This window comes from Bradyrhizobium sp. CCGUVB14 (genome assembly GCF_024199935.1).
Lineage (GTDB): Bacteria > Pseudomonadota > Alphaproteobacteria > Rhizobiales > Xanthobacteraceae > Bradyrhizobium.
The window spans coordinates 9,585,524-9,643,194 of record NZ_JANADS010000001.1; the positions used below are offsets into that span (position 1 = coordinate 9,585,524).

Genomic DNA, 57,671 nt, shown 5'->3' on the forward strand with positions numbered 1-57,671 from the left:
CGCAAGCAGGTCGAGAGCCTGATCGCGCAGGGCGTGCGTTTCGACATCTGCCTCAACACGGTCGATACGATCGAGCGGGAGACGGGCAAGCGGCCGGAGTTCATTCCCGCCGCGACGCCGGTGCAGGTGGGCGTCGGGCAGATCCTGTTTCTGGCGGAGAATGGGTACACGGTGGTGAGGCCGTAGGGGGCTAAACACTCCGCTGTCGTCCCGGCCTAGTGCGCAATTGCGCACTAGGCCGGGACGACAGCGAGTTTTGGAGACCCGCCTGAGACCGTAAGCCGCAATAAAAATCTTCTAAATTTTCTTATTTCAACAGCACATTACTTCTCTTCTCAGCCTCCGGCGTAGTAGAATCATCGAAACCAGTCCACGCCGGGTGTTGCCATGATCTTTCGCCAGCTCTTTGACAGCGTTTCGGGCACCTACAGCTACGTCCTTGCCAGCCGCCCCGGTGGCGAGGCGCTGATCCTTGATCCCGTGCTGGAGAAGGTCGATCGCTACTGCCAGCTGCTGCGCGAACTCGACCTCAAGCTGGTCAAGGCCGTCGACACCCATCTGCACGCCGACCACGTCACCGGCCTCGGCGAGCTGCGCGACCGCACCCATTGCATGACCGTGATGGGCGATCAGACCAAGGCCGACGTGGTGGCGATGCGGGTCGCCGACGGCGACAAGGTCACCATCGAAGGCCTGTCGCTCGACGTGATGTACACGCCGGGTCACACCGACGATTCCTATTCCTATCTGATGGGCGACCGCGTCTTCACCGGCGATACGCTGCTGATCCGCGGCACCGGCCGCACCGACTTCCAGAACGGTTCGTCGCGCGCGCAGTACGAATCGATCTTCAACCGGCTGCTCAAGCTGCCGGACGAGACGATGGTGTTCCCGGCGCATGACTACAAGGGCGACACCGTCTCCACCATCGGCGAGGAGAAGCGCTACAATCCGCGGCTGCAGGTGCACTCGGTCGACGAATATATCGAGCTGATGGCGAATCTGAAGCTGCCCAATCCGAAGATGATGGACGTGGCAGTGCCCGCCAATATGCGGGTCGGCCTGCATCAGGAAGAGCTGGAGAAAGAGGGCCGCGCGCTCAGCGCAACCGAGGCGATCCGCTCACTCCATCGGCCCGACATCCTGCTGGTGGATCTGCGCGAAACCAATGAGCGGATGAAGCACGGCATGCTCGAGGGCGCGCTGCACACGCCGTATCCGAGCGTGGAGGAAAGCCTCAAGCCCGGCGGCATGCTGCGCGAAGTCGCCGCCGCCACCGGCCGCCGTGTCGTGTTCTTTTGCGCCTTCGGCGAGCGCTCCGCGATGGCTGTTGCGGCTGCCAAGGAGGCCGGCCTTTCCAACACCGCGCATATCGCCGGTGGCATCGACGCCTGGAAGAAGGCGGGCGGGCCGGTGGTGCACGCCTGACGCTATCGTCGCAGCCTTGAGATAAGTCAGGAACCGCTTAGATCTTGCGGTGAGAATCGGGTGACGCATCACCATCCGGGATCAGTCATGGCCAAATCCGCCAAGCCGAGCGAACCGCCGAAAACGAAGCCCGCAGCCGACAAGGCCAAAAAGCCCAGGCCGCCGCGCGACACCGACGACGACTACGAGGATGGCGACATCGCTACCCCGAAGCGCGATCGCGATGGGAATGACGACGAGCCGTTGTGAGGGGGGCACTCTCGCCTCACGAACGGTGCGTCCCCTCCCCCCTTGCGGGGGAGGGTTAGGGAGAGGGGTTCTCACGGGGACTCCATCGATCTTTTCCTCTTGATGACCGACACAATTTTTCCTGGGCTACCCCTCTCCCCCGCCCTCCCCCGCAAGGGGGGAGGGAGCGCAGTGCGCCTCACTGCACCACCGAATAATCCCTCAACGCGGCAGCGCCCCCACCCGCACTACCTGCCATGCGCCTGCGTTCATGGACAAATAACCGGTGTCCCCGATAGTTTGCGCGCTTCCTGAGACTGAATCGGAACTGCAATGGTCGACGTTCTCGCCGCACCGCAACAAGGCAAGGCGGACAGCGCGCTGCGCACGCTGACCGGGATTTCGATCGCGCATTGGGTCAGCCATTTCCATCTGCTGGTCCTGCCGATGCTGTTCCCGTTCCTCAAAGGGCAGCTTGGCGTCGGCTATGTCGAGCTCGGCTTCGCGCTGACCGTGTCCGCCGTCGTCTCCGGGCTGACGCAGGCGCCGACCGGCTATCTCGTCGACCATTTTGGCGCGCGAAAAATCCTGCTTGGCGGACTGACGCTCGGCGGGCTCGCACTGATCATGCTCGGCCTGCATCCGAGCTACGCCTCGCTGATCGCCTGCGCCGTGCTGCTCGGGCTCGCCAACAGCGTCTACCATCCCGCCGATTACGCGATCCTCGCCGAGCACATGGACGAGGCGCGGATGGGCCGCGCCTTCTCGATCCACACCTTTGCCGGCTATTTCGGTGGTGCCGTTGCGCCGGCGATCGTCGCCGCGCTGATCACCGTGTCCGGCGGCGTCGGCGCGTTGATCGCATCGGGCGCGATCGGCGTGCTGGTGGCGCTGCTGCTGGTTGCCATGAACATTCCCGATGCCGGCGCGCACAAGAGCAAGCCGGGCAACGCTGACATGCCGAAGCAGGCCGTCATCACGCCGGCGCTGATCACGCTGACCGCACTGTTCATGCTGCTCAGCCTGTCGGTGGCTGGCATCAACAATTTCGGCGTGGTGGCGCTGATGAGCGGCTATGGCGCAACCTATTCCGTCGCCAATGTCGCGCTGACCGCGTTCCTCGGCTTTGGCGCCGCGGGCGTGCTCGCGGGCGGTTTCCTCGCCGACCGCACCGAGCGCCACGGCTATGTCGCCGCCGCCTGCTTTGCCGCGAATGCGGCCATCGTGCTGCTGATCGCGCTGGTCACGCTGCCGGGCTGGGCCTTGACCGCCACGATGGCGACCGCGGGTTTTCTCTCCGGCGTGATCGCGCCGTCGCGGGACATGCTGGTGCGCAACGCCGCGCCTCCCGGTGCAGCGGGCCGCGCCTTCGGCATCGTCTCCACCGGTTTCAATCTCGGCGGCATCATCAGCCCGCTGCTGTTCGGCTGGATCATGGACCAGAGCGCACCGCACTGGGTGTTCGGCGCCTCCGTGATCTTCATGATCGCAACAGTCGTGCTGTCGCCGTTTACCGAACGGAAGACGCAAGCCAAGGCTTGAGCTGCGAATTAAGTTGTCGTCCCGGCGAAGGCCGGGACCCATACTCACGAAGCTAGTTGTGGCGCGAGCTGGTCATGACCAGTCTTCGCCAAACTAAGGGTTGTGGTTATGGGTCCCGGCCCCCCCGTGCGCAATTGCGCACTAGGCCGGGACGACAAGCAAAACAACAAAACGGGAAGAAACACATGAGCACCCCTGATCTCGTGATCCGCGGCGGCACCGTCGCGGACGGGCGTGGCGGCGAGCTGTTCGAGGCTGACGTCGCCATCACCGGCGGCAAGATCAGCGAGGTCGGCAAGGTCTCGGCCAAGGGCCGCGAGGAGATCGACGCGCGCGGCAAGCTGGTGACGCCGGGCTTCGTCGACGTGCACACCCATTATGACGGCCAGGTCACCTGGAGCCAGGACATCACGCCGTCGTCGCAGAACGGCGTCACCACCGCGATCATGGGAAATTGCGGCGTTGGCTTTGCGCCGTGCAAGCCGGCCGATCACGTCCGCCTGATCCAGCTGATGGAAGGCGTCGAGGACATTCCGGAGCCCGTGCTGAGCGCCGGCATTCCCTGGGCGTGGGAAAGCTTTCCGGATTACATGGACTGGCTGTCGAAGCGCGATTTCGACATCGACGTCGGCGCGCAGCTGCCGCATGCGGCGCTGCGGGTCTATGTCATGGGCGAGCGTGGCGCACGCCGCGATCCCTCGACGGCGGAAGACAACGCTGCGATGGCAAAGCTCGCGGGCGAGGCGGTGCGCTCCGGCGCGCTCGGCTTCTCGACCTCGCGCACGCTCAATCACCGCACTTCGACCGGCGATTTCACGCCGACGCTGAAGGCGGGCGAAGACGAACTCACCGCCATTGCCGGAGCGATGCACAGCCAGGGCCGCAGCGTGCTGCAATTCGTGCTGGATCTCTCCACCATCCACGAAGATCTGCCGATGATGCTGCGGGTGGCGGACAGCACAAGGTGCCCGATCTCGTTCTCGATCACCCAGAACGACAAGTCGCCCAACCGCTGGCGCCAGACGCTGGACGAGATCAATGCGGCGGCCAAGCGCGGCCTCTCCATCACCGCGCAGATCGCGGCGCGCCCGGTTGGCCTCCTGCTCGGGCTCGAGCTGTCGCGCAACCCGTTCCAGACCCATCCGAGCTACAAGGCGATCGCGCAACTGCCGCTTGGGGAGAGGCTGGCGCGGCTGCATCAGAGCGAGGTGCGCAAGGCGATTTTGAGCGAGACCGCGACGTCGACCGACGATCCGCTGTTCTTCCGTCCGAACTACGACAAGATGTTCCTGCTCGGCGATCCCCCGGATTATGAACAGCCGCCGGAGAACGCACTGGGCCCGCAGGCGCGCAAGCAGGGCCGGCAGCCGGAGGAGCTCGCTTATGACGCGATGCTATCGGACGAGGGCCGCGGCATGCTCTATGTACCGTTCCTCAACTATGCCGACGGCAATCTCGACGCGACCCGCGAGATGCTGATCGATCCGCAGTCCGTGCCCGGCCTCTCCGACGGCGGCGCGCATTGCGGCATCATCTGCGACGCCAGCTTCCCGACCTATCTGCTGACGCACTGGACGCGTGATCGCAAACGCGGCGAAAAGCTGACGATCTCGTTCGTGGTCGCCGCGCAGTCACGCAAGACCGCGCTGTCGGTCGGGCTGACCGATCGCGGCTTGATCGCGCCCGGCTACAAGGCCGACGTCAACGTGATCGACTACGACCGGCTGCATCTGCATCCGCCGAAGGTGCACTACGACCTGCCGGTCGGCGGCCGTCGGCTGTTGCAGGATGTCGACGGCTATGAGGCCACGATCGTGTCGGGCGTGGTGACGCGACGGCACGGCGAGGCGACAGGACGCCGGCCGGGGAAGCTGATCCGGGGTGCGCAGGGGGTGAATTAGGCGGAGTACGAGGCGCGAAGGTCGCGCCTCAATCTCTGCTGTCGTCCCGGCGAAGGCCGGGACCCATACGCCGCAGCAATCGTTTTGCGAAGACTCGGAGTTGCCAGCCTCGTCCCAAACCACTCCCTGTGGTTATGGGTCCCGGGCTCGCGCTACGCGCGCCCCGGGACGACAGCTGTGATTGGAGCGGGCTGCTTGCCCGTCGCTTACGTCGGTGACACCGCGCCCTTCAGCCCGGCCTCCCGCGGCGCCGCGCCACGGGTCAGGCGGGCCTTCTCGGTGTTCGGCCAGAGCAGCAGCAGGCCGATGACGCCGGAGCCGACCATCACCACTGCGTTGATGGTGAAGCCGGTCATGTAGCCGTTCAGCATGCTGCCGGCGCGCTGGATCACGGTGCCCATCACCATCGGTGCGATGATGCCGGAGAGCGTGTAGAGCGCCCCGTAGATCGCGATGATGGCGCCGCGCTGCGAGGCCGGGGTGAATTCGCCGAGCATCGGCGGGCAGACCACGTAGATCGCACCGCAGAGACCCGAGCCGACGACGAGCAGCGCGATCTGCAGGCCCGCGCCCTGAACGTGCGGCATCGTCGCCAGGATCAGGCCGCCGATGATCAGCGGCACCGAGCCGAGCACACCGCGCGAGATGCGCGTGGAGTAGCCGCGCGCCATCATGACCTGCGAGATCCAGCCCGTCAGGATGACGATGGTGGCGCCGAACACCCAGGGCAGGATCGAGATGAAGCCGGCCTGCTCCTGCGAGAAGCCGAGACCCGTGATGATGAACGCGGTGAACCAGGTCAGCCCGAGCGACAGCGCCCAATAGGCGCCGAAGGTCGCGATCACGCAGCCCAGGAAAGTGCGCGAGGTCAGCAGCTGGATGTAGGGAATCTTCGGCTCGTTGGCCGCGAGCGCCTTCGTGTCCTCGAGCGGGCCCTCCTTGCCGAGCGCCAGCCAGGCACAGACCCAGATCAGGCCGACGACACCGAGTGCGCCGAAGGCGTAATGCCAGGAGTGATTGACGATGACCCAGTTCAGCGCGGGCACGGCGAGGATGACGCCGAAGGCCGAACCCTGCGACAGGATCGCGGTCGGCAGCGTGCGCTTCTCATCCGGGAACCATTTGTAGATCGCGTGCGCAGCGACCGAGAAGGCCGGGCCTTCGCCAGCGCCAAGCACGATGCGGCAGATCAGCAGCGTGGTGAAGGAGACGGTGCCGACCATCGGAAACTGCGCCAGCGCCCAGATCACCGCCAGCGTCAGCAGTACCCAGCGCGTCGGCACCTTGTTGACGATGAAGCCGACCACGATCGCCGAGACCGAGAACAGGATGAAGAACGAGGAGCCGAGCATGCCGAATTGCGCAGGCTCGAGCTTCAGATCGGTCATGATCGGCACGCCGGCGAGGCCGACGACGATCTTGTCCGCGAAGTTCACCACCATGAAGAGAAAGAGGAGAAAAGTGACGGTCCAGGCGCCCTTCGGCGTTTCCTTAGTTACCCCTGCCGTCTTAGCCGCCGCGGACGGCATTCCCTGAGCGCTCATCATTCTCCCCGTATGTCTTTTTTCGGCACTTTTGATCCGGCCGTCTCGTGAGCTAACAACGGCTTGAACGGCAACGCAACCCCGGCATTTCCACAGTAAGTGTGCTACGCAGCATGGAGTTAATTCCGTCCGGCGCATTGATCTTGCTGAGCATCCGAAACCTCTCCAAAACCTTCTCCTCGGCCGCAGAGCCGGTTCATGTGCTGCGCGGCGTCGATCTCGACCTCAAGGCCGGCGAGCGCGTCGCGCTGACCGGCGAGTCCGGCAGCGGCAAGAGCACGCTGCTGCACCTGATCGCCGGGCTGGATGCCGCCGATGGCGGCACGATCCGTCTGGAGGACACCGAGGTCACGAAGCTCTCCGATGCCGGCCGCGCCGAGCTGCGACGAGACCGGATCGGCCTGGTTTTTCAGCAGTTCAACCTGATCCCGAGCCTGTCGGTCGCCGACAATCTCGCCTTCCAGGCGCGCATCGCCGGCCGGCACGATACGGCCTGGACCAGGGAGCTGACCGAACGGCTCGGGCTCGACGGCCTGCTCAAGCGTTATCCAGAGCAATTATCGGGCGGACAGCAGCAGCGGGTCGCGATCGGCCGGGCGCTGGCGACGAAACCATCGCTGCTGCTCGCGGACGAGCCCACCGGCAATCTCGATGAAGCCACCGCCGACGACGTGCTGGCGCTGACGCGCGACCTCGTCGCGCGCACCGGCTGCGGCTTCCTGATGGTGACGCACAGCCTGCATCTGGCCGGCACGCTCGACCGTCACATCGTCCTCCATGCGGGACGGATCGCATGAGACGCGCGCTGTGGGTGCTCGCCGTGCTGCTCAGCCATTGGCGGCGGCACCGGATGCAATTCGCAACGCTGCTGATCGGCCTGATCGCGGCGACGGCGCTGTGGAGCGGCGTCCAGGCGATCAACCAGCAGGCCCGCAGCGCCTATGACCGCGCGGCCGCGACGTTCGGCGGTGTCCGCACCGCGATGCTGGTGGCACCGAACGCGGCGACGTTTCCGCAAGAGCTGTTCGTCAAACTCCGCCGCGCGGGCTGGCCGGTCTCGCCGGTGCTGGAAGGCCGCGTTCAAATCAATGGACGCTCGGTGCGGCTGCTCGGCATTGAGCCGGTGACACTGCCGGCCGACGTCGGCAACGCGCCGCGCCTCGGCGCGGCCGATCTCGGCAGCTTCGTTGCCGCGCCCGGCCAGACGCTGGTGGCGCAGGAGACGCTGGGCGATTTGCATGAGCAGGACGGCGCGACGCTCGCCATCAGCAGCGGCGCAAAGCTGCCGCCGCTGCATGTGCTGCCCCAGCTCGTGCCCGACGTGCTGGTGGTCGATATCGGCGTGGCGCAGCGGCTGCTGAACAAGCCGGATCAGGTCTCACGCCTCTTGATCGGCAAGGCGAAGGGCAAGCCCGCGCCGCTCGCAAGCATCATCGGCGACCAATTGCAGCTGATAGAGCCGACCGCGGAGACCGAGCTGGAGCGACTGACCGACAGTTTCCATCTCAACCTCACCGCCTTCGGCCTGCTGTCGTTCTTCGTCGGCCTCTTCATCGTCAATTCGGCCGTCGGCCTTGCCTTCGAGCAGCGGCTGCCGATGCTGCGGACCTTGCGCGCCTGCGGCGCCTCGGCGCGGCTGGTCAACAGCGTGCTGGTGATCGAGCTGGTGGCACTGGCGCTGGTCGCCGGCCTGATCGGACTCGTCTGCGGTTATTTCATCGCGGCGGCGCTGTTGCCCGACGTGGCGGCGTCGCTGCGCGGGCTCTATGGCGCACAAATCCCCGGGCAGCTCACGCTCCGGCCCGAATGGTGGCTTGCCGGCATCGGCATCAGCGTCGCCGGTGCGATCGTGGCGGCCGCGACCAGCCTGATCAAGGCGATCAGGATGCCGGTGCTGGCGACCGCGCAGCCGCATGCCTGGCAGCAGCGACAGCGCCGCTGGCTGATCCTGCAAAGCGTCGCCGCCTGCGCCGTGTTCGCGGTCGCACTGCTGCTGCTCCAGTACGGACAATCGCTGATCGCGGGCTTCGGCCTGCTGGCGGCGCTGATGCTTGGTGCGGCGCTGATCCTGCCTGCCTTCCTCGAGATCCTGCTGCTCGCAGGCCAGCGTTTTGCGCGCGGGCCGTTGGCACTGTGGTTCTGGGCCGACAGCCGGCAGCAGCTGTCGGGATTGTCGCTGGCGCTGATGGCGCTGCTGCTCGCGCTGGCCGTCAATGTCGGGGTCTCCACCATGGTGGAAACGTTCAGCCGCACCTTCGTCGGCTGGCTCGATGGACGGCTCGCAGCCGACGTCTACATCAGCGCCGCCGACAATGCGCAAGGCGTGGCGATCCGCAACTGGCTGAAGGACCGCAGCGAGGTTTTGGCGATCCTGTCGGGCGGGCGCGCGGAGACGCTGGTCGCGGGCCAGCCGGTGGAATTGCTCGGCCTGCCCGATCACGCGCTCTATCGCGAGCGCTGGCCGATGCTGGAGACCGCGCCGCGCGCCTGGACGCAGCTTGTGCCCGGCAATGCCGCCTTCATCAGCGAGCAGCTGAGCCGCCGCCTCAACGTCCGCGTCGGCGACGTCATCGAGGTGCCGGCGCCGGGCGGGACCTGGGAGCTCGACATCGTCGGCATCTATGCCGATTACGGCAACCCCAAAGGGCAGCTGGCGGTGAACGTCGCCGCACTGATCCGGCAGTTTCCGCAAACGCCGCAGACACGGATCGGGCTGATCGTCCCGCGCGACAGTATCCCTGTCCTGATCACAGCCTTGCAGAAGCAGTTCGCGCTCGACGACCGCGCCGTGGCCGACCAGGCGACAGTGAAGGCGGAATCGATCCGCATCTTCAACCGCACCTTTGCGGTGACGTCGGCGCTGAATGCCTTCACGCTCGGCGTCGCCGGCATCGCACTGTTGACCAGCCTGCTGACGCTGGCCAACTCGCGCCTGCCGCAGCTCGCCCCGCTCTGGGCGATCGGCATCACGCGACCGCGCCTTGCCGCGGTCGAGCTGACCAAGACGCTGTCGGTGGCGCTGTTCACCTCGCTACTCGCCGTGCCGCTCGGTCTGCTGGTGGCGTGGTGCCTGATTGCGATCGTGAACGTCAAGGCGTTCGGGTGGCGGCTGCCGTTCCATGTCTTCCCGCTGCAACTGGTCGAACTGGTCGCGGTCGCGCTGATCGCCTCGCTGCTCGCCGCGCTGCTGCCGGTGCTACGCCTGGCGCGGATGCAGCCGGCGAGCCTCGTCAAGGTGTTTGCCAATGAGCGCTGAGAAACTTTCGCGGCGCGCCTTTGCCGGCGGCGTCGCCGCGCTCGCCCTCGCGCGTCGCGCACATGCGCAAGGCTATGCCGGGCTCGGCGAGACCGCCGACGGTTTTGCGAAGGTCACGCCCGGAAAGGCATTCACCTTCCCCGGAGATCACGGGCCACATCCGGCATTTCGTATCGAGTGGTGGTATCTCACGGCGAACCTCGTCGACAGCAGTGGCGCTGCCTGCGGGCTGCAATGGACGCTGTTCCGCCAGGCCGCAAAGCCGGGACCGCAAGCCGAGGGCTGGGCCAATCAGCAGATCTGGATGGCGCATGCCGCGGTGACGCGTGCCGACACCCACCGTTTCAACGAGCTGTTTTCCCGCGGCGGCATCGGGCAGGCCAACGTCGAAGCAAAACCGTTCGCGGCGTGGATCGACGATTGGGAGATGAAGGGTTCTGAGCGCACCGACGATCATACCCTGTCACCGGCGACGCTGAAGGCATCCGGCATCGATTTCAGCTACGCGCTCACGCTTGAATCGGATCGCCCGGTCGTCTTGCAAGGCGACGGCGGCTACAGCTGCAAGTCGGAACGCGGGCAAGCGTCCTATTATTACAGCCAGCCGTTCTACCGCGCGCGCGGCACGCTCACCATCGACGACAAGCCGGTCAATGTATCCGGCCAGGCCTGGATGGATCGGGAATGGAGCAGCCAGCCGCTCGACGCCGACCAGACCGGTTGGGACTGGCTGTCGCTGCACCTCGCCTCCGGCGACAAGTTGATGCTGTACCGGCTGCGCCAGAAGGACGGCAAGGATTATCCGTTCGGCAACTGGATCAGTGCCAGCGGCGAGACGCAGATGATTGCGGGCAACGATATCCAGATGAGTCCGAAAGCGACGGCAGAGGTTGCGGGCCGCAAGCTGCCGGTGGAATGGCAAATCGCGATCCCGTCACGGTTCTTCTCGATTGCCTGCAAGCCGCTCAATCCGCGGGCGTGGATGGGGACCGGCTTTGCCTACTGGGAAGGACCGATCAGCTTCTCCGGCACGCATCACGGCGTTGGCTATCTCGAGCTGACCGGCTATTGAGCTGCATCTGACTGCCGGAGGCTTCGATGTATCATCTCACCGCCCTCGTCACGCTGCTGGCGATTGCATTCTATCTCTTCGTCACCATCAACGTCTCGCGAGCGCGCTCGAGAACGGGCATCAAGGTGCCGGCGACATCGGGCCATCCGGATTTCGAGCGCGCCTTTCGCATCCAGGCCAACACGCTGGAATGGATGCCGATTGTCCTGCCGTCGCTCTGGCTGTCCGCGGTCTATATCGGCGATACCGTCGCAGCCGCGCTCGGCGCGGTCTGGATCATCGGCCGCGTGGTGTACTTCATCGGATATTCGAAGGCGGCGGCGAAGCGCGGCCCGGGGTTTCTGATCCAGGCGCTCGCGGCGCTTGCGCTGTGGGTGGGGGCGCTGGGCGCGGTGGTGTTGCGACTGGTGTGAGGCAGACGGTCTCTACGGATTCCGCCGACGTCCCGGACAAGCGTAGCGAAGCGGAGCGCCGATCCGGGACCCATACCCACAGGGAGATATTTGGCGAAGACTCGGAGTTACCAGCTCGCGCCACACTCCTCCCTGGGGTTATGGGTCCCGGCGTGCGCCGGGACGACAGCAAGGGTGTGGCGCTAGCGTTGGCTTATCGCCTCACTTCGTCAGCGGGCAGCCGCTTTCCTTGGCGGTGAAGAACGCCTTGTCGCCGGGGACCGTCGCGATCTCCTTGTAATAGTCCCACGGCTTCTTCGATTCCGAGGGCTTCTTCACCTCGAACAAATACATGTCGTGGACCATGCGGCCATTCTCGAGCACCTTGCCCTTGGCGAAGGCATCGTCGACCGGCAGCTCCTTCAGCTTCTTGGCGACGGCTTCGGTGTCCTTGGTGCCGGCGGCCTTCACCGCCTTCAGATAGCTCAACGTCGCCGAATAGGTGCCGGCGTGGATCATGCTCGGCATCCGCCCGGTGCGCTTGAAGAAGCGCTCGGAGAACGCGCGCGTCGTGTCATTATGATCCCAATAAAAGCCTTCGGTCAGCACCAGGCCCTGCGCCGCCTGCAAGCCTAGACCATGCACCTCGGCGAGCGTCATCAGCAGGCCGGCGAGCTTCTGGCCGCCCTGCACGATGCCGAATTCGGCCGCCTGCTTGATCGAGTTGGTGGTGTCCTGGCCGGCATTAGCGAGGCCGACGATCTTCGCCTTCGAACTCTGCGCCTGCAGCAGGAAGGAGGAGAAGTCCGACGAGTTGAGCGGCACGCGGACCGAGCCCAGCACCTTGCCGCCATTGGCGGTGACGATCTCGCTGGTGTCCTTTTCCAACGCGTAGCCGAACGCATAATCAGCCGTGAGGAAGAACCAGCTGTCGCCGCCGGCCTTGGTCAGCGCGCCGCCGGTCCCGACCGCGAGCGCATGGGTGTCGAACGCCCAGTGGAAACCATAGGGCGAGCACGCAGACCCGGTGATGCTCGACGTGGCCGCGCCGACCACGATGTCGATCTTCTTCTTTTCCTTCGACAGGTCCTGCACGGCGAGCGCCACCGACGACGTCGTCAGTTCCGTGATCATGTCGACACCATCGGCGTCATACCAGCGCCGCGCGATCGACGTCGCCAGATCGGGCTTGTTCTGGTGATCGGCGGTGACCATCTCGACCTTCTGGCCGAGCACCTCGCCGCCAAAATCCTCGATCGCCATCTTGGCTGCCTCGACCGAATACTTGCCGCCGTAATCGGCGTAGACGCCGGACTGATCGTTCAGGATGCCGATCTTGACGCCTTGCGCGGAGGCCGGCGCGGCCAGCAACAGAGCCGACGTTGCGACAGCGGCCAAAAGTGCTGATTTCATCTGTTAACTCCCAGCAGTGTTCTGTTTTGAAATCGCGCGGATACTAGTGAAGAACGGCGCGCGTGCCCATTGGTTTTGCGTAGGCCGTTAGTATGGGCGGCTGTGCGTCACACAACCGCTGTCGTCCCGGACAAGCGAAGCGCAGATCCGGGACCCATAGCCACAGGGAGATGTTTGGCGAAGACTCGTGGTTACCAGCCTCGCCCACAACTCCTCCCTGGGGTTATGGGTCCCGGCCTTCGCCGGGACGACACTGTGATTTTGGAGGCGTCGCGGCCCACCAGCTACGCGGCCCCCTCCGGCTTCCCCTCGTTCCGCCCCTCGGCCAGGTTCCGCACCACCACATAGAAGATCGGCGTGAACAGCAGTCCGAACAGCGTGACGCCGATCATGCCGAAGAACACGGCGACGCCGACGGCCTGGCGCATCTCCGAGCCGGAGCCGGACGAGATCACCAGCGGCAGCACGCCGAGGATGAAGGCGAAGGACGTCATCAGGATCGGCCGCAGCCGCAACCGACAGGCTTCGATCACGGCCTCGAGCCGCGGCTTGCCTTCCTTTTCGATATCGCGTGCGAACTCGACGATCAGGATCGCGTTTTTCGCCGCCAATCCCACCAGCACGACGAAGCCGATCTGGGTCAGGATGTTGACGTCCTGGCCCATGATGCGCACGCCGATAGTGGCCGCGAGCAGACACATCGGCACGATCAGGATCACCGCAAACGGCAGCGTCCAGCTGCCGTATTGCGCGGCGAGCACGAGATAGACGAACAGCACGCAGATCGGGAACACGTAGAGACCGGCATTGCCGCCGGTGACCTGCTGATAGGACAGGTCCGTCCACTCGAACGTAAACCCGCTCGGCAGGATGTCGTCGGCGAGCTTCTTGATGGTGTTGAGCGCGGTGGTCGAACTCGTACCCGGCGCCGGCTCACCCTGCAATTCGGACGCCGCGTAGAGATTGTAGCGCGCGACGCGGTCCGGTCCCGAAACATCCTTGAAGTCGACCACGCTGCCGAGCATCACCATGTCGCCGGAGGCATTTCGCGTGCGCAAGCGCGCGAGATCGGCGGGCTCTTTCCGGAACGGGAAATCAGCCTGCGCGGTGACGTGATAGGTGCGGCCGAACAGGTTGAAGTCGTTGACATAGGTCGATCCGAAATAGGTCTGGATCGTGTCGTTGATGTTGGCGATGGGCACGCCGAGCTTCTGGGCCTTGGTGCGGTCGATGTCGACGAACAGCTGCGGCGTGTTGGCCGAGAACGGCGAGAACACCGTGGGGCCGAGGAGCAACGGCGATTTGCGCGCAGCGGCGACGAGTTCGTCGGTCGCCGATGCCAGCAGCTCGGGCCCGCGACCCTGGCGGTCCTGGATGCGGATGGTGAAACCGCCGCCGGTGCCGATGCCGGGCACGGCCGGCGGCGGAATGACGATGATGAAGGCGCCCTGGATCGCGGAGAGACGCTTGCGCAGCTCGCCGGTGATCGCGTTCGCCGTCAGCCCCTTCTTCAGCCGCACCTCGGGTTCCTCGAACACCGGGAACAGTGCCGCCGCGTTGCCGGCCTGCGTGCGTGTCGCGCCGGAGAAGCCGGCGAAGGCGGCCACGCGGACGATGCCCGGCGTATCCAGCGAGATCCGCTCGATCTCGCGCACGATCTCGGTCGTGCGCGCCAGCGATGCCGCGCCCGGCAATTGCACCGAGATGATGACGTAGCCGCGGTCCTGTGCCGGGATGAAGCCCTGCGACGTGGTCGCGATCAGCCAGCCGGCGCTGCCGATCAGCACGACATAGATCAGGATCATCACCACCGCGTGTCGGATCACGAAATTGGCGAGGCCGGCATAGCCGTGCGCCAACCGGTCGAACAGACGGTTGAAGGCACCGGTGAAGGCGTTCCAGCCACGCGCGAGCAGATTCCAGGCGGCAGGTGGCCGCTTCTCCTCATGCGGGGTGAGGATCTGCGAGGCCAGCGCCGGCGACAGCGTCAGCGAGCAGAAGCAGGAGATCGCGGTCGCAACCGCGATGGTGACAGCGAATTGCTGGAAGAATTGCCCGGAGATACCACCCAGGAACGCCGTCGGCACGAACACCGCACAGAGCACCAGCGCAATCGAGACCAACGCACCGCCGACCTCCTCCATCGTCTTCAGCGCCGCATCGCGCCGGCTCAGGCCATGCTCGAGATGCCGTTCGACATTCTCGACCACGACGATGGCGTCGTCGACGACGATGCCGACCGCGAGCACGAGCCCGAACAAAGTGAGATTGTTGATGGAGAAGCCGAGCGCCGCCATCACCGCGAAGGTGCCGACCAGCGAGACCGGGATCGCGATGATCGGGATGATCGCGGGACGCCAGCCCTGCAGGAACACCAGCACGACGATGACCACGAGCAGCATGGCTTCGTAGATGGTCTTGATCAGCTCGTGGACGGACTGTGCGATGAACTCGGTCGGATTGTAGCCGATGTTGTAGTCGAGGCCCTTCGGAAAGCTCGTCTTGAGCGTCGCCATCGTGTCGGAGATGTTCTTTGCCGTCGCGAGCGCATTCGAACCCGGCCGCTGCGTCACCAGCATGGCGACCGCGGACTTTCGCAGCAGGAAGCTGTTGGTCGAATAGGCGAGAGCGCCGAGCTCGATGCGGGCGACGTCGCGCAGGCGCACCGTGCGACCGTCGGAGCCGGCCTTGATCAGGATGTCCTCGAACTGCTTCTGATCCTTCAGGCGTCCAGTGAAAACCAGATTGGGTTGAAAGGCGCGGTCGGCGATCGGCGGCTCGGCGATCTGGCCACCGGCGATCTGCACGTTCTGCGCACGGATCGCGGCCAGCACCTCGGTCGAGGTCAGGCCGAGATTGGCGATGCGGTCAGGATCGAGCCAGAGCCGCATCGAATAGTCGCGCGCGCCGAAGATCTGGATGTCGCCGACACCGTCGATGCGCAGCAGCTGGTCGCGGACCTGGAGCAGCGCGTAGTTGGAGATGTAAAGCTGGTCGAACGTGTCGTCCGGCGACAGCATGAACACGACCATCAAAATGTCGGGCGAGTTCTTGCGGGTGACGACGCCATTGCGCTGCACCTCGTCCGGCAACTGCGGCTGCGCGATCGCGACGCGGTTTTGCACCAGCACCTGGGCCTTGTCGAGGTCGGTGCCGAGCTTGAAGGTGACGGTGATGGTGAGCTGACCGTTCGAGGTCGCCTGGCTGTAGAGATACAGCATGTCCTCGACGCCGTTGATCTGTTGCTCGATCGGAGCGGCGACGGTGTCGGACACGGTCTGGGCCGAGGCGCCCGGATATTGCGTGGTGACGACGACGGTCGGCGGCACCACTTGCGGATATTCGGAGACCGGCAGCGTCGAATAGGCGAGCGCACCGACGATCAGGAGCACGATCGACAGCACCATCGCCAGAATCGGCTGGTTGATGGAGAGACGGCCAAGATTCATGACTTGCCACCAGCCGGCGCTTGAGCGGTCTTCGGGGCGACCTTGGCGCCGACACGGGCGCGCTGGATGCCGTTGACGATGACGCGGTCCTCCGCCGTCAGCCCTTCGCGGATCACGCGCAGGCCGTCGTCGAGCGGACCGAGCACCACCGGCCGCGCCTCCACCGTGTCGTCGGGCTTCACCACGAACACGATCTTGCGCGACTGGTCGGTCGCGACCGCAACATCGGGGATCAACAGCGCCTCGTAAGGCGCGCTGCCGATCAAGCGGACGCGACCGAACTGGCCGGGCAGGATCGAAAGATCGGTGTTCTTGACCACGGCGCGGCTGCGCAGCGTGCCCGTGGAGACATCGAGCCGGTTGTCGAGGAAGTTGATGGCGCCGTCATGCGACGGCTTGGCCTCGCCGGCCAGCGTCACCTGCACCGGGTTCGCGGTATCGCGCGAGCTCGGACGCTTACCCTCGAACCACAGCTTGCTGTATTTGATGAAGGTCGTCTCATCCATGTCGAAATAGATGTAGATCGGGTCGAGCGAGACGATCGAGGTCAGCAGCGTCGACGTGCCGGTGTCGCTGCCCTGCACGAGGTTGCCGGGGCTGACGAGATGGCGGCTGACGCGGCCGGTGAGCGGCGCGGTCACGTGCGTGAACTCGATGTTGAGCCGGGCGGCCTTCAACGCGCCTTCGGCCTGGGTCTCGGCAGCGTGCGCAGCCTGCAAGGCCTGACGGCGCTGGTCGACGACCTGTTCGGACACCGCGCTGGTCTGCACCAGGTTCAGACCGCGATCGAGCTCGCGCTTGGCGAGCTCCACCTTGGCGCGGGCGTCGGACAGCTGGCCGTCCGCCTGCTCGGCCACCGCCTCGAACGGGCGCGGGTCGATCACATAGAGCAGGTCGCCCTGATGCACGATCGCACCGTCCTGGAACTCGACGGAGTTGACGAAGCCGCCGACGCGGGGGCGCACCTGCACCTCCTCGACCGCCTCGAACCGGCCGGTGTACTCGTCCCAATCGGTGACGGTGCGCTTGACCGGCTGGGCGACAGTCACCGGCGGAGGCGGAGGTGCTGCCGCTTGCGAGCTCGGCTGCCCGCAACCACTGAGCGCGAAGGCGGCGGCGAGAAGGCCGGCTATGGCGTAAGGCGCAAGATGGGGCCTAGGCTGAACGAAATCGTGCGTTTTGACAAATTGCTCGCTTCCGTCCGGTCCACTCATCCCAGGTCCTCGCACAAAAGCCGCGGAAAATGCAGGGTAGTCCTCCACCCGCGGGCGGCACAAGATGGGTCGCGATGATGAACTCTTCAAGACTACACCACGCGCAATGCTCAAGAGAATGCCCTGGCCTGATGGCGGGTTGACTCCGGGATAGCCGACCTCGCACGCAGACAGGTGTGCTTAAGGTTGGCGATGAACGTGCCGCATTCTCCACCCTCCCCTGGAGGGGGAGGGTCGGCTCACATTGAGCGCAGCGAAATGTGAGACGGGGTGGGGTGACGGTCTCTCCGCGTCCAACAGTGCCCGAGTGGAGAGATCACCCCACCCCGCCCGCGCTGCGCGCGATCGACCCTCCCCCTCCAGGGGAGGGTAAGAAAGAGCCAGCGTCTTCGCACATGACGCGGGACGGCCGCTCGGCTAGATTACCCCTTACAAAAACAAGACGAATTGTCCGGGGAGGACAGGCGTGCATCAGGGACGTGTCGTTTACGGCGCGATCGAGGAGGTCGTATTCGGCCATCCGGCGACTGAGGCCATTGTCGCGCAGATGGACCGGCTGGGAACGCGCCGCGCCTTCCTGATGGTCTCGGGCACGTTGAACCGGGAGACCGACGAGATCGCAAAAATCGTCCAGGCGCTGGGGCCGCGCTGCGCCGGGCTGTTCGATGCCATGCCGGCGCACACGCCGCGCGAGGCGGTGATCGCCGCGACCAATGCGGCACGCGAGGCCGGCGCCGACCTGATCGTCACCGTGGGTGGCGGCTCGATCACCGACGGCGCCAAGGCGGTACAGCTCTGTCTCGCCAACGGCATCGACGACATTGACGGCATCGACCGTGTCCGCGTCCACAAGGGCGTCGCACCGGAGATGACGGCACCGACCGTGCGCCAGATCAGCGTGCCGACCACGATCGCAGGCGGCGAGTTCTCGTCGATCGCGGGCGTCACCGACCGCAGCACCCATGTGAAGCAGATGCTGCGGCATCCGCTGACCGTGCCGCGCGCGACCATCCTCGATCCCGCCATCACCGTGCACACGCCCGAATGGCTGTTCCTCTCGACCGGCATTCGCGCCGTCGACCATTGCGTCGAGGCGATCTGCTCGCGCGAGACCCACCCTTACGCCGACGCGCAGTCGGTGAAGGGCCTCGCCATGCTCGCCGATGCGCTGCCGCGGGTGAAGGCCGACGCGAGCGATCTCGACGCGCGGATGGATGCACAGATCGGCACCTGGCTGTCGATGGGCGCACTCGCCGCCGGCGTGCCGATGGGGGCGAGCCACGGCATCGGTTACGTCCTCGGTGCGGCCTTCGACGTGCCGCACGGCTACACCTCCTGCATCATGCTGCCGGCAGTGATGCGCTGGAACGCGAGCGCCAACGCCGAGCGCCAGATGATCGTCGCCGCCGCCATGGGCTTTCCCGGCCACAACGCCGCCGACGTGCTCGACGCCTTCATCCGTTCGCTCGGCATGCCCCGCAGCCTCGCTGACGTCCGCGTCTCGCCCGAACATTTCGATGCCATCGCCGAACAGGCGATGCGCACCAACTGGATCCCGCGCAATCCGCGCAAGATCGAGGCGCCTGCACAGGTGCGCGAAATCCTGCTTCTCGCCGCATGAGTTCAATCCCGGAGGACTGATGTATCCAGGTCTGCACGCCCGTCTGCGTCCGTTGCAACCCGCCTTCATCATGGCGACGACGGGCGAGGCCGTCACCTATCGCGAGCTCGATGCACGCAGCAACCGGCTGGCGCACTTGTTTCGCAAGCACGGCTTGAGGCGGCTCGATCACTACTCGATCTTCATGGAGAACAATTCCCGCTATCTCGAAGCCTGCGGCGCGGGCGAACGGTCCGGCCTCTACTACACCTGCATCAACTCCTTCCTGACGCCCGGTGAGCTGGCCTATCTCCTCGTCAACAGCCAATCGAAGATCCTGATCACGTCAGTGGCGAAGCTGGACGTCGCGCGCGAAGCGATCCAGGCCTGCCCTGATATCAAGCTCTGCATCGTCGCCGATGGCCCCGGCGAGAGCGACCGCATCGTCGGGCTCGCGGATGTCACCGCCGATCTGCCGAAGACGCCGGTCGCGGATGAGTGGCTCGGCACCGCCATGCTCTATTCGTCCGGCACGACCGGACGGCCGAAGGGCATCATTCGGCCGCTGCCGGAAGAACCGCCGAAGCACAATCTGCCGCTGTTCGATTTCCTGCACAAGCTCTGGCATTACCGCGAGGGCATGATCTACCTGTCGCCCGCACCGCTCTATCACTCGGCACCACAAGCCGCGGTCAATCTGACGATCCGCCAGGGCGGCACCGTCGTCATCATGGAGACATTCGACCCGGAGCGTTACCTCCAGCTCGTCGAGCAGTGGGGCATCACCCACAGCCAGCTGGTGCCGACGATGTTTTCGCGCATGCTGAAGCTGCCCGAGAACGTTCGCACGCACTACGACCTCTCCTCGCTCGAGATCGCGATCCATGCGGCTGCGCCCTGCCCGGCGCTGGTCAAGGACGACATCATCAAATGGTGGGGGCCGATCATTCACGAATATTACGGCGCGACCGAAGGTCTCGGCTTCACTGCCTGCAACAGCGAGGAATGGCTGAGCCACCGCGGCACCGTCGGCAAGGTGCTGCTCGGCGACCTCCACATTCTCGACGAGGACATGCGGCCGTGCCCGACCGGAACGCCTGGCCAGGTCTGGTTCAAGACGGGATCGCCCTTCGAATATTTCAACGATCCCGAAAAGACCAAGGAGGCGCGCTCGGCCGATGGCAGCATGAGCACCGTCGGCGACGTCGGCTATGTCGACGACGACCGCTTCCTCTATCTCACCGACCGCGCCACCTTCATGATCATCTCCGGTGGCGTGAACATCTATCCGCAGGAATGCGAGAATTTGCTGATCACCCATCCGAAGGTCGCCGATGCCGCCGTGTTCGGCGTGCCCAATCCCGATCTCGGCGAGGAGGTGAAGGCCGTGGTGCAGCCGATGCCGGGCGTGAGGCCCGACGAAACGCTCGCCGAAGAGCTGATTGCCTTCTGCGGGGCGTCACTGTCGCGGCAGAAAGTGCCGCGCTCGGTCGATTTCGAGAAGGAGTTGCCGCGGCTGCCGACGGGGAAACTGTACAAGCGGCTGCTAAGGGACCGCTACTGGGGCAACAAGACGTCGAGGATCGTGTGAGAAGCTTGGGCAGTCTCGCGCCTCACTCTCGGTGTCGTCCCGGCCTAGTGCGCAATTGCGCACGGGGGGCCGGTGTTTGTTCGTGCAGTGCTGCACAACATCACGACGGAACCGCCCTTCGCACCTGCACTCTCACATTGTGAGATTATGAAACTCCTGCGGCGTTAAGTCATCCGAATTGCCAAGCCCGCTGAGCAGCTTCGCCCGTTGCCTCCCTCCGCGCGCGTCGGCTATCGTCGGATCAAACAGGCCGTAAACGGCTGATGTCCAGGGAGGACCGAGGATGCGGAGCGTGTGGGCGCTCGCCGCGACGGCGGCGCTATCTTTGCTGGCGTTTTCGACCAATGCCTTCGCCGGCGAGCCCAAACAGGGCGGAATCCTGCGGATGTATCACCGCGACAGCCCCGGCAACGCCTCGATCCATGAAGGCGCGACCTACTCGCTCAATGTTCCCTTCATGCCGGTCTTCAACAACCTCGTCATCTACAAGCAGGACGAGCCCCAGAACACGATGAACAACATCGTGCCGGAACTCGCCGAGAGCTGGGCCTGGGTCAACGACAACAAGACGCTGACCTTCAAGCTGCGCCAGGGCGTCAAATGGCACGACGGCAAGCCGTTCACCTCGGCGGACGTCAAATGCACCTTCGACATGCTGATGGGCAAGTCGCAGCAGAAGTTCCGGCAGAACCCGCGCAAGAGCTGGTACGACCAGGTCAACGATGTCTCGACCAATGGCGATCTCGAGGTCTCCTTCAATTTGAAGCGCCCGCAGCCGTCGCTGCTGGCGCTGCTCGCCTCCGGCTATACGCCGGTCTATCCCTGCCACGTCTCGCCCGGCGACATGCGCACGCATCCGATCGGCACGGGCCCGTTCAAATTCGTCGAGTTCAAGGCCAATGAATCGATCAAGCTGACGCGCAACACCGACTATTGGCGCAAGGGCCGGCCCTATCTCGATGGCATCGAGTTCACCATCATCCCGAACCGCTCGACCGCGATCCTCGCCTTCGTCGCCGGCAAGTTCGACATGACCTTCCCGACCGAGGTGAGCATTCCGCTGCTGAAAGACGTGAAGTCGCAGGCGCCGAACGCGATCTGCGAGGTCGAGCCGAACAACGTCGCGACCAACATCATCGTCAATTCATCGGCGCCGCCGTTCGACAACATCGACATCCGCAAGGCCATGGCGCTGTCGCTGGACCGCAAGGCGTTCATCTCGATCATGTTCGAGGGCCAGGGCGATGTCGGCGGCACCATGCTGCCGCCACCGAACGGTCTGTGGGGCATGCCGAAGGAGATGCTGGAGACCATTCCGGGGTACGGTCCCGACATCAACGCCAACCGCGAGGAAGCCCGGAAGCTGATGCAGAAAGCCGGCTACGGGCCGGACAAGCACCTCGCCGTCAAGGTCTCGACCCGCAACATCCCGGTCTACCGCGATCCGGCGGTGATCCTGATTGACCAGCTCAAGAGCATCTATATCGACGGCGAGCTCGACGTGGTCGAGACCGCGAACTGGTTCCCGAAGATCGCGCGCAAGGACTACATGCTCGGCCTCAACCTGACCGGCAATGCCGTCGACGATCCCGACCAGTCGTTCTACGAGAACTATTCCTGCGGCTCCGAGCGCAACTACACCAATTACTGCAACAAGGAGATCGAAAAGCTGTTCGACGTGCAGTCGCAGGAGACCGATATCGCCAAGCGCAAGAAGCTGGTGTGGGACATCGACAAGAAGTTGCAGGAGGACGTCGCCCGCCCGATCATCTTCCACGCGCGCACCGGCACCTGCTGGCAGCCCTATGTGAAGGGCGTGACTGTGATGACCAACAGCTCCTATAATGGGTACCGGTACGAAGATCTTTGGATGGACAAGTAGCGCGGCGAACGGGCGAGACAGCTCGGCGGGAGGGCGCGAATGTTTGCCTATCTGGTACGGCGCCTGTTCCTGATGCTCGTGACCCTGTTCGGGATCTCGGTCGTCATCTTCTTCCTGTTGCGCATCGTGCCCGGCAACATCGTCGACATCCTGTTCGCGGCGGCCGGTTATGTCGATCCCGCCGACAAGGCCAATCTGGAGAAGGAGCTCGGCATCGACCAGCCGCTGGTCGTGCAATACTGGCACTGGATCAGCGGTTTTCTGCGCGGCGACTTCGGCTACTCCTATGTGTCGGAGAAGCCGGCGCTGCAGGAGATTTTGCCGCGGATCCCGATCACCGCGCGGCTTGCCGGCCTCGCGCTGCTGTTCTCGGCTTCGATCGGCATTCCGCTCGGCGTCATCAGCGCGGTCAAGCAGGGGACGCGCCTCGATTACGCGCTGCGTGTGGTGAGCCTGAGCGGCTTGTCGTTGCCCTCATTCTGGCTCGGCCTGCTGATCCTCACCGCGGCCGTGGCGATGTTCGGCCAGATCCCGATCTTCAATCCCAACCCGGCGACATGGCTCGAGGCGTTCGCGACGTATGCCGTACCGGCCGCCGCGGTCGGCTTCCGCAGCGCCGCGCTGACCATGCGCATCACGCGCTCCTCGATGCTGGAAGTGCTGCGGCAGGATTATATCCGCACCGCGCGCGCCAAGGGCGCATCTGACGCCGCCGTGAATTATCACCACGCGCTGAAGAACGCGATCCTGCCCGTGATCACCGTGATCGGCATCGAGGCGGCGTTCCTGATCGGCGGCCTGATCGTCACGGAGACCGTGTTCAATATCCCGGGCGTCGCCCGCTTCCTGGTCGAGGCGATCCGCTGGCGGGATTATCCGATCGTGCAGAACCTCGTGATGCTGATTGCCGTCGTGGTGGTCACCGCGAACTTCATCGTCGACATGCTCTACGCCGTGTTCGATCCACGCATCAGATACACGGATTAGGAGATCAGCTTGGCCGCGATCGACTTCGACGTTGAACTGAGACGGGCCGGCGCCCACGCAACCGGCGGCTGGCGGCGCGTGCTGTTCCTGGCGCAGCGACACGTGCTGGGCGCGGCCGGGCTCGTGATCATGACGCTGTTCGTGCTGACGGCGATCTTCGCCGACTTCATCGCACGCTATGACCCGCTGAGCGTCGATTCCGCCCACGCGCTGATGCGGCCGAGCCTCGCGCACTGGATGGGCACGGATTCCTTCGGCCGCGACGTGTTCAGCCGCATCATCCACGGCGCGCGGATTTCGCTCGCGGTCGGAATCGGCTCGACCGCGCTCGGCGGCACGATCGGCGTCATCGTCGGCCTCACGTCCGGCTATCTCTCCGGCTGGGTCGACCTCGTGTTCCAGCGCGTTTCCGACATCCTGCAGGCGCTGCCGCTACTGGTGCTGGCCCTGATCATGACGGCGGCACTCGGCCCATCCCTGCCGAATGTCATCCTCGCCATTGCCATTCCGCTGATCCCGACCGTCTCGCGCGTCACCCGCGCCAACACGCTGGCGCTGCGCGAGCAGCCGTTCGTGGAAGCGGCGAAATCGATCGGCATGAGCGAGGTGCGTATCGCGCTGCGTCACGTGCTGCCGAACACGCTGGCGCCGCTGATCGTGCTCGCGACCGCCCAGCTCGGCTCGACCATCCTCACCGAAGCCTCGCTCTCCTTCCTCGGCCTCGGCATTCCCGAACCTTATCCGTCATGGGGCCGCATGCTCTCCGAGTCCGCCGCCGAATATGTCCGCACCGCGCCGTGGCTGGTGATCTTCCCGGGTATCGCGATCAGCCTCGCCGTGTTCGGCGCAAACCTGTTCGGTGACGCCCTGCGCGACATCCTCGATCCCCGGCAGCGCGGCTGATGGCTGACACCTCCGATCTCGTGCTCGACGTGAAGAACCTGAAGACGGTGTTCTTCACCAATTCCGGCCTGTTCAGGGCTGTCGACGATGTGTCGTTCACCGTGAGTCGCGGCGAGACACTGGCGATCGTCGGCGAATCCGGCTGCGGCAAGAGCGTCACCGCGCTCTCCCTGATGCGGCTGGTGCCCGACCCGCCGGGTCGCATCGTCGGCGGCACCGTCACGCTCGAAGGCACCGATCTTTTGGCGCTGAGCGAAGCGGAGATGCGCAAGATCCGCGGCAATCGCATCTCCATGATTTTTCAGGAGCCGATGACCTCGCTCAATCCGGTCATGCGGATCGGCGACCAGATCGTCGAAGCAGTGCGGCTGCATCGGAACCTGTCGACCAAGGAGGCACACAACATCGCGGTCGAGATGCTGCGGCTGGTGCGCATCCCCGAGCCGGCGCGGCGCGCGCGCGAATATCCGCACCAGCTCTCCGGCGGCATGCGCCAGCGGGCCATGATCGCGATGGCGCTGGCCTGCCGGCCGGCGCTGCTGATCGCGGACGAGCCGACCACCGCGCTCGACGTCACCATCCAGGCGCAGATCCTGGCGTTGATCCTCGATCTCCAGAAAGAGCTCGGCACCGGCCTCGTGCTGATCACGCATGACCTCGGCGTCGTTGCCCAAACCGCGCAGCGCGTGATCGTGATGTATGCGGGCCGGAAGGTCGAGGAGGCCAGTGTCGAGGCGCTGTTCGCCGCGCCAAAACATCCTTATACGCGCGGGCTGATGGCTTCGATTCCGGCGGTGCCCGCGTCCGGCATCGCGGCGCAAGAGCGGTTGAACGAAATTCCCGGCACCGTGCCATCGCTGGTGCGACTGCCGAAGGGCTGCGCTTTCGCGCCGCGCTGCAAGCTCGCAGTGAAGCGCTGCGAAGCCGAATATCCGCCGCTGACCGATTGGGGCGGCGGCCATCTCGCCGCCTGCTGGCGCGCGGCCGAAGTGGCGGAGGTGGCATGACCGAACGACTTCTCGAAGTCACCAACCTTAGGAAGTATTACCCGGTGCGCGCCGGCGTGCTGCGCCGACAGGTCGGCACCGTGCACTCGGTCGACGGCGTCTCGTTTTCGCTCGGCGCGGGCGAAACGCTGGGCCTCGTCGGCGAATCCGGCTGCGGCAAATCAACCGTGGCGCGCAGCGTGCTGCGGCTGGTCGAACCGACCTCGGGCCAGATCCGCCTGGACGGTGAGGACATCACGCACCTGTCCAAGACGGCGCTGCGCCGGCATCGCCGTTCGATGCAGATCGTATTTCAGGACCCGTTCGCCTCGCTCAACCCGCGCATGACGGCGGGCGATATCGTCGGCGAGCCGATCGCGGTCCACGGTCTCGCGACAGGCAAGGCACTGGAAGCGCGCGTCGCGAAGCTGTTTGAACAGGTGGGCCTCCGGCCCGACCAGATGCGCAACTTTCCGCATCAATTTTCAGGCGGACAGCGGCAACGCATCTGCATCGCACGGGCGCTGGCGCTGGAGCCGCGCCTGATCGTCTGCGACGAGCCCGTGTCCGCGCTCGACGTCTCGATCCAGGCGCAGGTGATCAACCTGCTGATCGATTTGCAGAAGCAGCACGGCTTCTCCTATCTCTTCATCGCGCACGACCTCGCCGTGGTCGCGCATATCAGCCACCGCGTGGCCGTGATGTATCTCGGCCGCATCGTCGAGATCGCCGACAAGGACGAACTGTTCCGCAACCCGCGCCATCCCTACACGCAGGCCCTGCTCGCCTCGGTGCCGATCGCCAACCCGCTGGCAAAAAAGCTCGCCCCGCTGGTCGACGGCGACGTGCCGAGCCCGGTCAATCCCCCGCCCGGCTGCGCATTTCACACACGCTGTCGGTTTGCGGTGGCGCGGTGCAAGACGGAGCGGCCGGTGCTGATGGACGCAGGCGACGGGCATCAGGTGGCGTGCCTGCTCAACGAGGGGACGGGACGGAGTCCGTAGGCCGCAACGCCCGGATCACCGGCCAGGCCGCCAGCGCGGCAGCCAGATGCTTCAGCGTATGGCCCGAGACGAGGTGCCCTGTCGCTTCGAAAATGGTCGCGTCGCCGAGCTCGAAAAGCTTGGCCAGCACGTAAAAGAAGATCACGCTGCCCAGCGGCACGCCAAGCGCCCCAGGCAGGGGCCGCGTCAACGCCAGTGCCACGGCAAGCGCCATGCCCCCGAACTGCACGACCACCCATGGCGTAAGGTTCTCGTATGCCACCCAGGCCGCGAGCAGGCCCGCGACCGTCACCAGCACGACCACCGCCTGACCGGCGCGCACGCTGATGCGCTCGCCTGTCGCGATGCCCAGAAAGCCCGCGAACGCCACCGCCATGCCGAGACGATCGGCCACGAGCCGCTCCGGCGCGTCGGGATCCAGATGATAGAAGCATGACCCCACGCAAGTGAGGATCAGTCCTATGAAGAACCAGCGTGCACCCACGGGCCCGTCACCGCGGGCGCGCAGCCGCACCAAGCCCCAGATGGCCATCGCCAGGAAGAGAAGATTGCTGAGCACGTCGCCGGCGTTGGGAACACCGAGCCAAGTGCGGGTGTCGACGAAATGCGGTGTGTGCCATGCGGAGGCTGGCAACGCCGGCGCCAATAGCGCCGCCAGCGCCAGGACAATGAGCGCGCCGATCAGATACTTTTCGCGAGCCTGCAGTGGCGCGAACGTGAAACGGGGGGACACTGACAGGAGCATGGCGTCGATCTCCGGGCGTGTGGTCATCAGCATACAACTTGCTGACCACCACGCGTAATTTGAACACCGTTCAATATCTATATTTCAGAAATGAACAATGTTCAATATATTTCGTCGGAGAGTACTCGCCGCTGGTGATGCTCGAGGCAATCCACGGCACGTTGGGACAACATCACATTGAGATTATTTTGATTTCCGAATTTTTGACCGCGGCGCCGTAGGGTGGCGGAGCGTGCCCACCGTTCGCGCCCAATCGCCCATGTTGGTGGGCACGGCGCTTTGCGCCTTTGCCCACCCTACGAGACCGCGCTCGCAGCGCCAGCCGCCCCGATCTCCGCCACGATCCGTCCCGTCGTCACCTGCTCGCCCTCGGCGACATCGATCGCGGCGACCACACCGTCGATGCCGGCCTTGTGGACGTGCTCCATCTTCATCGCTTCCAGCGTGATCACCGGTTGGCCGGCGGTAACGCGGTCACCCGGCCTGACGAAAACGGCGACGACGCGGCCGTTCATCGCGGCGCGGACTTTGCCGTCACCGCCATTGCTTGCTGCGGCCTTCGGCGCAGCGAGCGTGAGATCGGTGACCGCGAGCGGGATGCCGCGGTGCTGGACGTAGAGCCGGTCGCCGTCGCGCAGGAATTTTGAGCTGTCTGTCACGCCGTCATGGCGGAAGCGGATCGAGCCGGAATCGAGCTGGTCGATCTCGAATTTGTCCTGGCGACCGCCGGCGATGACGGTGAAGCTGCCATCGCGCTCGCGAGTGATTTCAAGTTCATGCGTGTGGCCCGCGATTTCGAGTTTGGCAGGTAGCGGGAACGTCGCCGACAAGCTCCGGCCACTCCGCCACGCCGGCGCGCGCGGATTGGTGACGTAGAGCAGCAGGCCTGCCAGCGCCGTATCGAACGCAGCATCCGCGCGCGGCGCCAACAGTTCGTCGCGATGCGCGCCGATGAACGCCGTCGTCGCCTCGCCCCTGGCAAAGCCGGGATGACGCAGGCACGACATCAGGAACGCCTGGTTGGTCGTCACGCCGAACGCCGTGAGTTGCTCAAGTCCGACGATCAGCCGCCCCCTCGCCTCCTCACGTGTCGCGCCATGGCTGATCACCTTGGCGATCATGGAATCGTAGAACGGCGGGATCTCAGAGCCCGATTGCAGCGCATGCTCGACACGGATGCCATCAGGCACCTGCCAGCGCGCCATGCGGCCAGACTGCGGCATGAAATCCTGCGCGGCGTCTTCCGAGCAGAGCCGCACCTCGACGGCATGACCGGAGAACTTGATGTCCTGCTGCTTCACCGGTAGCGGCTCGCCACGCGCGACACGCAATTGCAGCTCGACGAGATCGAGCCCGGTGATCGCCTCGGTCACGGGATGCTCGACCTGAAGACGCGTGTTCATCTCCATGAAATAGAACTCGCCGCCGGCATCGAGCAGGAACTCCAGCGTGCCGGCGCCCTCGTAGCGCAATGCATTCACGGCTGCGACGGCGACCTCGCCCATTTTCGCACGCAGTTCGGCCGTCACCGCCGGCGACGGCGCCTCCTCGATCAGCTTCTGGTGCCGGCGCTGCACCGAACAGTCGCGCTCGCCGAGATGGATGGCGTTGCCGTGGCTGTCGCCGAACACCTGGATCTCGATATGGCGGGGATTTTGAATTGCGCGTTCGAGAATCACGGTGGGATCGCCGAACGCCGCCTTCGCCTCCGACCGTGCGCTGCGCAGGGCATCGCCGAACGACGCGGCGTCGGTCACGAGCCGCATGCCGCGCCCACCGCCACCCGCGACGGCCTTGATCATGACGGGAAACCCGATCTTCTTGGCTTCCGCGAGCATGACCTCGTCGCCTTGGTCGGCACCCTGATAGCCGGGCACGCAAGGCACGCCGGCCTTCTTCATGATCTCCTTGGCGCCGGCCTTGTTGCCCATCGCCTCGATCGCCTGCGGCGACGGGCCGATGAAGACGAGACCAGCATCCTTGCAGGCTTGTGCAAAGTCTTCGTTCTCGGCGAGGAAGCCGTAGCCGGGGTGTACGGCATCGGCGCCGCTCGCCTTGGCGGCTGCGATGATGGCGGGGATGTTGAGGTAGGACTGCGCCGGCAGGGCTTCGCCGATCCGCACCGCCTGATCGGCCTGCTTCACGTGGAGCGCATCGCGATCGGCATCCGAATAGACCGCGACGACGCCAAGCCCAAGCTGCCGCGCGCTGCGCATCACACGCAGCGCGATCTCGCCGCGATTGGCGACCAGGACCTTGAAGAACGGCCGGTGCTGCACTGATCCGTTCCTCATGGCCGGGCCACCGAGAATTGCATGCGCTGTGGCGACCGCGAATCGCCTTCGCGGCAGATCGCCAGCACTTCGGAAAGGACCGCGCGCGTGTCGCGCGGATCGATCACGCCGTCGTCGAGCACGCGCGCGCTGGTCGAGAACACGTCCATCTGGCCGTCGAACACGCCGATGATCTGCGCCTTCATGGCATCGAGCTTCTCCTTCTCCACCGGCTTGCCGCGGCGCGCTGCGGCGGCCTCGGTCACGATCGCCATGGTCTCGGCGGCCTGCTCTCCGCCCATCACGGCGGTCTTGGCATTGGGCCATGAGAAACAGAAGCGCGGATGGAAGCCGCGCCCGCACATGCCGTAATTGCCGGCGCCGAACGAGGCGCCGCAATAGATGGTGATCTGCGGCACCGTCGCCGAGGTCACCGCCTGGATCATCTTGGAGCCGTGCTTGATCATGCCGGCTTCTTCATAGGCTTTGCCGACCATGTAGCCGGTGGTGTTGTTGAGATAGAGGATCGGCGTACGGGTCTGGCAGCAGGCCTGGATGAAATGCGTTGCCTTGTTGGCGCCGGCGGGATCGAGCGGACCGTTGTTGGTGATGATACCGATCGCCTGGCCTTCGACACGCGCATGGCCGCAGACGGTGGCCGGGCCATAATTCGGCGCCATCTCGGTGAAATCAGAGTCATCAACGATGCGCGCGATCACCTGCTTCATATCGACCGGGCGCTTGTGGTCCATCGGCATGATGCCGAGCAATTCGTCCTGGTCGTAGCGCGGCGGCTTGAATTCCGATGCCGCCCGGCCCGGCCGCTCCCATTCCAGCGCCGCCATGATCTCGCGCGCGATGCGCAGCGCGTCGCGATCGTCTTCGGCGAGATAGTCGCCGAGACCGGAGATTTGGGTGTGCATCTCGGCGCCACCAAGCTCTTCTTCCGTGGCGATCTCGCCGGTTGCGGCTTTCAGCAGCGGCGGCCCGGCGAGAAAGGCACGGGTGCGGCCGCGGACCATGACGATGTAGTCGGACAGCCCGGTCTGGTAAGCGCCACCCGCGGTGGACGAGCCATGCGTGACGGTGACGACCGGGAGACCCGCCGCCGAGAGCCGCGCGAGGTTGCGAAAGATGTTACCGCCGCGAACAAAGTCCTCGACACGGTAACGCAGCAGATTTGCACCGGCGCTTTCGACGAGCTGCACGTAAGGCAGCTTGTTCTCCAGTGCGAGCTCCTGAACGCGGATGGTCTTGTCGAGGCCATAAGGCTGCAGCGCACCGGCATCGATGCCGGCGTCGTTGGCGCTGACCATGCAGCGAATGCCCGAGACGAAGCCGATGCCGGCGATGACGCCGCCGCCCGGCACGCTCTTGCTCGCATCCGGCACGTCGAACATGTAGCCGGCGAGCGTCGACAGCTCGATGAAGGGCGCGCCGGGATCGAGCACCAGCGCAACGCGCTCGCGCGGCAGCAGCTGGCCGCGCTTGTGGAAGCGATCCTTGGCCGCAGCCGACGCCGCGCGCGTGCGCTCTTCCAGCCCACGCATGCGGTCGATCAGGCCGAGCATGCCGTCGCGGTTGGCATGGTAGGCGGCGCTGCCGGGGGAGATGGTGTTTTCGAGAATGGACATCAAAGCTCCTGCCCGTCATTCCGGGGCGCGCGGAGCGCGAGCCCAGAATCCATACTCCCGATCGTGGTTATGGATTCCGGGCCTGGCCCTTCGGGCCATCCCGGAATGACCGAGTGTGTAACTACCTGTTCGTCCCAAAGATCTTCCGCGCCTCGGCGGGGCTGGCGATGTCGCGGCCGGCGCGACGGGCGCAGGCGGCGATGGCCTCGATCAGCTGGCCGTTCGACGTCACCTTCTTGCCGTCGGCGAGATAGAACGCGTCCTCCAGACCGGTGCGTAAGTGACCGCCAAGCTCGGCGCAGCGCTGGTGCAGCGGCCAGATCTCCTCGCGACCGATCGCGGTGACCTGAAATTGCGCTTCGGGACGCTTCAGCTTGATCAGGATCGGCAGCAGCTCCGGGTCCGACGGCATCCCCGATGCGACACCCATGACGAGATTATATTCGAGCGGACCTTTGTACATGCCGACCTGGTGGTACATGCCGACGCAGCGAACGATGCCGACGTCAAAGCATTCGAACTCGGGGATGGTGCCGACCGCGTTCATGACGTCGAGATAGTCCTTCACCTTCTCGACCGCGTTGTCGAACATCATCGGCGGCCAGGCCCAGGTATTGTCGGCCTTCACCTTCAGGTAATTCAGCGAGCCGGCGTTGCAGGCGGCGATCTCCGGCCTGGTCTCGCGGATGCAATCGAGCGCGCCGCTGTAGTTGGGGCCAGACACACCCGAGGTGTGATTGATGATGACGCCGGGGCAGGCTTCGCGGATCGCCTGCTGGATCTCCTTGCTGACGGCGACCTCCCAGGACGGCAGATGACCCTTGTTCGGCGCCTGCTGGCGCAGATGGATGTGCATGATGGACGCGCCCGCATCGAATGCAGCCTTGGCCTCGCGCGCCATCTGCTCGGGCGTCACGGGCACGTTGTGCTGCTTCGGGTCGGTGAGCACGCCGTTCAGCGCGCAGGTGATGACGGCCTTGTCGCTCATACCACTGATGTCTCGCACGTTGAGAATTCAACGTGGGTGATCATGTGATGCAGGACATGCGGCTTCTTGCGCGGAGAAGCTGAAGAAACGGCAAGCTTTCGTAGGGTGGGCAAAGCGAAGCGTGCCCACCATCTTTGCCAATTGCCGAGAGGTCGTGGACACGGCGCTTTGCGCCTTTGCCCACCCTACGAGAGTGTCAACTCGCCTCCGCGAGCCTCACCGTCTCGCTGCTGCGATAGATCGCGAGGTCGCGCGAGCCGACGAAGATCGCGCGTGGCTTCAATCCGTAGAAGCGGCGGATCGAATGGCTGAAATGGGTGCTATCGGGATAGCCGATATCCTGCGCCAGATGAGCGAGGTTGAGATCCTGGTTGGCGAAGTGCAGCAGGTGCCGCGCACGCTTCCAGGCCCGGAAGGAGCGGAACGAGATGCCGGTCTCTTCCTTGAACAGATGCAGGAAGCGCGAGGCTGACAGACCAGCTTCGGCCGCGCAGGTGTCGGCGGTTACCGGTTCACCCGAGAAGCGCTCGATGCGGGCGACGGCGCGCGTGACGCGCGGGTCGAGCACACGGCGCGGCAGCGCCTCGCCAAAGCACATCTCGTCGAATTCGGCGGTGCTGATGTCGCCATAACGGCGCTGGCGCAGCAGCGCGTAGGCGGCGAGGATTTTTCGGGCATAGACCGCACGGTCCGGTCCCATCAGTCGCTGGGCCAAGGCCTCGATCACGCCGTCCGGCATGCTTTCGGGCTCGAGCGTCACGCTGATTGCAGTGCGGTAGTCGCTGGCGATGGAGTGCCGCTGGTTCGGCAGGGTGACGAACAGTTCGGCAGTGGCGAGAACGTCGTCGATGGTCAGATGCAGGCTGCCTTTCACGGCGACATAGACGTGGCAGCAACCTGGGGTCCGCTTGCGGGGCCTGCCGAGCAAGCCGGCATAAAACACCCGCTCCGGCGTGATCAGCATCAGATGGTCGGATTCGCGACCCGTGTCTTCCATTGGGTTCCTCCTCGCGCGGCTCTTTGGCCGCTGCGGACGGAGGTCACCTTAGCGGAAATTTGGGCGCTGTCACGGCGGGATAGCGCTGTCATGCCGCGCAAAAGATTACCATTCCGGGACGACGATCAGTCGCCCCGGAACTCTTCGTCGTCCCGGCGAAGGCCGGGACCCATACCGCGAGGTCTATCGATGCGGATGGCACTAATTCCGAATGACCAATCTTCGCGAAATTTCTCCCTGTGGTTATGGGTCCCGGCCTTCGCCGGGACGACCACTACGCCCGCACGCGCGGCGCAACATTCTGTTCAGTGCCGGCCTTCTGCTCCGCAGCTACCGCGCGCTTGAAGCCGTCGCGCTGCTGCAGGCGCGCCCAATAGGCTGCGACATTCGGCCCGAAATCCTTGGCAAGCCCGATACTCTCGGCAAGCCGGAGCGCGTAACCGATGACAATGTCAGCGGCGGTGAAGCGTCCCGCGCACAAGGTTTCGGCATTCGCTGTCGCTGCCTCGACGGCGCGGAGCCGACCCAGGAACCATTTGGCGTAGTCGGTGGCGACCTGCGGGTTGCGGCGCTCCTCCGGCTCGAGCTGCGTGTAACGAAGTACTAGCGTTTGCGGGAAGGTTAACGTGGCGTCGCTGAAATACATCCAGTTCAGGAAGGCGCCGTAGGCGGGATCCTCGGAGCGCAGCATCAGCGGCGTCGGACCGTATTTGACACCGAGATAGTGGCAGATGCCGGAGGACTCCGTCATCTTCGTCTCGCCATCGACCATAAAGGGAATCGTGCCGAGCGGATTGAGCGCGAGATATTCCTTGGCGAAGACGCGCGGCGGGAACGGCAGCATCTTCAGCTCATACGGCAGTCCCATCTCCTCGAGCATCCAGAGCGGACGAAACGAGCGCGCGGCGTCGCAATGATAGAGCGTGATCATGATGCCTTCCCCTTACTTCCCGGCAGTGTGCCCATCATCTTGCACAGGACCATCAGCATCACCTCGTCGGCGCCGCCGCCGATCGAGGTCAGGCGGCTGTCGCGATAGGCGCGGCTGACCGGCGTCTCGTTGGTAAAGCCCATTCCGCCCCAATATTGCAAGCAGGCGTCCGTGAGCTCGCGGCCGAGCCGGCCGGCTTTCAGCTTGGCCATGGTCGCAAGTTTGGTGACATCCTCGCCGGCGACCAGTTGCTCGGCGGCGCGATAGATCAGCGCGCGCAGCAGCTCGACCTCGGTCTGCATCTCCGCGAGCTTGAAGTGCACGATCTGGTTGTCGAGGATGCTCTGGCCGAAGGCTTTGCGGTTGCGGGTGTATTCAATGGTTTCGTTGATGATGTATTCGTGCGCCTTCAGGCAGGCCGCCGCGCCCCAGAGCCGCTCCTCCTGGAACTGGATCATCTGGTAGGTAAAGCCCTTGCCCTCCTCGCCGATCCGGTTGCGCTTGGGCACGCGGACATTGTCGAAGAAGATCTGCGCGGTGTCGGAGGAGCGCATGCCCATCTTGTCGAGTTTTCGCGCGACCGTGACACCCTTGGCCTTCATGGGCACGCAGATCAGCGATTTGTTGCGGTGAACCGGGCCGTCGCCGGTATTGGCCAGCAGGCAGATCCAGTCGGCCTGGGTGCCGTTGGTGATCCACATCTTGCCGCCGGTGATGAGGTAGTCGTCGCCGTCGGAACGCGCACTGGTCTTGATCGAGGCGACGTCCGAACCCGCGCCGGGCTCCGAGACGCCGATGCAGGCAACGTTGTCACCCGCGATCGAGGGCGCGAGATACTCGCGCCGCACCTCGTCCGAGCCGAATCGTGCCAGCGCCGGCGTCGCCATGTCGGTCTGCACCCCGATCGCCATCGGCACGCCGCCGCAGGTAATGGCGCCGAGCTCCTCCGCCATCATCAGCGCATAGGAATAGTCGAGGCCGGAGCCGCCGAACGCGACAGGCTTGTTCAGGCCGAGGAAGCCGAGGCTGCCCATCTTCTTGAACAGCTCGTGCGCCGGGAAGATGTCAGCCTTCTCCCATTCATCGACATGCGGATTGATCTCGTTGGCGATGAATTTTTGCAGGGAGCGACGGATCTCGTCGTGGTCGGCAGTGAACAGCATTTACTTTCCTCGTCACAACCCCATCTGCCGGCTGGCGAGATCCTTCATGATCTCCTCGGTGCCGCCGCCGATGGCGTTGACCTTGACCTCGCGATAGATGCGCTCGGCCTTGATGCCGCGCATGAAGCCGGCGCCGCCGAAAATCTGCACGGCTTCCGAGGCGCAGAACGCCATGGTCTGCGTCGCCTGGTTCTTCATCATGCAGATTTCGGCGACCGGGCTCTCGCCCTGCTCCAGCCGCCAGGCCAGCAGTTCCAGCATCGCCTGCGACGCCGCGACCTTTTGCGCCATGTCGACGATCTTGTGGCGGATGACCTGGTGCTGGGCGAGCGGCTTGCCGAAGGTCTTGCGTTCCTTGGCGTAGGCGATCGCTTCGTCGAGACAGACCCGCGCGAAGGCGGTGCAGCCCGCAGCCATGCCCATCCGCTCGCTGTTGAAATTCTGCATGATGATCTTGAAACCCTGGCCCTCTTCGCCGATCAGGTTGTCGGCCGGCACACGGCACTCGTCGAAATGCAGCGTCGCGGTATCCGAGGCCCACCAGCCCATCTTCTTCAGCTTGGTGCGCGACAGGCCGGGCGTATCGCCCTCGATCAGGAGCAGGCTCACACCACCGGCGCCCTCGCCGCCGGTACGCACCGCAACGGTCAGATAATCGGCGCGCACGCCCGAGGTGATGAAGGTCTTCTCGCCGCTCACGACGTAGTGATTACCGTCGCGCCGCGCCTTGGTGCGCAGGTTCGCAACGTCCGATCCGCCGCCCGGCTCGGTGATGGCGAGCGCGGAGATCTTCTCGCCGGAAAGCACCTGCGGCAGCACCCGCGCCTTGACCTCGGGCCGCGCTGCGCGTGCGATCGGCGGCGAGCCGATGGTGTGGCTCATCAGGCTGGCGCTGACGCCGCCGGCGCCTGCCCGCGCCAGCTCCTGGCTGGCCACGATCTTCATGAACTGGTCGGCGGCGATCCCGCCATATTCCTCGGGGAATCCGAGCCCCAACAGGCCGATCTCGGCCGCCTTGCGATAGAGCGCGCGGGGGAATTCGCCGGCTTCGTCCCATTCATGGGCAAAGGGCGCGATCTCCTTGTCGACGAAGCGACGCATGACGTCGCGGAAAGCGTCGTGCTCGGCGGTATAGAACGGGCTCTTCATGGCATGCGCGCCTTCGACGACTCTCTTCGCGTTCCACCATGGCCGGAACATTGGCGGCCCACTTGCGCCGAGTGGCTGGGTGGTTCGTCGCACCTCGCCGGCCCGCAACCTAGCAACTCAACGCAAGACGATTTTCGTCCCCCGCAGGCCAACTCCAAATCAAAAAAGACTGCTGCACAAAACTCCGGCTGGCCTCCCAGGGCCATGCCGGGCATGGTGCACAGCAATAAAATTCAGGTGGCACAAGACCGCCGAGGGAGGGATTTTTGGCCGTTCGTTACTACGACTGGATCGCTCATCATGCGCGCCGCGCACCTCACAGAGTCGCGGCCATCGATCTCGCGAGCGAGCGCCGCTTCAGCTATGCGCAGCTTGACGCCCGCGTCTCGCGCCTCGCCTCGTTCTTCCGCCACACGCTGAATGTCTCGCGCGGCGACCGCGTCGCGGTACTAGCGCTGAACACGACCGACACGCTGGAGGTGCAGTTCGCCTGCGGGCGGCTAGGCGCGGTCTTCGTGCCGCTGAACACCCGGCTCACCGTTCCCGAGCTTCAATTCATCACCGCCGATTGTGCGCCGAAGGTGATGATCCACGACACCGATCTCGCCGAGACGGCGCTCACTGTGGCAAAGCTCTGCAACGTCGCCACCAGCCTGCTGCTTGGCCCCGGCGGCGGCTATGAGGCCGGCATCGCCTCTGCTAAACTGCTCGATCGCGCCGAAGACATCACGCTCGATGACGTCTCGACCATCATGTACACGTCGGGCACGACGGGACATCCGAAGGGCGCGACCATCACCCATGGCATGACCTTCTGGAATTGCGTCAATCTCGGCGGGCCCGCCTGTATCGGACCGTCCTCGGTGCTGCTCACCGTGCTGCCGCTGTTCCACACCGGCGGGCTCAACTGCTACACCAATCCCGTGCTGCATGCCGGCGGCACCGTGATCATCATGCGCGCGTTCGATCCCGGCATCGCGCTCGGCCTGATCAACGATCCCGCGCAGGGCATCAACGTGTTCTTCGGCGTGCCCGCGATCTATCAATTCATGGCGCAGCAGCCGGCCTTCGCGACAACTGATCTTTCCCGGCTGATCGTCTGCGGCGTCGGCGGCGCGCCGATGCCGGTGCCGCTGCTGAAGGTGTGGGAGGCGCGCGGCGTCGCGCTTCAGCAGGGTTACGGCATGACCGAGACGTCGCCGGCCGTGCTGGTGCTCGACCGCGAGGACGCGGCGCGCAAGGCCGGCTCTGCCGGCAAGCCGGTGCTGCACACCGAGGTTCGGATCGTGCGCCCGGACGGAAGCGATGCCGATGTCGGCGAGCTCGGTGAACTCTGGGTCAAGGGACCGAACATCACGCCCGGCTACTGGAACAGGCCGGACGCGAACAAATCCTCCTTCACCGACGGCTGGCTGCACACCGGCGATGCGACACGCGTGGATGACGAAGGCTTCTACTACATCGTCGACCGCTGGAAGGACATGTACATCTCCGGCGGCGAGAACGTCTATCCCGCTGAAGTCGAGAACGTCCTGCATCAGCTCACCGCGATCGCGGAGGCAGCCGTGATCGGCGTTCCCGATCCGCAATGGGGCGAAGTCGGCCTCGCCATCGTTGCTGTCAAACAGGGGCAGCGATTGACCGAGACTGATGTCCTTGCGCATTGCGCAGCCAATCTCGCGCGCTTCAAATGTCCGCGCCAGGTCCGCTTCGTCGATGCGCTGCCGCGCAATGCCACCGGCAAGATCCACAAGCCGACCCTGCGCAAGGAATTCTCGGTCGCTTCCGAGGTCGACAAGAAAGTCGCCAACGCCTGATCAAAGCGCCCCTCGCGGGCGCTTTCGTTTTTCGACGTGCCTGCTCCAACCCAGAACAATCGCAAGGAAATTTCATGAACAAGAAACTCTCCCTGCTTGCCGCAGCAACCGCGTTGACGCTGCTCACGATCCAGGGCGCGTCCGCCCAGAAGGCGTACGACACCGGCGTCACCGACACCGAGATCAAGCTCGGCAATGTCGAGGCTTATTCGGGACCTGCTTCCGCTTACGGCGTCATCGGCAAGACCGAGGAAGCCTATTTCAAGATGATCAACGATCAGGGCGGCATCAACGGCCGCAAGATCAACTGGATCTCCTATGACGACGGCTACTCGCCGCCGAAGACAGTGGAGCAGATCCGCAAGCTGATCGAGAGCGACGAGGTCTTCCTGGTGTTCAACGCGCTGGGCACGCCAACCCAGACCGCCGTGCAGAAATATCACAACTCCAAGAAGGTGCCGCAGCTGTTCCTTGCCACCGGCGCCAGCAAGTGGAACGATCCGCACAACTTCCCCTGGACCATGGGCTTCCAGCCGAGCTATCGGGTCGAGGCGCGGATCTTCGCCAAATACATTCTGAAGGAGAAGCCGGACGCGAAGGTTGCGATCTTCTATGCCAATGACGATTTCGGCAAGGACTACCTTGCCGGCATCAAGGACGTGTTCGGCGACAAGGCTTCGAAGCTGATCGTGGCCGAAGAAAGCTACGAGACGTCGGAGCCGTCGATCGACGCCCATATCGTCAAGCTCAAGGACACCGGCGCCGATACGTTCGTCAACATCGCGACGCCCAAATTCGCGGCGCAAGCGATCAAGAAGATCGCCGAGCTCGGCTGGAAGCCGATGCATCTAATGACCGACGTATCGGTGTCGATCGGCGCGGTGATGAAGCCTGCCGGCCTCGAGGCCTCCGAAGGCGTGCTCTCGGCCGGCTATCTGAAGGATGCCTCGGACCCGCAGTGGAAGGACGATGCCGGCATGAAGAAGTTCATGGCCTTCATCGAGAAGTACATGCCCGGCGCGAACATCTCGGACGCCAATCTGGTCTACGGCTATGCCGCGGCCCAGACCATGGTGCAGGTGCTGAAGCAGGCGGGCGACAATCTCACCCGCGAGAACGTTATGAAGCAGGCCGCCAGCCTGAAGGACTTCACCCCGGACACGCTGATTCCGGGGATCACGATCAACACCTCGGCCACCGACTTTGCGCCGATCGAGCAGCTCAAGATGTGGCGGTTCAAGAGCGGCCAGTGGGAGCTGTTCGGCCCCATCATCAGCGCAGAACCGAGCGGCTAGTTGCGATCGGAAATTGCCGACACGCGCGGGATGGCGGTCGAAAGGCCGCCATCTTTTTGATCGCCGTCGCGCACGTCCCGGCTCACATCGATGGCCACGACGGAAAGGCCGAGACGGCGCGCATCGCCGACACCCCTGAGCACGGGGCAGGCCCATGCCAGGGTGGCGACGCCTGATTTCGGCAGATCCAGGCTGAGCGTGTAGCGGTCGCAACCGATCTCGATCGCGGCGGGATCCACAGGCGCACCGTCGAGATAGAATTGCGTGCCGATCTTGTCGAGCGGCGCACGCAGCGCAGGGCTTTGGATGCAGACCGTATTGCGCCCAGCCGTTCCCTTGATGCGAACGGCCGCCTGCGGCTCGCTCCAGCGAAATGTGTAGCCGGCCGCCGTCTCCTCGGCGTGAAATCCGATCTGCGCGAGAACGTGATCGCCGAGCAGTTTCGGCGCAGGCCTGACGTGCCCGCGAACGCGACGGATACATTCGAGCCGCTGCAGGCGGATCAGCGATGCGATGTAGCGTTTCATCCAATGGGCGATGGCGTCGCTCGACCCGACCACCGCCAGTCCCGTCAACATCGATCGTGCATGTACGACGGCGAACCGTGCGGCGAGACGTGGACGGATATCGCCGAGCAGCGCCGGCGCGGTCCAGCGCCACATGGCCCGCAGCTTCTCGTCGAACCGCCTCCAGCCCCCGTAGCGCATCAGCGCGTTCAGTGCATGGAGGGCAAGCGCACCATCGAAATTGTACGGCTCGCTCCATTCGCGGGGAATCTCGAGCAGCTCCCAGCCCGGATCGTGTCGATCCTCGCTGAGATAACGGATCTCGCCCTGCACGAAATCGAGCGTGAACGTCTTCAGCTCGCCGATCCGGCCGACGTAATAGTGATGGAAGCGCGCCTCCTCGAGATAGCCGATGGCGTAACCCCGCGCAAAATATCCGGCGGCGAGCACCCATTCGGCGAAATGACCTAGCTCTTCGCGCAGGCCCCCGCACTCCTCATAGACGTCACGCCGCGTCACGAAGCACTGGTCGAGCACCTTGCGCCAGGGATGCTGCTTCATGCCGAACTCGATGTCGGCCTGGTACATCGCGGCCTCCGCCTCCGACAGGCGGTTGTGGCAGATCGGGACCGAGCGGCAGGAAAACCCGGCCCAATCGGGATGATCGTCGATCGCGCGGATGCAGAGCGCAATCACGTCGGGCTCCGGCCGGCAATGCGATTCCGTAAAGAACAGATAGCGGCCGCGCGCCCTGGAGGCGCCGATTGCGCTGAGCCCGATATCGTGAACGGAGTCGGCGAATTCGAGGTGCGCCCGGTCGCCCGCGAGCTGCTTCAGCTCCGCGAGCGCCGTGAAATCGCGCGGCACGACCAGAATAATCTCATAGAGAGACCGGTCCGCCGTCTGCGCCGTCCAGCCGAGCCAGGATTGCTCCCATTGCCCGCGGTGAGATTCGAGCGGGATGATGACGGAGAACAGCGGCCGGTCGGGACCCAAGCCGGATTTCATGCCGGATTTCACCCCTCAACATGATCGCGCGGGACGCCAATTCGGGCGCAGGTTCAGGCAGGCAAAAACAGCGCAAAAGACTCGTCGACGGTACGCCGAAGGTGATCGCGATACAGCTTGTAATTCACCTGGTCCGGTGCGATCCGGCCCACAGCCGGATCGGCGATATTCCGTGCCGGCACATAGGCAATGGGTGCCGCGACCGGCGTCAGCTGCGAGCCGGCGCCGGCGCGCAGCGTCGAGATGATGCCATACATCGCGCCGGACACGGTTGGCCGCGATACCGTGATCACGCGATGCTGGCCATGCTTGTTGATGACAAGGTAGATGAACCCCGACTGATGCGGCACGGCAACCTCGCCGGTGTGCTCATAGGCCGCATCGGTCCGCTCGCCCTCGCGGAAGACCAGGGATGAGACCTTCGGCTCCCAGACGATCTCGGTGCGATAGGCAAAGATCGCATCCTTGTCGCCAAAGGACGGCCGCAGCGTGATGTAGACATCTTCCAGCCAGGTCACGGCGCGATGCGAATAGGAGCCGAGGCTGTCAGGCGCGACGTCGTTGCCTGCCACGGGCGCTGGCGTCACCGTGGTCTTGCGCAGCGACACGCCCAGCGCCTGCTCGAGCCGGACCGTGGTCGCCAGGGTAAACGGACGGCGGCCGCCGAGCGCCTTCTCCAGCGTCGACAGGCTGAGCTTGGCCTGCTCGGCCAGCGCCTGCCGCGAAATCCGGCGCCTTGCGATTTCCTCGCGGATCGTCTCCGCAACCTCGCGGCTTTGTTCGTCCGAAAGCTGCCCGTCGTTGAGTTTATCCGGCGTCTGCATCGTTAACCCTGCTCCACTGCGGCCAGTCTAGCAGGGCGGACAAATCAGCACAAAACCGGACATGGCCGCCAAGACGGCAGCCGGCAAGGCCAGCCGCGGCGGAACATTGCCGATCAATCTGCTCGCGACAATGCCCCCTCCCGACCGATGCTCAGGGGCGTGAAACACTTTCGGGAGCAGGCCAAATGGACAATTACGACGCGGTTGACAGCCACGAACACCCCTGGCTCGGGAGGCTGATCAAGGTCGGTCTGTTCCTTCTGGCGCAAAGCATCGCCGTGCTCCTGGTCAGTTTCGTGGCCCTGCTGGTGAGCTTCGAGACCTCCTGGTCTGCGACGACCGAGCAGGCCGGCCTGCTCCAGCCCGGCGACGCCAAGTCCGGCAGCCTCCTCCTGAAGGAGGACGGCGCCACCACCGAAGCCATCCGTCTCGGGATCGATGTCGACATCACGGTGTCCGGCCCGACGCTGCGCACGCGCGTCACGCAGGTCTTCCGTAACCCGACCAAGGACTGGGTCGAGGCGACCTATGTCTACCCGCTTGCCGCCGACGGCGCCGTCGACACGCTGAAGATGGTGGTCGGCGACCGCGTCATCGTCGGCGACATCAAGGAGCGGCAACAGGCGCGCGTGATCTACGAACAGGCGCGTCGCAACGGACAGAAGGCCGCGCTCACGGAGCAGGAGCGACCGAACATCTTCACCAATTCGGTCGCCAATGTCGGCCCCGGCGAAACCGTGCTGGTGCAGATCGAATATCAGGAGCCGGTGCATCAATCCGGCAACGAATATTCGCTGCGCGTGCCGCTCGTGGTCGGGCCGCGCTACAATCCGGCGCCGATCGTGCAGAGCGTCGACTTCCGCAAGGACGGCTCCGGCTGGGGCGCAACCAGTTCCGATCCGGTGCCCGACCGTGACCGCATCTCGCCGCCGGTGCTCGATCCCGCCAAGAGTGCGCCGATCAATCCGACCAGCATCGCGGTGCACCTGAAAGCCGGCTTTGCGCTCGGCGAGGTGAAGAGCCACCATCACAACGTCAAGATCGAGAGCCCGGACAACACGACGCGAGTCGTGACGCTTGCCGACGGCACCGTGCCGGCCGACCGCGATTTCGAGCTGACCTGGAAGCCGGCGGCCGAGAAGGCGCCGTCGGTCGGCCTGTTCCGCGAGCATGTCGGCGACGCCGACTATCTGCTCGCCTTCGTCACGCCGCCGGCCGCCGAGCAGGCAACACAGAAGCCGCTGCCGCGCGAAGTGGTGTTCGTGATCGACAATTCCGGCTCGATGGGCGGCACCTCGATCGAACAGGCCAAGGCAAGCCTGCTCTATGCGCTCGGCCGTCTCCAGCCGAACGACCGCTTCAACGTGATCCGTTTCGACGACACCATGGACGTGCTGTTTCCGACCTCGGTGCCGGCCGATACCGCCCATGTCGGCGAAGCGACGTCATTCGTCGGCGCATTGCAGGCGCGTGGCGGCACCGAGATGGTGCCGGCGATGCGTGCGGCACTGACCGACAAGATCGGCGATACCAACATGGTTCGCCAGATCGTGTTCCTCACCGACGGCGCGATCGGCAACGAACAGCAATTGTTCGAGACCATCACCGCGATGCGCGGCCGCTCGCGCATCTTCATGGTCGGCATCGGCTCCGCGCCCAACACCTATCTGATGACGCGGGCTTCCGAGCTCGGCCGCGGCGCCTTCACCCACATCGGCTCCGTCGAGCAGGTCGAGGAGCGCATGCGCGGCCTGTTCGCCAAGCTGGAGAACCCCGCCGTGACCGGCCTTACCGCAAAATTCTCCGACGCCAAAGCCGACGTCACGCCCGCGATCATTCCCGACGTCTATCGCGACGAGCCGCTTGTGCTCGCAGCAAAGCTCGACAAGCTCGCTGGCGCGCTGGAAATCAAGGGCCGCGTCGGCGACCGGCCGTGGTCGGTGACATTGCCGCTGCAAAATGCCGCCGAGGGCAAGGGCCTGTCAAAGCTCTGGGCCAGGCGCAAGATCGGCGACGCCGAGGTGGCGCGGACGCTCCGCGAGAAGACACCGGAAGACACGGACAAGGCGATCCTTGCGCTGGCGCTCGACCATCAGATCGTCACGCGACTGACCAGCCTTGTCGCGGTCGACAAGACACCGAGCCGTCCCGAAGGCCAGCCGCTCAAGCTCAGTGAGCTTCCGATCAACCTGCCGGCGGGCTGGGATTTCGCGAAGGTGTTCGGCGAACGGCCGCAGCTGACGCCGACACAGTTGCGCGAGCGCCGCGCCGATGCAGGCCAGCCTGCAGCAAGGCGGCCGGCTCCTGTCACACCGGATGCGATCCGCGTGCCCAAGACCTCGACCTCAGCCGCGCTGAAGATGATCGCAGGTCTGGTCATGATCGTACTTGCCCTGATCGTGTTCATGTTCAACCGGCGCCAGTCCTTGCTCACTGACGCCGCTTGAGAGAGGAGCGCCCCGAACTCCTCTTGCTTGGCGCGCGCGGCTGCCCGTCCCGAAACCAACGGCCGCGCGCGCTTTTTTCTTTTCGCCATTGCGAGCGCAGCGAAGCAATCCAGACTGCCTCCCCCGAAAGACTCTGGATTGCTTCGCTGCGCTCGCAATGACGGTGGAGAGACCAATGCCACGCTTCGTCTCCCCTCTGGCCCTCGTGTTGGTCGGCGCCATCCTGTTCGGCGACGGCGCCTACATCCACGCCAAGGCGTGGCTCGCGCAGATGCTCCTGGTGCGTGCGTTCGACCGGAGTGTTGCGACCGGCCAGCCGGTCAAGCCATGGTCCTGGGCCGATACCTGGCCGGTGGCGCGGATCGAGGTCAAGCGGATCGGCGCCAGCGCCATCGTGCTGGACGGCACGAGCGGACAGGCGCTTGCTTTCGGACCGGGCCATCTCCACCAAACGGTGGATGCCGGCGAGCGCGGCGTTGCTGTATATGCTGCCCATCGCGATACACATTTCCGCTTCCTGCGGGATGTTGCCATTGGTGACGTGATCGATGTCACACGCAGTGACGGCAAACGCTTTCGCTATCGCGCGGATTCCTCCGCGATCGTGCGTTTCGACGCATCGGGCATCGATCCCGCAACGCAGGATTTCGAGCTTGTGCTTGCGACGTGCTGGCCGTTCGACGCCGTCACGTCGGGCCCCGAACGGTATCTGCTGCATGCCACCCTGATCGGGGATGGTGAATAGCCGTTCGCAATCGCGCCCATCCGGGATCGATCGAGCTCTCGCAAGCCATGCTTGGCGCATGCGACAACCAGCTTCGCTGGAACCGCTGAACTGGTGCCGCCAGCCGTAGACCTATAGAAGGGCCAGCGATTTCTGCAGCCGAGCTGGGCGGGAAGAAGGGGTAAATGGACGACGAGTTTAGGCAGCGTCTCGACCAGCGATTGGAGCAGCTCGAAAACCGCGTCGCGCTGCTGGAACGGAATCTGGATCTCGTCGCGGCCGGTCAGAGACGCTCCTCGCTTCGCAGCCTCTGGCGGCGTCCACCGATGTGGACGTTCGAACAATATCCGGCGCGAATGCTCAACCTGAACGCGTTCAACTCCGCACCCGCGATCCCTGCGACAGCGCCGCGGATCGCGATGGTCACGCCAAGCTACAATCACGCGCAATATCTCGGCGCCACGATCGACAGCATTCTGAGCCAGGCCTATCCGAACCTCTATTATCACGTGCAGGACGGCGCCTCGATCGACGGCACGATCGATCTCCTGAAGAACCGCAGCGACAGCATCAGCTGGAGGAGCGAACCGGACAAGGGCCAGTCCAACGCCATCAATCTCGGCTTTGCCGGCGTCGACTGCGAGATCATGGCCTATCTCAACAGCGACGACGTGCTGCTGCCCGGAACGCTCGCTCATGTCGTCAACTATTTCATGTCGCATCCCGATGTCGACATCGTCTACGGCAACCGCATCTTCATCGATCGCGAAGGACTCGAGGTCGGTCGTGCCGTGTTGCCCCGCCATGACGGCAAGGTGCTGCGATATGCCGACTACATTCCGCAGGAGACGATGTTCTGGCGCAAGCGCGTGTGGGACAAGCTTGGTGCGATCGACGAAAGCTTCCACTACGCGATGGACTGGGACTTCATCCTGCGGGCGCAAGCCGCCGGATTCAAGTTCGCGCGGCTACCGCGGTTTCTGTCCTGCTTCCGTATTCACGACGCGCAGAAGACGGCGGCGACCTACGCGATCGGCGTCAGGGAGATGGGCATCTTGCGGCGCCGCGTTCTCGGATTCGATCCGACGCAGATGCAGATCCGGCGCGCCATCGCGCCTTATCTCGTCCGGCAGCTGGCCTATCATTATGCCTACAAGCTGGGGGTCCTGCGATACTGACGCGGACAAGATGCGAGCCGGCGATTGACGTCGTCGCCTGCGATCCGCCGCGCATTCCGCCGGGCGGCATGCAGCCCTGCCGGTTGCCACTCCACCCAACTCGCCATACAACAAGGTGACGCGCCACCAAGAAGAACAAAAGGTGAGGTCACGCCATGGAAGCCCGGATCTCTAACGCGCAGGTCGCTCAAGCACAGGTCTCTGCCGCGTCGGTTCCTGCCCGCTCATGGTCGCCGCCCCCTGATGCCAGCGACATCGTCAAGGGCATCCACGCCATGCTGCATCCGCGCAACATCGTGCTGGTGGGCGCGACCGACAAGCCCGGCAACTACGCCGAGCGCATCTGGAACAATCTGGTCAGATATGGCTTCGAGGGCGGGCTCTATCCCGTCAACGCCAAGCGCGAAACCATCTGGGGCGTGCCCTGCTACAAGGATTTTGCCAGCCTCCCCGAGAAGCCAGATCACGTTCTGGTGCTGGTGCCCGCGCGCTTTGCCGTGCAGGTGATCCGCGACGCCGCTGCTGCCGGCGCGCGGTCGGCCACCATCGTCACGTCGGGTTTCAGCGAACTGCAGGATGAGGAGAGCCAGAAGCTTGCCGCCGAGCTGCAACGGGCCGTGCGTGAGACCGGGCTCGCCGTCACCGGCCCGAACTGCCTCGGCAATTTGAGCGCCGGCGAAAAACTCTTCACCAATATCGACGACCGCATCGTCACCATGGAACAGGGCGCGGTGGCGATCGCAGGCCAGTCCGGCGCCATCGTCATGGCAATCCGGCAGGCGCTGGAGGATCGCGGCGTCGGTGTCGGCTACATGGTGACGACCGGCAACGAAACCGGGCTCGAGACACCCGACCTGATGCGCTATTTCGCCGAAGATCCGAGCGTCAAGGTGATCGTGGTCTATCTCGAAGGCGTGCGTAACACCAAAGCCTTTCGCGATGCCTGCAAGGCCGCGCGCGCCGCGAGCAAGCCGGTGATCGCGCTCAAGCTCGGATCATCGGAAGGCGGCCGCGCTGCAGCGATGGCGCACACCGGTGCGCTGGCGGGCTCGATCGAGACGTTCGACGCGATCGCAACCCGCGAAGGCGTGATCCGCGTCGGCGGGCTCGACGAATTGATCGAGACCACCGAATGCTTCGTCCACGCCGCCGTGCCCAAGGGCGACCGGCTCGCCGCAGTCACGCTGTCTGGCGGCAAGCGCGGCATGCTGCTCGACGCCTTCTATGCCGAGGGCCTGAATTTCGCGCCGCTCAGTCCACATGTCGGCAGCGAACTGGCCAAGATGCTCGGCCCGGGGTCGATCGTCGGCAATCCGCTCGACGCCGGCTTTGCGGCGGTGGTCGATCCCTCCGTCTACATGAAGTCGATCAAGCTGATGATCGACGACCCGGATATCGACATCGTCATCGTCGACGCCGAGTTTCCAAAAGTGCCGCACGAGCAGCGCGAGCGCAATTTGCGCATCGTCAACGAGATGGCGAGCCGCGCGGCAAAGCCCGTGATCTATATCAGCGCGATGTCGATCGGCTTCACCGAGTTCACCAAGGGCCTGCGCAAATCGCTGCCGCACCTCGCGGTGATGCAGGGCATGGACCGCGCGGTGACCGCGATCAAATCGCTGCTCGCCTATGCCAGGCTGCGCAAAGAGGTGCCCGACATCGTCTCGAGCTCGAAGCCCGCCGCGCGCGCCGTGCTGGAGAAGGCGCTGGCATCAGCGAGCGGCGCAGCGCTCGACGAGGTCGCCTCGAAGAAGCTGCTGAAGGCCTACGGTATCCCGGTCTCGAAGGAAGGAATCGCGCAGACGGCGGCGGACGCCGTGAAGATCGCCAAGCAGATCGGCTTTCCGGTGGTGGCCAAAGTCGTCAGCGCCGAGATCCTGCACAAATCCGATATCGGCGGCGTGGTGCTGAACCTCAACAGCGCAGCCGAGGTGAAGAAGGCTTTTTCCGACATCACCGCGCGGGTGAAGAAGCTGAAGGGCAAACCAAGGCTCGACGGCATCCTGATCGCGCAGCAGGTCAAGGCCGACCTCGAGCTCGTGGTCGGCGCGTCGCTCGACGCCGAGATGGGGCCGGTCGTGCTGTTCGGCACCGGCGGCATCGATATCGAGCTGATGAAGGACGTGGCGCTGGCTGGCGCACCGCTGGACGAGGCCGAGGCGCGGCTGCTGATCGGCCGCACCAAGGCCGGCATCAAGATGCGCGGCTATCGCGGCAAGCCGGCATTGCACGAGACCTCGGCCGTGAAGGCGCTGGTCGGCCTGTCCAATCTGATCGCGGATGCCGGCGACCGGATCGCGTCGATCGACGTCAATCCGTTCCTGATCAATGCGAAAACCGGCGTCGCGGTCGATGCGCTGATCGTGTTGAACAATGCCGCGGCCAAACGCGCGGCCGGTCATTGATGTCGCTTGAGGCGCGGATTGGCGCAGCGTAATCCGCCGATTTGTACGAATGTCGATAGTAAAGGGCGGGTTACGCTTCGCTAACCCGCCCTGCTTACCATTGCGACTCCTTCCAACTTCCCCGCTTTGGTCGTAAAATCGCTACCCTATGGCACGCGCGAGCAATCTGGTGATCGGAACGACGACGCTGGCGGTGATCGCCGTGGCGTTCGGCGGGCTGCTCGGCGTGCAGAAATGGCGCGCCATCCAGAGTCGCAGCCAGTTGCGCGTCGTGTTCGAAGGCGGTTCCGCGAGCGGCCTGCGCCGCGGCGGCCCGGTTAATTTCGACGGCGTACCCGCCGGCCAGATCCTGTCGATCAAGCTGGACAGTCCGCGCAAGGTCGTCGCGCTGGTGTCGCTCGACAACACCGCGCCGATCCGCAAGGACACGGTCGCCGGCATCGAGTTCCAGGGCCTCACCGGTGTCGCTGCAGTCTCACTGATCGGCGGCGCCCCGTCCGCGCCGCCGGTGCCGCTGGACTCGGACGGCATTCCCGTGTTGACCGCCGATCTCAGCGATGCCGAATCCATCGTCGACACGCTGCATAGCGTCGATCGCACGATCGTCAGCAACGCGCCGGCGATCAAGGACGGCCTGCGCACGTTCGAAAACTATACCGGCGACCTCAGGGGCAAGGGCGACGAGATCGACGCGGTGATGCTCAAGGTCGACAATGCGTTTGCCGGCTTCGACAAGGCGGTCACCAAGATCGAGGGCGTGGTGCCCGGCTTCGTCGACGGCAAGGCCGACGAGTTGTTCGAAAAGGTGAAGGGGCTGCACGAGCTCGCCAACACCATGAAGAAGAAATCGGCAAGCTTCCTCGAGGATACGCGCCGCTCGTTGCTCGACGTCAGCGAGGCCGCCAACAAGATGAGCGGGACGCCCACGCCTGCTGCCGCTCCGCGTCCGCCGCGCAAACCAACGCAGCCGAAGCGGTAGAGCCTACCAGGTGTAGCGCACGACGCCCTTGCCGGCGTAGGAGCGCGTGACGTTCGAGAACTCGCCCTCGAAGGTGGCCGACGCGGACCAGCCGTTCATCCAGTTCATCTGTATCGACGCCGTCGTCAGCGCGGAGTCGCGCGCCAGTGCGGCACCGTTCACGACGAAGGCCGATCCCGGCAGCGTCTGGAACACCGCGCCGATCGTGCGATCCGGATTGAAATCATGCGCCCAGGCGGCGCGGCCGCGCAGCGTCAGCACGCCACCGGCTGCGGCAAACGATCTGTCGGCGCGCAGGCCGAGCTCGGTGCGGGTGCTGGTCACGTCCTTGGCGGCATAGTTGAGCGCGAAGGTGTTGTTGCCGACCACCGCGAATTCCGAATAGCTCGGCAGGCTGAACATCGTGGCCTGGAGCGCGGCATAGGGCGTCAGCCCGATCCACGGCGTTGCCTGGCGATAGCCGCCCTCGATACGGCCTGAAACGGCGTTGGCATTGAATTGCGCCCGCAGCTGATCGGAGCCTGCCGCGGTGACGATGCGGTTGGTGGTGACATCCTGCCAGCCATAGGCCAGCGCGGCCGTGACATAGGCAGGCCCCGCATTGTGGCGAACGAACGCGCCGGCCTGGAACAGATCCGAGTGGCCCCAGCCCAGTCCGTTGACGCCGAAGCCGGTGCCGCCGCCGGCGAGCGCGAAGCCCGCGACCGTCGAGGGCGAGAAGCGATAGTCAAGGCCGACCGCGGTCCCGTAGACGCTGCTGGTCGTGTTGCTGGAGCCGAGTGCCGTGCGACCGTCGGTGGTCTGCGAGCCGCCGTAGCCGGCCGCCCAGACATCCCAGCGCTGCTCGAATGTCGGCGGTGGCGCCTTGCGGTAGATCGAGGCAAAGGCGTCGCTGGGGCGCTTGCCTGATGCGGCGTAGGCAGTCGCACTGGTCTCGTCGGCGTAAGGCGTCGCACCGCTCTCGCCGCTGCGCCCCGAGCCGAACACGTCGGTCAACAGGCTCATGAACAGGTTCATCGCGTTGAACGTCGTCTGCTGCGATCCCGTTGCAGATTCACCGGAGGCCTGCGTGAGGCCGGCGGGACCGAGGCCCGCGAATTCGGCCGGCAGGACACCATTGGTGTTGAAGAAGTTCTGAAGTGTCGTGGCAACGTTCTGCTGGTTGACGTTGAGCGCGTATTTCGCGCCGTAGTTCAGCGTGAAATCGAGAAAGACCTCGTTCGACCCGACGGTCGTCGTGCCGATGAGGCCACCCGGCGCGGCAACGCTCGTAAAATTACCGGTGGCAGTGCCGAAGAAGTCCATGATCGCGTAGTGCTTCTTCACCATGCTGCCGGGATACAGCGAGACGCCGACGGTGCCGCTCAGCGAAACATTGCCGGCCACGAGCGCGTGGCTCGTGCTGGATCCGCTACCCACTTGCACAACATAGACCGAGCCGGGCTGAAGGGTGAGATCGCCCTGGACCTGCATGCTCGAGCCTGGCCCGCCGTCGCCGGGCGCATAAATGCCGCCGTTGGCGATAAGTGTGTTGCCGACGATGCCGGCGCCATACAGCGCGGCTCCGGCATTCACCGTGGTCAGGCTCGATTGCGAGATGTCGCCATCGACGCGCAGGATGCCGCCAATCACGGTCGTCGTGCCGGTGTAGGTATTGGTGCCGGAGAGGACCAGCGTTCCGCTACCGACTTTTTCGAGCGAGCCTGATCCCGCGGGACCGCAGCCGCAGGGATTGAAATCGCCGATGACACCGCTGACTTCGGTCGACAGATTGTTGCCGCCGACAACGAGCGTGTTGCCACCACCGATGTAATAGAAGCCGCTGCCTTGGATCGATCCGGCAGTGACGCGGCCGTCGCCGTTCAGGCCGACGCTACCGCCGAAATCGACGATGCCGGTACCGCTGGTGATGAAACGCGCGTTGCCGCCGGTCGAATTGTCGAAGAACGAGGTCTGGCCGCCGCTCTTTGTGATGATCGTGGCATTGCCGGCCGTCGAGAACGCACCGAAATCGGTGATGCCGTTGGCTTCGTTGATGATCGTGGCATTAGCGGCGGTCGCCGTGCTTCCCGGCACGGCGCCGAAGGTCGTGCCGCCAAAATCCTTGTTGACGATGGTCGCCGAGCCCGCCGAGGATTGATCGATGAACGCGGTCGAGCCGCTGTTCTGGTTGGTGATGCTGGCCGAGCCGGCATTGGTCTGGCTAAAGAAGGCGACCAAGCCGCCGTCATTGGTGATGGTCGCCTGTCCGGCCGTCGCGGTATGGGTGCCGGTCCCGGTCGGATCACCGAAATAGATCTGGCCGTTGTTGGTGATCGCCATGGTGCCGGCGGACGTCGCATTGAGAAACATCGTCACGCCGGAGAAGGCGTTCGACAGCGACGTGACACCCGACATGTCGGCGTTGACGATCTTGAAGAAGCCCTCGTTGGTGACGGCGCCGATGATGCTGGCGGTATGGGTCGCGTCACCAAGCTGCAGCGAGCCGCAGGTGCAGATGAACGTGTCGCCGGTATAGGTGTTGGCGCCAAGCAAGGTCAGGAAACCGGGCCCCTGTACGGAGATGCCGCCGGTACCGACGATGCGGGACGCGATCACGGCCGAGGGATCCCCGGTACCGGTCACATCATTGGTGAAGAAGGTGGTGCCGCCCGTGGCCAGCCTGAGGTCACCGCCCTGGATGGTATAGATCGAGCCATCGCCGGTGAGGTCGAAGCCCACGAGGCTGGTGAGCTGCACGCCGCCCGGCGTGACCGTCACGGTGCCGCCCGTCGCCGGCGTCGAGGGACCGCTGCTGCCGAACAGCGTGCCGGCCGACGCGGGATCATAGGCCGTGCTGGTCGAGCCGAAGAAATCGGTCCAGTTGGTCGTGGTGTTGTCCCACACGCCACCGCCGCCGTTGACCGAACCGTTGGGTGTGGTCTGCGATCCGTTGAAGATCTGCTGGGCGGACGCGGGGGTCACCACAACGGCCACGCTCATGGCAAGACCGAGCCAGAGTGCCGCGCCAATCGCGGCAATGCTCCGGCGCGCGCAACCCTGCCCGCTCGATGGCAACCCAGCCCCCACCTTCAGCCCCTCATTCACGGCGCTCTCAGCGGCGCCGTGGGGAACCTAAAACATGGGGGTGGCCAGTAGAACTACGGGTGGGTCAGAATCCGCCTCTGACGCCGCAACTTAAGCAGATTCGACACGTGTTGTTGCAACCGGGCCACGTTTTGACACGATCAGCTCCCGGCCCGGGCACGCGAAACTGCGTCAGAATGTCCGCCGATGTGTACGGCCATTCACACGCCTAAGCTGGAGCGATCTAATAATTGCTCGGCGCAGCCTCGTTCGGGATGCCGTCGATCGGACATTCGGCTGTGCCCGCAGTCGAGCGCGTCATCGCCTCGACCATGTCGCGGGTGCCTTCCGGATCGGCGATCCAGTTCTTGTAGAAATCATAGGGGCAGGCTGCGACGCCGCGCGGGCTTTCACCGGAATTGATCATGCCGGTGTAGCCACGGTGGACCAGCTTGTAGAGATGGTTCTGCGACTGGCCGTTGCGGCGGGCATCGCGGATCAGATGCTTCGAGAGCTGGGCATATTGGATGCCGTACTCCTCCTCGCCGCACTCGCCGAGCGTTCGACCGTCGAAGCCGATGATCGCGGAGTGGCCGAAATAGGAATAGACGCCGTCGAAGCCGGCGGCATTGGCGACCGCGACATAGACATTGTTGGCCCACGCCATCGCCTTTGAAATCAGAACCTGCTGCTCCTTGGCCGGGTACATGTAGCCCTGGCAGCGCACGATCAGCTCCGCGCCCTTCATGGCGCAGTCGCGCCAGATCTCCGGAAAATTGCCATCGTCGCAGATGATTAGGCTGACCTTCATCCCCTTCGGGCCTTCGGAGACATAGGTGCAATTGCCTGGATACCAGCCCTCGATCGGCACCCACGGCATGATCTTGCGATACTTCTGCACGATCTCACCCTTGTCGTTCATCAGGATCAGGGTGTTGTAGGGCGCCTTGTGCGGATGCTCCTCGTGGCGCTCGCCGGTCAGCGAGAACACGCCCCACACCTTGGCCTTGCGACAAGCTTCGGCGAAAATCGCGGTCTCTTCACCGGGCACGGCAGAGGCCGTCTCGTACATCTCCTTGGAGTCGTACATGATGCCTTGCGTGGAGTATTCCGGGAAAATCACCAGGTCCATGCCGGGCAGGCCGGCCTTCATGCCCACCAGCATGTCGGCGATCTTGCGGGCGTTGTCGAGCACCTCGGCCTTGGTGTGCAGGCGGGGCATCTTGTAGTTCACCACTGCGACGCCGACGGTGTCGTTGCTGCTGGAAATATCGCCGTGAAGCATTGGGGCCGCTCCTGTCTTTTATTTGTTTGAGATTGTCGCGAAGGTCAGTGGCTGATCATCCATGGCCGCGCCGTCGGGAAACCCTTGGCGCCGCTCTTGGTCTTGGTCACCAGCCGCGCCGGCTTCTTCCTGTCCGCCCCGTTCTTGTCCTTCACGGTCTTGCCCGAGGAGCAGCAACCGCAACCCGGGCCGTGCGAGGCCTTGTACTGCGCCAGCGTTTGCGGCGCGTGCGTGCTGCGTTCGTTGACGGCGTGCGCCTTGCGCTTGTCGGCCGGCATGCAGAAGAAATTCGGCGCGGTCAGGATCACGCGCGGCGATGAGACTTCGCAATGCGGGCAGTCCTGCGGATCGTCGCATTCCGCCATCGGGCGCAGGTCCTTGAACGGACCGCAATCGTTACAGAGATATTCATAGACCGGCATCTTCTGTCCCTTCGCGCTGATGTCCGCTTCACCTCTCCCCGCTTGCGGGGAGAGGTCGGATCGCTCTTGCGATCCGGGTGAGGGGGTACAGGAGCCGCGACCACCTCGCGTGTGGAGAGAGGCCCCTCACCCCAACCCTCTCCCCGTAAGAACGGGGAGAGGGAGAGCAGCGTCATTTGTCCGGTGAGATCGGCATCTGGATATCGCCGGTGATGTGCTTGATGGGACCCGCCGCCGACGGCATCACGTCGAAGTCGAAGATCTCGGTCGGCAGCCACAGCGTGGCGCAGGCATTGGGCACGTCGACCACGCCGGAGATGTGGCCCTGGCACGGCGCGGTGCCGAGGATCGAATAGGCCTGGGCGCCGGAGTAGCCGAACTTCTTCAGATACTCGATGGCATTGAGGCAGGCCTGTCGATAGGCGATGTGGACGTCGAGATAATGCTGCTTGCCGGCCTCGTCGACCGAGATGCCTTCGAAGATCAGATAGTCCTTGTAGTTCGGCGTGATCGGCGACGGCTTGAAGATCGGATTCTTGATGCCGTATTTCGACATGCCGTCCTTGATCACCTCGACCTTGAGATGCAGCCAGCCGGCCATCTCGATCGCGCCGCAGAAGGTGATCTCGCCGTCGCCCTGGCTGAAATGCAGGTCGCCCATCGAGAGACCGGCGCCGGGCACATAGACCGGGAAGTAGATTTTTGAGCCGCGGGAGAGATCCTTGATGTCGCAATTGCCGCCATGCTCGCGCGGCGGCACGGTGCGCGCACCTTCCGCGCCGATCTTGGCCTTCGCATCGCCCTTGGCGCGGCCGCCATGCGCGGTCGCCGCAAATGGGGGATTCGCCAGGCCCGGCACGCGGGTCGGGTTGGTCGAGATCAGCTCGGCCTCGCGTTTGTTCCAGGTCTCCAGCATCTTCGGATCGGGCAGGCAGCCGATCAGGCCGGGATGGATGAGACCCGCGAAGTTCACGCCGGGCACGTGGCGCGATGAGGTGTAGAGGCCCTTGATGTCCCAGATCGACTTCTGCGCCAGCGGGAAGTGATCGGTGAGGAAGCCGCCGCCGTTCTGCTTGGAGAAGAAGCCGTTGAAACCCCAGAGGCTCTCCTTCATCGGACCGACGTCGAGCAGGTCAACCACCAGGAGGTCGCCGGGCTCGGCGCCCTTGACGCCGATCGGACCGGAGAGGAAGTGCACGATCGAGAGATCGATGTCGCGCACGTCATCGGCGGAATCATTGTTCTTGATGAAGCCGCCGGTCCAGTCATAGGTCTCGATGATGAAATCGTCGCCGGGATTGACCCAGGCCACGATCGGGATGTCGGGGTGCCAGCGGTTGTGCACCATGTCATTTTCGTAAGCCGACTTGGTGAGATCGACCTTGATCAGTGTCTCTGGCATCGAGATGCTCCCCTTTACTACGGTTGGTTAGACGGACAGATATTTCGAGACCTGCGCGGCATCGACGCTGTCGCGCGGGTCATCGCGCACGATCGCGCCGTTCTCGATGACCAGCACGCGGTCGGCGATATCGAGCGCGAAGCTCAGAACCTGCTCGGACACGACGATCGACAGGCCCTTTTCGTCGCGGATGCGCTTGAGCGTCCGCGCCATATCCTTGATGATCGACGGCTGGATGCCTTCGGTCGGCTCGTCGAGCAGCAGCACCTTCGGTTTGGTTGCGAGCGCGCGGGCGATCGCCAGCTGCTGCTGCTGACCGCCGGAGAGATTGCCGCCACGGCGGCCCTTCATCTCCAGCAGAACCGGAAACAGCTCGTAGATATCGTTTGGCACCTCGGAGCCGCCGGAAACGACGAGCCCGGTCTCGATGTTCTCCTTCACCGTCATGGTGGAGAAGATCATGCGGCCCTGGGGGACATAAGCGAGGCCCTTGGCGACGCGTTCATAGCTCGGCAGGCCGCCGAGCTCGGCGCCGTCCATGGTCACCGAGCCGCTTTTTGCCGGGAGGATGCCCATCAGCGATTTCATCAGCGTGGTCTTGCCCATGCCGTTGCGGCCCATGATCGCAACGATCTCGTTGGGCGCGACCTTGACGTTGAGCCCGTGCAGCACCTCGCTCTGGCCGTAGGCGACGTGGAGATCCGAAATAGCCAACATGCGCCGCTCCTTATTTCTTGCGCGTGATCTTGTCCGGAAACCGGACGCCACTTTCCGGGATCATGCGCTAGTGACCGAGGTACACTTCAATGACCTTGGGATCGTTCTGCACCTTCTCCATCGTCCCCTCCGAGAGGATCTGGCCCTGGTGCAGCACGGTGACCTTGTGCGCGATGTCCTCGACGAACTTCATGTCGTGCTCGATCACCAGCACCGACCGGTTCTTGATGATGCGGTTGAGCAGCTCCGCGGTCTTGGTTCGCTCCGACACGCTCATGCCGGCGACCGGCTCGTCGAGCATCAGCAGGTCCGGATCCTGGATCAGCAGCATGCCGATCTCGAGCCATTGCTTCTGGCCGTGACTGAGCAGGTCGGCGCTCATGTTCAGCCGATCCTTCAGGAAGATCATCTCGGCGACCTCGTGTACCCGGTCGCGCACGGCGGCGTCGCGGGTGAAGGTCAGCGCACCGAACACCGAGCGTCCGCGCGGATAGGAGATCTCCAGATTCTCGAACACCGTGAGATCGTCGTAGATCGACGGGTTCTGGAATTTGCGGCCGACGCCGGTCTTGACGATCTCGTTCTCCTTCATCCGCGTCAGCTCCTTGCCGCGGAACTGGATCGAGCCTGATGTCGCTTTGGTCTTGCCGCAGATCAGGTCGAGCACCGTAGTCTTGCCGGCGCCGTTCGGACCGATGATGACGCGGATCTCGTTCTCGTCGACGTAGAAGGAGAGATCGTTGACCGCCTTGAACCCGTCGAAAGAGACGGTCAATGCTTCGACAGCGAGCAGGAATTCCTTGGGCTGATGACCTACGAGCATGATCTATCTCCTCATTCCGCAGGGGCGCCGTCGGCAACCGAGCTATCGGTCCAGCCTTCGGGTTTGGGTTTGCGCGACGAGATCAGGCGATCGATGCGCGGCTGCACATAGTCGCCCCAGATCCCGGCAAGGCCGTTCGGGAATGCGAGCACAACGGCGATGAACAAGCCGCCGAGGCCGAACAGCCATAATTCGGGGAACGTTTCCGACAGGCTGGTCTTGGCGAAATTGACCAGCAGCGTGCCGTAGATGGCGCCGAGGATCGACAACCGGCCACCGACCGCGGTGTAGATCACCATTTCGATCGACGGCACGATGCCGACGAAGGACGGCGACATGAAGCCGACATTGAGCGCGAACATCGCGCCGCCGATCGCGGCGAACACGGCGGCGATGCAGAAGGCGAAGATCTTGAAGTTCGCGACGCTGTAGCCGGAGAAGCGGACCCGGTCCTCCTTCTCGCGCATCGCCACCAGAATACGCCCGAGCTTGGAGTGTCGG

At 64.5% G+C, this 57,671-nt stretch carries 44 protein-coding genes (2 of these 44 running past the window's edge); 23 read left to right on the forward strand and 21 right to left on the reverse strand.

All coding sequences use genetic code 11. The annotated features are described in order from the left end of the window. The 5 genes from NLM32_RS44895 to NLM32_RS44915 all read left to right on the forward strand — a co-directional run. A protein-coding gene (locus tag NLM32_RS44895; protein ID WP_375143620.1) for a hypothetical protein crosses the window boundary here: on the forward strand, positions 1-186 show its 3' portion. The gene continues 270 nt to the left of window position 1, outside the view; only the last 186 of its 456 coding nucleotides appear in the window; its start codon lies beyond the left edge, outside the window; the stop codon is at positions 184-186. Between the two features lie 201 nt (positions 187-387). Beyond that, positions 388-1,428: an MBL fold metallo-hydrolase gene (locus NLM32_RS44900; RefSeq protein ID WP_254135029.1), complete on the forward strand. Its 1,041-nt coding sequence runs from the start codon at positions 388-390 to the stop codon at positions 1,426-1,428. An 87-nt stretch (positions 1,429-1,515) separates the two neighbouring features. After that, on the forward strand, positions 1,516-1,677 hold the full coding sequence (locus NLM32_RS44905; protein WP_254135030.1) for a hypothetical protein: 162 nt from the start codon (positions 1,516-1,518) through the stop codon (positions 1,675-1,677). Positions 1,678-1,989: 312 nt separating this feature from the next. Next, entirely contained in the window at positions 1,990-3,198 is a 1,209-nt protein-coding gene (locus tag NLM32_RS44910) for an MFS transporter (RefSeq protein ID WP_254135031.1), read from the forward strand. Between the two features lie 185 nt (positions 3,199-3,383). Further along, entirely contained in the window at positions 3,384-5,099 is a 1,716-nt protein-coding gene (locus tag NLM32_RS44915; RefSeq protein ID WP_254135032.1) for an amidohydrolase family protein, read from the forward strand. A 206-nt stretch (positions 5,100-5,305) separates the two neighbouring features. On the opposite strand, the gene NLM32_RS44920 is transcribed toward NLM32_RS44915, so the two are convergent. Continuing rightward, positions 5,306-6,643: an MFS transporter gene (locus NLM32_RS44920; RefSeq protein WP_254135565.1), complete on the reverse strand. Its 1,338-nt coding sequence runs from the start codon at positions 6,641-6,643 to the stop codon at positions 5,306-5,308. A 143-nt stretch (positions 6,644-6,786) separates the two neighbouring features. Between NLM32_RS44920 and NLM32_RS44925 the strand changes: the two genes are divergently transcribed. Genes NLM32_RS44925 through NLM32_RS44940 form a run of 4 tightly spaced genes read left to right on the forward strand, consistent with a single transcriptional unit; the run spans position 6,787 to position 11,384 of the window. Beyond that, positions 6,787-7,440 (forward strand): ABC transporter ATP-binding protein, encoded by a 654-nt coding sequence (locus tag NLM32_RS44925; protein WP_254135033.1) that lies wholly within the window; start codon positions 6,787-6,789, stop codon positions 7,438-7,440. Then, a complete protein-coding gene (locus NLM32_RS44930) occupies positions 7,437-9,899 on the forward strand; it encodes an ABC transporter permease (RefSeq protein WP_254135034.1) in 2,463 nt (820 codons plus the stop codon). The genes NLM32_RS44925 and NLM32_RS44930 overlap by 4 nt, the downstream gene beginning before the upstream one ends. After that, positions 9,889-10,971 (forward strand): lipocalin-like domain-containing protein, encoded by a 1,083-nt coding sequence (locus tag NLM32_RS44935; protein ID WP_254135035.1) that lies wholly within the window; start codon positions 9,889-9,891, stop codon positions 10,969-10,971. Before NLM32_RS44930 ends, NLM32_RS44935 begins: the two co-directional genes overlap by 11 nt. Positions 10,972-10,997: 26 nt before the next feature. Further along, positions 10,998-11,384, forward strand: a complete 387-nt coding sequence (locus tag NLM32_RS44940; protein WP_254135036.1) for an MAPEG family protein — start codon at positions 10,998-11,000, stop codon at positions 11,382-11,384. 201 nt (positions 11,385-11,585) lie between these two features. On the opposite strand, the gene NLM32_RS44945 is transcribed toward NLM32_RS44940, so the two are convergent. The 3 genes from NLM32_RS44945 to NLM32_RS44955 all read right to left on the reverse strand — a co-directional run bounded on the left by NLM32_RS44945 (position 11,586) and on the right by NLM32_RS44955 (position 17,439). Beyond that, on the reverse strand, positions 11,586-12,776 hold the full coding sequence (locus NLM32_RS44945; RefSeq protein ID WP_254135037.1) for an ABC transporter substrate-binding protein: 1,191 nt from the start codon (positions 12,774-12,776) through the stop codon (positions 11,586-11,588). Positions 12,777-13,060: 284 nt separating this feature from the next. Then, positions 13,061-16,225 (reverse strand): efflux RND transporter permease subunit, encoded by a 3,165-nt coding sequence (locus tag NLM32_RS44950; RefSeq protein WP_254135038.1) that lies wholly within the window; start codon positions 16,223-16,225, stop codon positions 13,061-13,063. Beyond that, entirely contained in the window at positions 16,222-17,439 is a 1,218-nt protein-coding gene (locus NLM32_RS44955) for an efflux RND transporter periplasmic adaptor subunit (protein ID WP_254135039.1), read from the reverse strand. Before NLM32_RS44955 ends, NLM32_RS44950 begins: the two co-directional genes overlap by 4 nt. A gap of 466 nt (positions 17,440-17,905) precedes the next feature. On the opposite strand from NLM32_RS44955, the gene NLM32_RS44960 reads away from it, so the two are divergent. The 7 genes from NLM32_RS44960 (at position 17,906) to NLM32_RS44990 (ending at position 26,392) form a co-directional block, all read left to right on the forward strand. Continuing rightward, positions 17,906-19,060, forward strand: coding sequence for an iron-containing alcohol dehydrogenase (locus NLM32_RS44960; RefSeq protein WP_254135040.1), 1,155 nt, complete (start codon positions 17,906-17,908; stop codon positions 19,058-19,060). Between the two features lie 19 nt (positions 19,061-19,079). Next, positions 19,080-20,630, forward strand: coding sequence for an AMP-binding protein (locus NLM32_RS44965; RefSeq protein ID WP_254135041.1), 1,551 nt, complete (start codon positions 19,080-19,082; stop codon positions 20,628-20,630). 283 nt (positions 20,631-20,913) lie between these two features. Then, a complete protein-coding gene (locus NLM32_RS44970; protein ID WP_254135042.1) occupies positions 20,914-22,512 on the forward strand; it encodes an ABC transporter substrate-binding protein in 1,599 nt (532 codons plus the stop codon). A 39-nt stretch (positions 22,513-22,551) separates the two neighbouring features. Continuing rightward, on the forward strand, positions 22,552-23,499 hold the full coding sequence (locus tag NLM32_RS44975; RefSeq protein WP_254135043.1) for an ABC transporter permease: 948 nt from the start codon (positions 22,552-22,554) through the stop codon (positions 23,497-23,499). 9 nt (positions 23,500-23,508) lie between these two features. Then, positions 23,509-24,402, forward strand: coding sequence for an ABC transporter permease (locus NLM32_RS44980; RefSeq protein ID WP_254135044.1), 894 nt, complete (start codon positions 23,509-23,511; stop codon positions 24,400-24,402). Then, positions 24,402-25,409 carry an ABC transporter ATP-binding protein gene (locus NLM32_RS44985; protein WP_254135045.1) on the forward strand — a complete coding sequence of 336 codons (1,008 nt, stop codon included), beginning with the start codon at positions 24,402-24,404 and terminating at the stop codon, positions 25,407-25,409. Before NLM32_RS44980 ends, NLM32_RS44985 begins: the two co-directional genes overlap by 1 nt. Then, positions 25,406-26,392 (forward strand): ABC transporter ATP-binding protein, encoded by a 987-nt coding sequence (locus NLM32_RS44990; RefSeq protein ID WP_254135046.1) that lies wholly within the window; start codon positions 25,406-25,408, stop codon positions 26,390-26,392. The genes NLM32_RS44985 and NLM32_RS44990 overlap by 4 nt, the downstream gene beginning before the upstream one ends. Here NLM32_RS44990 and NLM32_RS44995 read toward each other — a convergent pair. The 8 genes from NLM32_RS44995 to NLM32_RS45030 form a co-directional block, all read right to left on the reverse strand. Beyond that, on the reverse strand, positions 26,364-27,170 hold the full coding sequence (locus NLM32_RS44995; protein ID WP_254135047.1) for a hypothetical protein: 807 nt from the start codon (positions 27,168-27,170) through the stop codon (positions 26,364-26,366). The two genes, NLM32_RS44990 and NLM32_RS44995, sit on opposite strands and share 29 nt — an antisense overlap. A 263-nt stretch (positions 27,171-27,433) precedes the next feature. Then, on the reverse strand, positions 27,434-29,431 hold the full coding sequence (locus tag NLM32_RS45000) for an acetyl-CoA carboxylase biotin carboxylase subunit (protein WP_254135048.1): 1,998 nt from the start codon (positions 29,429-29,431) through the stop codon (positions 27,434-27,436). Further along, positions 29,428-31,044, reverse strand: coding sequence for an acyl-CoA carboxylase subunit beta (locus NLM32_RS45005; RefSeq protein ID WP_254135049.1), 1,617 nt, complete (start codon positions 31,042-31,044; stop codon positions 29,428-29,430). The genes NLM32_RS45000 and NLM32_RS45005 overlap by 4 nt, the downstream gene beginning before the upstream one ends. A gap of 121 nt (positions 31,045-31,165) precedes the next feature. Continuing rightward, entirely contained in the window at positions 31,166-32,032 is an 867-nt protein-coding gene (locus tag NLM32_RS45010; RefSeq protein WP_254135050.1) for a 3-keto-5-aminohexanoate cleavage protein, read from the reverse strand. A gap of 196 nt (positions 32,033-32,228) precedes the next feature. Next, entirely contained in the window at positions 32,229-33,029 is an 801-nt protein-coding gene (locus NLM32_RS45015; protein WP_254135051.1) for an AraC family transcriptional regulator, read from the reverse strand. 274 nt (positions 33,030-33,303) lie between these two features. After that, positions 33,304-33,960 (reverse strand): glutathione S-transferase family protein, encoded by a 657-nt coding sequence (locus NLM32_RS45020; protein ID WP_254135052.1) that lies wholly within the window; start codon positions 33,958-33,960, stop codon positions 33,304-33,306. After that, a complete protein-coding gene (locus tag NLM32_RS45025) occupies positions 33,957-35,123 on the reverse strand; it encodes an acyl-CoA dehydrogenase family protein (protein WP_254135053.1) in 1,167 nt (388 codons plus the stop codon). The genes NLM32_RS45020 and NLM32_RS45025 overlap by 4 nt, the downstream gene beginning before the upstream one ends. 12 nt (positions 35,124-35,135) lie before the next feature. Continuing rightward, positions 35,136-36,272, reverse strand: a complete 1,137-nt coding sequence (locus NLM32_RS45030; RefSeq protein WP_254135054.1) for an acyl-CoA dehydrogenase family protein — start codon at positions 36,270-36,272, stop codon at positions 35,136-35,138. 266 nt (positions 36,273-36,538) lie between these two features. Between NLM32_RS45030 and NLM32_RS45035 the strand changes: the two genes are divergently transcribed. Next, positions 36,539-38,089, forward strand: coding sequence for a long-chain fatty acid--CoA ligase (locus NLM32_RS45035; protein ID WP_254135055.1), 1,551 nt, complete (start codon positions 36,539-36,541; stop codon positions 38,087-38,089). Between the two features lie 74 nt (positions 38,090-38,163). Next, positions 38,164-39,384, forward strand: a complete 1,221-nt coding sequence (locus NLM32_RS45040; protein WP_254135056.1) for an ABC transporter substrate-binding protein — start codon at positions 38,164-38,166, stop codon at positions 39,382-39,384. Here NLM32_RS45040 and NLM32_RS45045 read toward each other — a convergent pair. Beyond that, the gene (locus NLM32_RS45045; RefSeq protein ID WP_254135057.1) at positions 39,381-40,898 is read right to left on the reverse strand and encodes a glycosyltransferase family 2 protein; all 1,518 of its coding nucleotides are present in this window, start codon (positions 40,896-40,898) and stop codon (positions 39,381-39,383) included. The genes NLM32_RS45040 and NLM32_RS45045 overlap by 4 nt on opposite strands. Before the next feature lie 53 nt (positions 40,899-40,951). Then, positions 40,952-41,722: a helix-turn-helix transcriptional regulator gene (locus NLM32_RS45050; RefSeq protein ID WP_254135058.1), complete on the reverse strand. Its 771-nt coding sequence runs from the start codon at positions 41,720-41,722 to the stop codon at positions 40,952-40,954. 185 nt (positions 41,723-41,907) lie between these two features. On the opposite strand from NLM32_RS45050, the gene NLM32_RS45055 reads away from it, so the two are divergent. From NLM32_RS45055 to NLM32_RS45075, 5 genes are all read left to right on the forward strand, one after another. Further along, entirely contained in the window at positions 41,908-44,169 is a 2,262-nt protein-coding gene (locus NLM32_RS45055; protein ID WP_254135059.1) for a marine proteobacterial sortase target protein, read from the forward strand. A gap of 175 nt (positions 44,170-44,344) precedes the next feature. After that, positions 44,345-44,914 (forward strand): class GN sortase, encoded by a 570-nt coding sequence (locus NLM32_RS45060; RefSeq protein WP_254135060.1) that lies wholly within the window; start codon positions 44,345-44,347, stop codon positions 44,912-44,914. A gap of 164 nt (positions 44,915-45,078) precedes the next feature. Continuing rightward, complete coding sequence (locus NLM32_RS45065; protein ID WP_254135061.1) at positions 45,079-46,071, forward strand: glycosyltransferase family 2 protein; 993 nt, start codon at positions 45,079-45,081, stop codon at positions 46,069-46,071. A 155-nt stretch (positions 46,072-46,226) separates the two neighbouring features. Beyond that, positions 46,227-48,476, forward strand: coding sequence for an acetate--CoA ligase family protein (locus tag NLM32_RS45070; RefSeq protein ID WP_254135062.1), 2,250 nt, complete (start codon positions 46,227-46,229; stop codon positions 48,474-48,476). A gap of 148 nt (positions 48,477-48,624) precedes the next feature. Continuing rightward, positions 48,625-49,455, forward strand: coding sequence for an MlaD family protein (locus NLM32_RS45075; RefSeq protein ID WP_254135063.1), 831 nt, complete (start codon positions 48,625-48,627; stop codon positions 49,453-49,455). 3 nt (positions 49,456-49,458) lie between these two features. On the opposite strand, the gene NLM32_RS45080 is transcribed toward NLM32_RS45075, so the two are convergent. The 7 genes from NLM32_RS45080 to urtC form a co-directional block, all read right to left on the reverse strand. After that, the gene (locus NLM32_RS45080) at positions 49,459-52,437 is read right to left on the reverse strand and encodes an autotransporter outer membrane beta-barrel domain-containing protein (RefSeq protein ID WP_256568674.1); all 2,979 of its coding nucleotides are present in this window, start codon (positions 52,435-52,437) and stop codon (positions 49,459-49,461) included. 328 nt (positions 52,438-52,765) lie between these two features. Then, positions 52,766-53,806, reverse strand: coding sequence for an aliphatic amidase (locus NLM32_RS45085; protein ID WP_212241148.1), 1,041 nt, complete (start codon positions 53,804-53,806; stop codon positions 52,766-52,768). A 44-nt stretch (positions 53,807-53,850) separates the two neighbouring features. Next, the gene (locus tag NLM32_RS45090) at positions 53,851-54,228 is read right to left on the reverse strand and encodes a zinc ribbon domain-containing protein (RefSeq protein WP_254135065.1); all 378 of its coding nucleotides are present in this window, start codon (positions 54,226-54,228) and stop codon (positions 53,851-53,853) included. Between the two features lie 172 nt (positions 54,229-54,400). Beyond that, a complete protein-coding gene (gene fmdA / locus NLM32_RS45095) occupies positions 54,401-55,630 on the reverse strand; it encodes a formamidase (RefSeq protein ID WP_254135066.1) in 1,230 nt (409 codons plus the stop codon). Positions 55,631-55,657: 27 nt separating this feature from the next. Continuing rightward, positions 55,658-56,347 carry an urea ABC transporter ATP-binding subunit UrtE gene (gene urtE, locus NLM32_RS45100; RefSeq protein WP_254135067.1) on the reverse strand — a complete coding sequence of 230 codons (690 nt, stop codon included), beginning with the start codon at positions 56,345-56,347 and terminating at the stop codon, positions 55,658-55,660. A gap of 67 nt (positions 56,348-56,414) precedes the next feature. Next, positions 56,415-57,170, reverse strand: coding sequence for an urea ABC transporter ATP-binding protein UrtD (gene urtD, locus NLM32_RS45105; RefSeq protein ID WP_027531396.1), 756 nt, complete (start codon positions 57,168-57,170; stop codon positions 56,415-56,417). 11 nt (positions 57,171-57,181) lie between these two features. After that, positions 57,182-57,671 carry the end of an urea ABC transporter permease subunit UrtC gene (gene urtC, locus NLM32_RS45110; RefSeq protein ID WP_254135068.1) on the reverse strand. It continues 653 nt past the right edge of the window, so the window shows 490 of its 1,143 coding nt (coding positions 654-1,143); its start codon lies off the right edge, out of view — the gene reads right to left on this strand; its stop codon occupies positions 57,182-57,184.

What these genes read in the sequence shown, in the direction of transcription:
- NLM32_RS45025 (WP_254135053.1), bottom strand. Translation starts at nt 35,123, where the DNA reads ATGCTGTTCACTGCCGACCACGACGAGATCCGTCGCTCCCTGCAAAAA.
- NLM32_RS44915 (WP_254135032.1), top strand. Translation starts at nt 3,384, where the DNA reads ATGAGCACCCCTGATCTCGTGATCCGCGGCGGCACCGTCGCGGACGGG.
- NLM32_RS45045 (WP_254135057.1), bottom strand. Translation starts at nt 40,898, where the DNA reads ATGAAATCCGGCTTGGGTCCCGACCGGCCGCTGTTCTCCGTCATCATC.
- NLM32_RS44965 (WP_254135041.1), top strand. Translation starts at nt 19,080, where the DNA reads ATGTATCCAGGTCTGCACGCCCGTCTGCGTCCGTTGCAACCCGCCTTC.
- NLM32_RS44990 (WP_254135046.1), top strand. Translation starts at nt 25,406, where the DNA reads ATGACCGAACGACTTCTCGAAGTCACCAACCTTAGGAAGTATTACCCG.
- NLM32_RS45060 (WP_254135060.1), top strand. Translation starts at nt 44,345, where the DNA reads ATGCCACGCTTCGTCTCCCCTCTGGCCCTCGTGTTGGTCGGCGCCATC.
- NLM32_RS44950 (WP_254135038.1), bottom strand. Translation starts at nt 16,225, where the DNA reads ATGAATCTTGGCCGTCTCTCCATCAACCAGCCGATTCTGGCGATGGTG.
- NLM32_RS45020 (WP_254135052.1), bottom strand. Translation starts at nt 33,960, where the DNA reads ATGATCACGCTCTATCATTGCGACGCCGCGCGCTCGTTTCGTCCGCTC.
- NLM32_RS45080 (WP_256568674.1), bottom strand. Translation starts at nt 52,437, where the DNA reads ATGAGCGTGGCCGTTGTGGTGACCCCCGCGTCCGCCCAGCAGATCTTC.
- NLM32_RS45070 (WP_254135062.1), top strand. Translation starts at nt 46,227, where the DNA reads ATGGAAGCCCGGATCTCTAACGCGCAGGTCGCTCAAGCACAGGTCTCT.
- NLM32_RS44935 (WP_254135035.1), top strand. Translation starts at nt 9,889, where the DNA reads ATGAGCGCTGAGAAACTTTCGCGGCGCGCCTTTGCCGGCGGCGTCGCC.
- urtE (WP_254135067.1), bottom strand. Translation starts at nt 56,347, where the DNA reads ATGTTGGCTATTTCGGATCTCCACGTCGCCTACGGCCAGAGCGAGGTG.
- NLM32_RS44955 (WP_254135039.1), bottom strand. Translation starts at nt 17,439, where the DNA reads ATGAGTGGACCGGACGGAAGCGAGCAATTTGTCAAAACGCACGATTTC.
- NLM32_RS44940 (WP_254135036.1), top strand. Translation starts at nt 10,998, where the DNA reads ATGTATCATCTCACCGCCCTCGTCACGCTGCTGGCGATTGCATTCTAT.
- NLM32_RS44930 (WP_254135034.1), top strand. Translation starts at nt 7,437, where the DNA reads ATGAGACGCGCGCTGTGGGTGCTCGCCGTGCTGCTCAGCCATTGGCGG.
- NLM32_RS45040 (WP_254135056.1), top strand. Translation starts at nt 38,164, where the DNA reads ATGAACAAGAAACTCTCCCTGCTTGCCGCAGCAACCGCGTTGACGCTG.
- NLM32_RS45090 (WP_254135065.1), bottom strand. Translation starts at nt 54,228, where the DNA reads ATGCCGGTCTATGAATATCTCTGTAACGATTGCGGTCCGTTCAAGGAC.
- NLM32_RS45000 (WP_254135048.1), bottom strand. Translation starts at nt 29,431, where the DNA reads ATGAGGAACGGATCAGTGCAGCACCGGCCGTTCTTCAAGGTCCTGGTC.
- NLM32_RS45010 (WP_254135050.1), bottom strand. Translation starts at nt 32,032, where the DNA reads ATGAGCGACAAGGCCGTCATCACCTGCGCGCTGAACGGCGTGCTCACC.
- urtD (WP_027531396.1), bottom strand. Translation starts at nt 57,170, where the DNA reads ATGCTCGTAGGTCATCAGCCCAAGGAATTCCTGCTCGCTGTCGAAGCA.
- NLM32_RS44910 (WP_254135031.1), top strand. Translation starts at nt 1,990, where the DNA reads ATGGTCGACGTTCTCGCCGCACCGCAACAAGGCAAGGCGGACAGCGCG.
- NLM32_RS44975 (WP_254135043.1), top strand. Translation starts at nt 22,552, where the DNA reads ATGTTTGCCTATCTGGTACGGCGCCTGTTCCTGATGCTCGTGACCCTG.
- fmdA (WP_254135066.1), bottom strand. Translation starts at nt 55,630, where the DNA reads ATGCCAGAGACACTGATCAAGGTCGATCTCACCAAGTCGGCTTACGAA.
- NLM32_RS45065 (WP_254135061.1), top strand. Translation starts at nt 45,079, where the DNA reads ATGGACGACGAGTTTAGGCAGCGTCTCGACCAGCGATTGGAGCAGCTC.
- NLM32_RS44985 (WP_254135045.1), top strand. Translation starts at nt 24,402, where the DNA reads ATGGCTGACACCTCCGATCTCGTGCTCGACGTGAAGAACCTGAAGACG.
- NLM32_RS44945 (WP_254135037.1), bottom strand. Translation starts at nt 12,776, where the DNA reads ATGAAATCAGCACTTTTGGCCGCTGTCGCAACGTCGGCTCTGTTGCTG.
- NLM32_RS45050 (WP_254135058.1), bottom strand. Translation starts at nt 41,722, where the DNA reads ATGCAGACGCCGGATAAACTCAACGACGGGCAGCTTTCGGACGAACAA.
- NLM32_RS44920 (WP_254135565.1), bottom strand. Translation starts at nt 6,643, where the DNA reads ATGAGCGCTCAGGGAATGCCGTCCGCGGCGGCTAAGACGGCAGGGGTA.
- NLM32_RS45075 (WP_254135063.1), top strand. Translation starts at nt 48,625, where the DNA reads ATGGCACGCGCGAGCAATCTGGTGATCGGAACGACGACGCTGGCGGTG.
- NLM32_RS45030 (WP_254135054.1), bottom strand. Translation starts at nt 36,272, where the DNA reads ATGAAGAGCCCGTTCTATACCGCCGAGCACGACGCTTTCCGCGACGTC.
- NLM32_RS45055 (WP_254135059.1), top strand. Translation starts at nt 41,908, where the DNA reads ATGGACAATTACGACGCGGTTGACAGCCACGAACACCCCTGGCTCGGG.
- NLM32_RS44995 (WP_254135047.1), bottom strand. Translation starts at nt 27,170, where the DNA reads ATGCTGATGACCACACGCCCGGAGATCGACGCCATGCTCCTGTCAGTG.
- NLM32_RS45085 (WP_212241148.1), bottom strand. Translation starts at nt 53,806, where the DNA reads ATGCTTCACGGCGATATTTCCAGCAGCAACGACACCGTCGGCGTCGCA.
- NLM32_RS44905 (WP_254135030.1), top strand. Translation starts at nt 1,516, where the DNA reads ATGGCCAAATCCGCCAAGCCGAGCGAACCGCCGAAAACGAAGCCCGCA.
- NLM32_RS44970 (WP_254135042.1), top strand. Translation starts at nt 20,914, where the DNA reads ATGCGGAGCGTGTGGGCGCTCGCCGCGACGGCGGCGCTATCTTTGCTG.
- NLM32_RS45005 (WP_254135049.1), bottom strand. Translation starts at nt 31,044, where the DNA reads ATGTCCATTCTCGAAAACACCATCTCCCCCGGCAGCGCCGCCTACCAT.
- NLM32_RS45015 (WP_254135051.1), bottom strand. Translation starts at nt 33,029, where the DNA reads ATGGAAGACACGGGTCGCGAATCCGACCATCTGATGCTGATCACGCCG.
- NLM32_RS44900 (WP_254135029.1), top strand. Translation starts at nt 388, where the DNA reads ATGATCTTTCGCCAGCTCTTTGACAGCGTTTCGGGCACCTACAGCTAC.